Below are 57,671 nucleotides of genomic sequence, written 5' to 3' on the forward strand. Positions count from 1 at the left end.
TGGCAAGGAAAAGAAAGCCCAAGCTGCAGGGTATGTCATGGCAGGCTTGGCAGCGGCCAATGTCATCGGTGTTCCCGTCGCCACGTGGATAGGGCAAATGATGGGGTGGCGAGCCACCTTCGGGGCGTTGGCAGTTGCTGGCGGCGTGTCCATGGCCATGTTCTGGTATTTCATCCCGACCATCGCCAAGGATGAACACGCGAGTCCCACCGCCGAGTTGGCAGGGCTGAAGCGCGTTCAGATCTGGCTGACGCTTGCTACCGCGTCTATTGGCTTCGGTGGCATGTTCGCCGTCTACAGTTACATCACCCCGACACTGACTGAAGTGTCAGGCTTCAGTGTTGAGCAGGTACCCATGGTGTTGGCGCTGTGGGGACTTGGGATGATCGCGGGGAATCTGATTGGAGGCCGGTTAGCTGACCGCGCGCTGACACCCGCGATCTTCTACATCAAGGTTTGGAACGTAGTTGTCCTGGCGTTTTTCTCGATCTTCTCATCCTCGTCAATCGCCACGCTCATCACCCTGTTCATGGTTGGCTGTGGGTTTGCCCTGGTGCCAGCGCTCCAGGTGCGCTTGATGAATGTGGCCGGGCGAGCACAGACATTGGCCGCCGCGTTGAACCACAGTGCATTCAATATCTCGAATGCAGTTGGAGCTAGCTTGGGTGGATGGGCAATCGCTGCTGGCTGGGGGTGGGCCTCGACCGGTTGGGTTGCCAGTGCTTTGGCCGTCCTGGGCGTGATGCTCATGAGCATCTCTGTACTGGTCGAGCGTTTTCAGTCGCGTAGCTCTTCCTGACCTTCCTTTTTTACTCAGATACCGACCGAGGTGAGCATGGATAATCATCAACCTGTGATCGAGCTACTTGATGGCAATCGTATTCCGCAACTGGGACTGGGCGTCTGGCAGGCCAGCCCGGAAGAAGCTCGTGCCGCCGTGAGTGTTGCGCTCAAGACCGGCTACCGCCATGTGGATACTGCGTCGATATACAAGAACGAGGATGGCGTGGGCGCAGGCCTTCAAGACTCCGGCATCCCTCGGCAAGACGTGTTCATCACCACAAAAGTGTGGAATGAAGACCAAGGCTATGAACGAACACTGCGAGCTATTGACGAAAGCCTTGGGCGCCTGGAGCTCGACTATGTGGATCTGCTGCTGATCCATTGGCCCGCCCCTTCAAATGGGCTGTTCATCGAAACCTGGCAGGCCATGATTGAGGCACAGAAAGCGGGCAAGGCTCGCTCAATCGGTGTCTCCAACTTTACTGCGCAGCATCTGGATCAGCTCGTGAACGCCACAGGCGTAAAACCGGTTCTGAATCAGGTCGAGCTTCACCCTTTCTTCCAGCAAGCCGAACTGCGCAAAGCTCATGAAAACCTGGGTGTGAAAACAGAGTCTTGGAGCCCCCTGGGTCAAGGTGAGGCACTGGCCAAGCCTGAAATTCAGGCCATCGCCCAGAAGCACCAACGCACCCCTGCCCAAGTGATCATTAAATGGCATTTGAGCCAGGGGCTGATCGCAATCCCCAAATCCGTCACACCCTCGCGTATCAGCGAGAACTTCAAGGTCTTCGACTTTGAGCTTGATAACGAAGACTTCCATGCCATCGAGCGATTGAATGAGGAGCGCAGGCTGGGCCCGGATCCAGATAGGTTCTCCTGATATTTGCTTACAGACACGAAGGCGCAAGAGATTGCGCTTTTGTTGCTCGTCACTGAATTGCTCAGCGCGAGTCGACTGCGACACCGCGTCACTGCGCAAAGGTGCAGCCTTGGCCGGAGCCAGGCTGCACACAATCAAGAAGTAGTTTGCACCCTAGAGGTTGATATCCACGTCCCGAGTTTCACGCAAGAAGAACAATCCAACCACGAGCGACAGGGAGATCCAAAACAAAGGATACCAAAGCCCCTGGTAGATGTTTCCGGCTTGGGCTGACATTGCAAAGGCCACGGTCGGTAGAAGTCCGCCAATCCATCCGCTCGCGAAGTGGTAAGGGAACGACATGGACGTGTAACGAATACGGGTCGGGAACATCTCAACAAGCATCGGCGCCACAGGGGTCAGCGTGATCACCCCGCAGAACACCAGCCCAATCAGAATCAACAGCACCTTCCCCTGCTGGAAATTTTCCTTCTTCGCAGTCGCCGGGAATCCTTCTGCAACAAGCTGGTTAACCACCTGGGTTTTCAGTTCTGCAGATTTGGCCTTCACATCAGCGTCACCAACACTGCTTAGGTCAGCCACGTTGATCTCGGATGAACCGATCGTTATACGGGTACCGCCTTCAGACGTTGTGGTCGTTTCGTAGCTAACCCCGGCAGCTGTCAGAGCTTGCTTTGCAACGTCGCATGGGCTCTTGAACACGCGGGTGCCGGTCGGGTTGAACAGGAACGAGCACTCTCTCCCGTCTGTAATCAACGTCACCGGGACGCGTGCCTGGGCTGCCACAAGATCCGGATTACCGTAGTGAGCGATGCCCTTGTAGATCGGCACCATGAAAATGGCAGACAAGAGGAAGCCTGCCAGCAGCACAGGTTTGCGGCCAAATCGGTCGCATAGCCAGCCGGCGAACAGGAACATGGGCAGGCCCGCCAGCAACGCCAGCGTCAGTGTGGTATTGGCTTGTTGAGGATCAATCTTCAGGCTTTGCGTCATGAAGAAAGTCGGATAGAGAACGGCCATGTAGTAGGCGCAGGTCATACCGCCGCAGATGCCGAACAGCGCGATCACTAATCGCTTGGCATTGGCTTTATCCAGGAACGTCTCTGTCAGCGGTGCTTTGGAGAGACGGTTTTCCTCCTTCATTTTCTTGAATGCAGGCGACTCCTCCATGCCCATCCGAATCACCACCGAAATGCCGAGCAACAACACAGAGGCAAGGAACGGAATGCGCCATCCCCAGTCGTTGAACTCATCACCCGAAATGGCACGTGAGGCGAGAACCACTGCAAACGCCAAGAGCAATCCAACGGTACCGGTACCGGAAATCCAGGCAGTGTTGAAACCACGGTTGTGAGGTTTCGAATGCTCGGAAACATACGTGGCCGCGCCCCCGTACTCACCGCCGAGCGCAAGGCCCTGGAGCATCCGCATGGTGATCAGAAGTATCGGCGCGATAATGCCTACCGAATCGTAGGTGGGCAGCACACCGACCCCAACCGTCGCGACCCCCATGATCACAATGGTGATCAGGAACGTCTTTTTCCGACCAATCCGATCACCGATTCGACCAAATATTATCGCGCCGACTGGACGCATGATGAAGCCTACAGCAAAGGTCAAAAGGGCGAAAATGAAGCCCGTGCTTGAATCAAGCCCTGAGAAGAAATTGACCGCGAGCGCCGCTGCCAGCGCGCCGTAGAGCGTGAACTCATACCACTCAAATACCGTGCCGATGGATGCCGCCGTGATGACTTTCACGGTGGCCTTGTCGATCGTTTTTTCAGGAACTGACGCTGCCGTCTCTATGGAGTATTTCATAGACGCTTACCTGTTTTTTATTATTGGTTTTGGATGACATAGGTCGGTTGATTACGACGAGAAGTATCCAACGATGGACTTCGTTTCCAGATACTCCATGAGGCCATGCACGCCCCACTCTCGCCCGTTGCCAGACTGCTTGTATCCCCCGAAGGGTGCACCTAAGTCGGCAGCTGGATAGTTCAAGTGCACGCCCCCAGCTCGCAAGCGGCCAGCTACAGCGCGGGCACGCTCCAGGCTTGCAGACTGGACATAGGCTGCCAGGCCATACGGCGTACCATTGGCGATACTGATCGCCTGCTCTTCCGTGTCGTACGGGATCACCGACAGCACTGGGCCAAAGATTTCCTCTTGCGCGATGGTCATGTCCGGGCTGACGTTTGCGAAGACGGTGGGCTTAACGAAATATCCCTTATCCAAGCCTTCTGGGCGCTCCATGCCGCCACAGATCAGTTCTGCGCCTTCATTGATACCTGCTTGGATCAGGCGCTGCACTCGGTGGAACTGGGCCTCATTCACGAGCGGGCCAAGATGTGTCACAGTTTCCAGCGGATCACCCGTGCGATATTCCTGGGCAACCTGCCGTGCGATCTCACCCACCAAAGGCATCTTGGGTCGTGGAACGATCATCCGTGTCGGAATGGAGCAGGATTGGCCGCTATTTGTGAAACAAGCCGCAACGCCTTTTCGAACCGCTGTCTCGAAGTCAGCGTCCTCAAGAAGGATGTTTGCAGACTTGCCACCCAGTTCCTGAGCAACGCGTTTGACAGTGTCTGCTGCAGTTTTAGCGACTTGGATACCCGCCTGAGTCGAACCGGTGAACGACACCATGTCGATCAGTGGATGAGCAGAGATTGCACTGCCAACCGTGCGCCCTTCCCCATTTACCAGGTTGAACACGCCAGGTGGCACACCTCCTTCGTCCAGCACCTCTGCGAACAGGAGCGCAGACAACGCAGAGTACTCACTAGGCTTGAGCACGATGGTGCAGCCAGCAGCCAAGGCAGGCGCGATCTTGACAACGATCTGGTTGATCGGCCAGTTCCAGGGTGTGATCAACCCACATACGCCTATAGGCTCTCGACGAATCATCGTGGTGCCCTGGCGATGATCGAACTCGAACTCACGCAGAACACGAATGATTTCGTCAATGTGGGCGATGCCGCGTGCCGCCTGAGCGTCACGAGAGAACTTGATAGGCGTACCCATTTCCAGCGTCATCGCCTGCGCGAATTCTTCATACCGACGCTTATAGATAAACAGCACTCTTTCGAGCAGCTCAATGCGCTGGCCTACCGTCCATTGCGAATAGCTAACGAACGCCTCCCGCGCTGCGTTGACAGCCCGATCGACATCACGATCATCACCCATGGCCAACGTTCCGGAGCTCGCTTCTGTGGCTGGATTGATCAGTTCGAATTTGCCGCTACCAATGGGATCGACCCACTGGCCATCAATGTAAAACTGGTTAGTGCGATACATGGTTTGCTCCTGCTCTTTAGTCGAATGTCACAACCTGGCGGACTGCCTCGCCGTTTTTCAGGCGATCCATGCCAAGGTTGATGTCATCCAGCGGAAGGGTGTGGGTCACCAGCTTGTCGATTGGCAGGCGTCCCCGACGGAACAGCTCCAGATAACGCGGCAAGTCGCGGCTTGGAACGCTGCTCCCCATGTAGCTGCCTTTTAGGGTTCGCTCTTCCGCGACCAAGCCGACCATGGGAACGGCGAACGTCGCGTCAGGCTTGGCCAATCCAGCGGTCACGACCTCGCCACCTCGCCGGCCAACCTTCCAGGCGGTTTCGAGCGCGGATGCTGCGCCTGCGAACTCCAACGCCACGTCGACACCGCCATGAGTCAAATCCCTGATAGCTTCGACCAGATGAGGGTCAGCAGCATGGAAGACATGACGAGCTCCGAGCTCTTTCGCGAAGGCCAACTTGTGTTCGTTGGTATCGATTGCAATGACATCGCTAGCACCGGCAGCCAATGCGCCAAGCTGAGCGGCCAGGCCCACTCCGCCCATCCCCACAATGGCAACGGTCGAGCCGAGTGAGATGCTTGCAGTATTTGTCGCGGCACCGACGCCGGTCAGAACTGCGCATCCAAACAACGCAGCATGAGCGAGGGGGATCTCTTTATCGACCTTCACAAGGGATCGAGCTGAGACCACTGCGTACTCCGCAAAAGCTGAGATACCAGAGTGGTGATTCAGGTATTCGTCTTGGCGCATCAAGCGACGATCCCCCCTGAGCAGTGTCCCTTTGGTACCAGCAACAGCACCCGGGCCGCACAAGGCAGGACGCCCGCCCGAGCACTCGGGGCAATGGCCACAAGCCGCGACAAACACCGTTACGACATGGTCGCCGGGCACCAGGTCGTCAACATACGGGCCCACTGCTGTCACGACCCCGGCAGCTTCATGCCCAATTACCATGGGCAGCGGTCGAGGCCGGACGCCTTCAATTATCGAGAGGTCAGAATGACAGATGCCAGCGGCAGCCATCTTGATAATGACCTCGCCTGGCCCGGGTTGCCCGAGCTCGATTTCCTGGACTTGCAGGGGTTTTGATTCGGCGTACGGGCCTTCCAGCCCCATTCTCTCAAGTACTGCGGCCCTGATTTTCAAGGTGCTTACTCCGTCGGTGATTATTTTTATCGCGACCACGGGGGAAACCGCCCGCTCGTCATATTGAGAGACTGTATTACAATCTTACGATACCAACAAGGCGAACGGCTTCCGCCGGGGAAATAACGGGCCATCCTCGGCAGTGCTTTCAGCCGCCGGCGGAGAGAAGGCAAAGATCATCATCAACCGAATTGCATCTGACCACGTGCTGGAGTACCGAACTGTTGGCTCCAACCATGCTGCCTCCATAACAGGCGAGGCGACATTGTTCATGTTGCGGGGCAAAACCGTCTGCCACCTCTGGCATGCTGGACGCTTGCCTAGCATGGAGCTGCAGCCAGTAAGGCAAGTCCCCGTCGCTCTCTTCGCGATACCTGCTATAGGTAATATCCGCGCAATGTGCGATGACTATTGATTGTCTCTGATCCTGGTGGGTGCATGCCCCGTCTGCGGAGCCATTGTCATACCCCTCTCCAAGACCGCGACTGAGCGAGAGATAGCAAGTACGCCCGAGCTGCCGTTGAGTTCGAAATCGAAATTTATTCAATAGGTGAAGCCGAGGGGGCCGCGTAGGCACTGCGGCAGCCCCTCTGCCCCTGCCGCAGATGTTCGTGGGTGTTTGGCGTTCATTAACGCCCCCTTTGCCAACTGCGGATTCTCAAAAACTACTTGTCCGGTCACTCTGGTCTCTGAGCTCATGGTGAGCCCACAGCCCGGTGGGCTCACCTATTTGGCGCATAGCAAGACCATTACTGCCATTAGTTCACCACCGGAGTGCGCATTCACAAAACACGATCCTGAGCGTCGCTTTTTGCAAATCACGACAAAAATAATTCTGTGAGGCAATCTGACATGAAACCCAAGGCAATCGGCCAATTCGGCACGAAGCTGATCCTGACCTGTGCGTTAGCACTGTCTCCTCTCCTCGCGTTTGCCGACTCAAAACCGACAGCCATCAAAATCGGCATCACCACCTTCATCTCGGGGCCTGCGTCAGTCTTCGGGATGCCTGCAAAAGCAGCTGCCGATTTGTACCTAGAGCAGTTGAATGCTTCAGGCGGCATCAAGGGCGTGAAGGTCGAGCCCATTTTTATTGATGAAGGCGTGGGAGGTGATCGCCTTCTTTCGGAGTACCGCAGAGTCGTGCAGGAACAGCAGGCTGCTGTGATGATCGCTTCGATCTCCAGTGGTAACTGCAATACCCTGGCACCCGTCGCGGAGGATCTCAAGGTCGTAAACTTGTTGTGGGATTGCGGCACTGAAAAGGCACTGGAAAACCATGCCTATCGCTACGTCTTTAGGCCTCAAGCCAATGCGGTCACAGAGATGGTGTCGAGTGTCATCTATCTCCTTCAAACCAAACCCGACTTCAAGACGATTGCGGTGGTCAACCAGGACTATGCTTGGGGCCGAGATTCGTGGGAAATCTTCAGCAGAACGCTCAAGCAGCTTAAGCCTGATGTCCAAGTGGTTGCGGAGCTGTTCCCGCGATTTGGCGCCTCAGACTTCTCTGCAGAGGTCAGTCGCTTGCAGGTACTACGGCCTGATGTAGTGTTGAGCACCTCCTGGGGAGGTGATCTGGATACCTTCATTCGACAAGCCAGCCAGCGTGGCCTGCTTCAGAAATCCCAGTTCTTCCTCCCGCTTGGCGAGACGTCACTCGAACGCCTTGGCTCGGCGGTACCCGACGGGGTACTGGTGGGGGCTCGGGGCGATCACTATTTCTTGAACCCCCAGTACGCGAATGATGCCCGCCATGGTCAGTTCGTTAAAGAGTTCAAGGCGCGTACCGGCACCTACCCCATTTACTCCGCTTACCACATGGTGCAAGCACTGGACGCAACAGTTGCTGCCTACTCCAAAGCCATCTCCGCCAACGGTGATAAGTGGCCTGATGAAGAACAGCTTGCCGATGCGTTTCGAGGCTTGGAGTTTCGTGGACTCACCAGCGGCGTTCGGATTCGCCCTGAAGACGGACAAGGACTCGAACCCCAACTGTTTGGCGTGACTGCGGCGAGCAACCAGTTCAAGTTCAAAGTGCTCAAGGACATCGTTCTGATCAGCCCTGATGGCGTCACTACGCCGCCGGGGATGAAAACGCAGGAGTGGCTTGGAACGCTCAGCCCAGAACTGATCACTGAGATCAAAGCCGTGAGGGCTCAACCATGAACCTCTTCGACGTTCTGCTCCTCTCGCTCCTCGATGGCATCTCCTATGCCGGACTGCTCTTTCTGGTGGCACTGGGTCTGACCTTCATTTTCGGTGTGGTTCGAATCATGAACGTTGCACACGGCAGCCTGTACGCGTTCGGCGGCTATGGCGCCGCCTCGCTTGGACTGTGGCTCGGTCAGGATGCTGGTTCGACTAGCTTGTCGATTGCGTTGCTGTTGATGGGCGCGATCTCGGTGGGATGCATTCTGGGTACCGTACTGATGCTCTTACTCAAGCAGTTTCAGCATCGTGACCCCATCCTGCAGCTCCTCGTGACCTTCGGCGCGTTCATGATTTTCGAGGATCTTCAGCGACTGCTTTGGGGAAGTCAGCCCTACTTTGTGTCAGATGTCGTCACCAACATGGGGACATCTGAGCTCAAAGGTGTGACGTACACCAACTACCAGCTGTTCTTCGTGCCATGCGCCGCAGTGGCGGTGTTCGTGGCTCTCAGATGGTTCCTCAATAAGACTCTGGCCGGGAAACAGATCATCGCCGTTACCCATGATCGTGAGGTCGCTACCGCTCTGGGAATCAACGCCAAGCGTATCGCCTACCTCACCTTCCTGGTGGGCGCGATCCTGGGCGCGTTAGGAGGAGCGCTTGCATCACCTACAACTTCGCTCGTGCCAGGTATCGGCGCCGACATGATAGTCCTGTCTTTCGCTGTGGTTGCCAGTGCGGGCTTGGGCCAAGTCACGGGTGCGCTGATCACCGCCTTGATGATTGGGCTCGCTCGATCTTTGTGCGTCTACTTCGCGCCTGAGATAGAGGTGGTAATGCCGTACCTGATCATGGTCGCTGTCCTGCTCGTTCGTCCCCAAGGTCTCTTCACTGTCGTGCAAGCGAGGAAAATCTGATGCGCTCTCTACTTTTCTTTGCGCTACCAGTCATCATCGTACTCAGCCTGGCAGCTGGCATGCCGTGGCTCAAACTCCCACTGATACTCGCACTCTGTTATGGCATGGCAGCTCTGGGCGTCGTTGTTTTGCTCAAGGCTGGTCAGATCTCCTTTGGCCACGCTATGTATGCCTGCGTGTCTGGATACATCGTTGCTTTCCTTGGGCAACGCTTTCCCTCCCTTGATGGCGTGGTACTGATCATTGTCGCCACTGCCGGCAGTGTGTTGCTTGCCATGACAATCGGCGCATTCGTCGTGCGTTATCGGGAAATTTTCTTCGGAATGCTCAACCTTGCACTGTCGATGGTGCTCTTCACTGCATTGGGCAAGTTCTATCACGTAACAGGCGGCACGGACGGGCTAAGGGTTGTGCGTCCGTCGATGCTTGGGCTTCAGTTGGAGCGGAGCACATTTGAAATCACGCTGCTGGTGATCTCGCTCGTGTGTTCGGTGCTGATCGCAATTGGGATCCAGCGCTACTTCCGATCGGGAGAAGGACAAGCTCTAGCTGCCATCAAAACGAATGAAACACGACTGGAGTATCTGGGCATTTCAGCAAAGAGAGTTTTGTGGAAAGGCTACGTAATCTCTGCAGCCCTGTGCGGTCTCTCCGGTGCACTGTTCGGGCTATCCCAAGGCCTTGTAACGCCTGAGATGGGCTACTGGCTGCGTTCGGGTGAGTTTGTCTTCATCGCCATTTTGGGCGGGGCGGGTCATCCAATCGGCGCGTTCCTGGGAGGCTTCCTCTACGAATTCCTGAAGATGTATTCCGCAGCCTTCGTCAGTGGCTCATGGCAAATGGTGCTGGGGATCGTCCTGATTGTGATCATCTATTTCCTACCCAAGGGTTTGACGGGGTTGCTGCGCAAACGCCGTCTGGCAGGAGGTGATGCATGAGCCAGGCTCTTCTTGAGACGCGCAAACTGAAGCTCGCTTTCGGCGGGTTGGTGGTGGCCAACGAAATTGATTTCCAGCTCCACTCCGGAGAGCGGCTCGCAGTGATCGGACAAAATGGCGCGGGCAAGACAACGTTCATCAATATTTGCACTGGGCTACTGCGACCGGATGACGGGAACGTGTACTTCGCCGGCGACGACATTACCGGTCGCACTCCTCGATCTATTGTGCGAAGAGGTATGGCACGGTCATTCCAACTGCCCCAGCTCTTCCTCGATCACACCGTACGTGAGTCTCTGCAGATTGCATCCGCGTCCAGGCAAGGCAAATTGTCGGCGTGGATGGGGCTCGGCAAGGCCAGCGACAGGATTGAGATCGACCATATGCTCGATCTGATCGGCCTGCGCGACCGCCAAGACGAACCATGCAGCAATCTGCCGGAGGGACAACGAAAGCTCCTCGATGTCGCCATGTCACTTATGTTGCGCCCGCAGCTATTGATCCTCGATGAACCTACCAGTGGTGTATCGACTGAGGATAAGCACACCGTCATGGAGACACTCATGAGTGCGTTGGACGAACACAAGGTTACCGCCATCTTTGTGGAGCATGACGTCGACATCGTGAGTCGGTATGCGACGAGGGTGGCAGCCTGGATCAGCGGCGGAATCGCGGCTGATGGCAAGCCAGCAGATGTGCTGTCCAATCCAATGATCCAAAAAGAGGTGTTAGGGCTATGAACACGACAGTTCTGAGCTTCCATAGCATCAGCGTGGACATCGTGCGCGCTCCAGTGCTTCGCAGCATCACTGTTGACTTCGGTGCGGGCGAGATCATCGCAGTTGTCGGGCGCAACGGCGCCGGTAAAACGACGCTCCTGCGTACCATCATGGGCCTGCTCCCGATCAAGGATGGACAAGTACTGTTCAAGGGCAGCAACCTCGCATCGTTCCCCGCTCACCAACGGGCCCGGCTGGGCATCGGTTACGCGCCTCAAGAGCGTGTCATGTTCCCAACGTTTACCATCGAAGAGAATCTTCGGCTGCCATGCCAGGTAGCCAGGATGTCAAAGCGCGAGATTGATGATCGGCTGGCGATGACGCTTGAAGTGGTACCGCAATTGCGGGACATGCTTCCTCGATCCGGTGCCGCGCTTTCGGGCGGGCAAGGGAAGATGGCGGCTCTAGGGCGCGCATTAATGATTGGGCATGAGATGGTCTTGCTCGACGAGCCGTTCCAAGGCTTGGCGCCTGCACTGGCGACGGAGTACAGCAATGCGTTGAGGCGGCTCCAGCAGCTACTTCCAGAGCTGTGCATTGTGGTCACGGAATCCAACGGCTCGCTGCTCAAGGATGTCCCTGATCGAGTTTTGCAGATTGAGCGAGGCGCGTTGACTAGCACCGCACACCGCTCCTCATCTGAGCTGCCTTTAGCGCAAAGCACCAGTGTGCTCTCCGCGACTGGATACCGGTAACGAGAGCGGGCCTTGCTCGACATCTCAAGATGTAGAGCGAGGCCCGTTACACTGGGTGAGTTTATGATCAGGTGTTGTAAGCCCAGATGCGCCTGCTTTCCGGGGCCCACATCAGAGGCCCGGAGCGATGAACCGAGTCTCCTTTGGCGTCTACTGCAACTGTCGTAGGCATGTCTTTGACTTCAAACTCGTAGATCGCTTCCATGCCCAGGTCATCGAACGCAACGACTCTCGATTGAGTAATGGCTTGGGACACCAGGTACGCTGCGCCGCCTACAGCCATCAGATAAATGGCCTGGTGCTCCTTGATGGCGTCGATCGCCGTCTGACCTCGCTCTGATTTGCCGATCATTCCGAGCAGCCCTGTGTGCTTCAGAATGGATGGAGTGAATTTGTCCATTCTCGTTGACGTTGTAGGCCCCGCAGGCCCAACGATTTCATCTCTTACCGGATCGACGGGCCCAACGTAATAAATGAATCGCCCCCTTAAATCCACGGGCAGCTCCTCTCCTCGCTCCAGCATCTCAACCAGGCGTTTGTGGGCAGCGTCCCTACCTGTCAGCAATTTTCCGCTCAAGAGGATGATTTCCCCCGGGCTCCACGTGAGCACATCGGCAGGCGTAACCGTATCGAGATCTACTCGGCGAGCCGCCGCGGCTGTCCCCCACGCGATGTCCGGATAATCACTGAGGGCCGGGGCTTGAAATTGCGCTTTGCCCGTGCCGTCGAGTGTGAAATGTACATGTCTAGTCGCTGCGCAGTTCGGGATAATGCAGATGGGCAGCGAAGCAGCATGCGTCGGGTAATCCAGGATCTTGACGTCGAGGACAGTCGTCAGCCCTCCTAGCCCTTGCGCTCCAATGCCGAGCTGATTCACTCGATGGTACAGCTCTAGACGAAGTTCCTCTAATCGGCTGGTGGGGCCCCGCTCGATCAGCTCGTGAATGTCGATCGGCGCCATCAGCGACTGCTTAGCCAGCAATGCCGCTTTTTCTGCGGTACCACCAATTCCAATGCCCAGCATGCCCGGAGGGCACCAGCCCGCCCCCATTGACGGCACGGTGTTCAGCACCCAGTCGACGATCGAGTCAGACGGATTAAGCATCGCTGCCTTGGCCTTGTTTTCAGAGCCTCCCCCCTTGGCTGCAACATCGAAGCGAATGTCAGTGCCGGCGACGACCGAGTAGTGAATGATGGCAGGCGTATTGTCACGAGTGTTTCTCCGCCTCCCCGCAGGATCCTCCACTATTGATGCTCGGAGCACGTTGTCAGGATGCAGGTAAGCCTGACGAACGCCCTCGTTGATCATCTCATCCAGGCTCATGGTGTGATCGCCCCATTGCACATCCATTCCAACCTCCACGAAGACCGTCACGATCCCTGTGTCCTGGCAGATCGGACGCGAGCCTCTAGCACACATTCGAGAGTTGATGAGGATCTGTGCAATAGCATCGCGGGCAGCAGGCGAAGCCTCACGCTCGTAAGCCTCATGCATCGCGTTGACGAAGTCCTTTGGGTGAAAGTACGAAATGAACTGCAATGCCGACGCAACACTGTCGATGACATCCTGCTGCTGGATCTTTTTTGTCAATTGTCTCACCAGTTTTCGAGGCGGAAGACAGGTGAAGCATCAGCGCTGGCCTGCGCAACCGCCGAAGGGAAATCGTCTTACCAGCCATCGATCATGAAAGGGGGCTGCATGGGTTGGAATTTGTGATTACTAAAGCCCGTATTCACACATGACTAACATCCGCCGAAACCCGCCAAGCCATGGTTGGGACGCCCTCGTCCTTCGATCGGCGAGAGCCGACGTTCTGTGCTGTGGCGTTTATAAGATCCGAACGCCGGATTATAAAAATGTAAATTCCCTTAACGGGAAAGCCGAGGCAACCTGACCCCAGATAAAAAACAACAATGCGCCATCCAGGTCAGCCTTCATGCCCAGCCTCAAACGAACGACCAGCAATAAGGCTTCACCGCACTGCCTTGCTGTGACGGCCTTCCATGTCTCTGCCCGGAGCCGGGGTACCGCTGGTTATCAGGGTGGTCTACGGTCTTCGCCCGCATTGTCCCCTTTACCATTCGCTCGCCATGGCCTCGGAGGCTTCGCGTGCGTTGATCCCAATCAAGTATTTCCGGTTGACCGCTTGAGCTGGCCTTGCAGCGCGAGCGCCACCCAAATCGGCCAGCCAACTCCTACCCTGTTGAAAGGATTGATCCATGAGTAAGCTCTTTATTGATGGCGAGAATGTCCCTGCCACTGGCGGCGGAACTATTCCTGTGTATTCGCCGGTGACTGGAGAGGCCTATGCAGAGATAGCCCGAGGGCAGTCCCAGGATGTCGATGCTGCCGTATGCGCTGCACGAGCCGCCGTGAATGGAGATTGGGGCAGGAAGACCGCCACAGAACGAGGCCGTGTGCTGGTTCAGATCGGCAGCAAAGTCTTGGAAAACATCGACGAGCTCGCAGAGATTGAGGCTCGCGACACAGGTAAGCCAATTGCCTTGGCTCGTAAAGATATTGAGGCGCTGGCGCGATACTTCGAATTCTATGGAGGCGCGGCGGACAAGGTGCACGGGGAGGTCATCCCTTACCTTGCCGGCTACACGGTTAGCGTCGTGCGCGAACCCTGTGGAGTGGTTGGCCATATCATTCCATGGAACTACCCTGCCCAGATGCTTGGACGCACCATTGCACCTGCTCTGGCGATGGGCAACGCCTCGGTCGTCAAGCCTGCCGAAGACGCCTGCATGACTTCACTGCGCTTCGCAGAGATTGCCAATGAGGCCGGATTGCCAGCGGGCGCGCTGAACATTGTGACCGGTTACGGCAAAGAGGCCGGTGCAGCGTTGGCGGAGCATCCGGACATCAATCTAATCACTTTCACTGGCTCACCTGTGGTCGGCGTAGCCATCCAGACTGCAGCGGCAGCCAACCACGTCAAATGCGTACTCGAACTGGGTGGCAAATGCCCACAGGTGGTGTTTGAAGACGCCGACTTGGATAAGGCCATCCCAGTCATCGTCGGCGCGATCATTCAGAACGCAGGTCAGACGTGTTCTGCGGGCAGTCGTGTCCTGGTTCAGAGGACTGTATTCGATCAGGTCGTGGCACGGCTCGCTGCGCGCTTTAGCGAAGTTAGGGTAGGTCTGCCTGAGACCTCTCCAGATTGCGGCCCAATCATCACCAAAGCTCAATTTGGGCGGGTCAACCAATTTATTGCTGAGTGCAAGCAGTCCGGGTTACCCGTGATTGCCGAGGGACTCATGGACAGTGACCTACCGGAAGACGGTTACTACGTTAGACCTGTGGTTTTCGGCCCAGTACCTCGGGATCACAAACTGGCGCTGGAGGAAGTCTTCGGCCCAGTGCTCGCAGTGCTCCCCTTCGATGATGAAGACGATGCTGTAGCCCTGGCCAATGGCACCGACTATGGCTTGGTCGCCTCCATCTGGAGCGAAAACGGGGGGCGGCAGCAACGTCTGGCCAAGCGCCTTGAGGGCGGGCAAGTATTCATCAACTGCTATGGAGCAGGTGGTGGCGTGGAGCTGCCATTTGGGGGCATCCGCAAGAGCGGCCATGGGCGTGAGAAAGGTTTGCTCGCTCTCGATGAATTCAGCATCACCAAAACCGTGGTTAGCCACCACGGCTGAAACTCAATCTTGTTTTTGATCAGTGCCGGAGAAAATGATGACTCAGCTTAATAATAAGGTCGCTCTCGTAACAGGTGCAGCAAGCGGTTTCGGTGCGTGCATCGCGCGACGTTACATCGAACAAGGCGCGAAGGTCGTTTTAGCGGATATCAATTTTGAAGCTGCCAGCAAGCTCGCTGATGAGCTTGGAGCCAATGCTGTAGCCGCAGCTTGCGATGTCACCAATGCCGAGCAAGTTCAGGCTGCGGTCGACCTCTGCGTAAAGGCGTTCGGGACGCCGGATGTGGTGGTCAATAACGCGGGCACGACCCACCGCAACCAACCCCTGATGGACGTGGACGAGAAAACCTTTGATCGCGTGTTCGCAGTCAACGTGAAGTCGATTTTCCACATGACCAAGGCTGTCGTGCCCCTGATGCGAGCTCGTAAATCTGGCTCGATCATCAACGTCGGATCCGTCGCAGGCATTCGTCCTCGCCCAGGCCTCACCTGGTACAACGGCTCGAAAGGTGCTGTGAATCTGCTGTCGAAGTCGCTGGCTGTGGAGCTGGGCCCTGACGGCATTCGGGTTAATAACATCTGCCCAGTGATGGGTGAGACCGCCTTGCTCGAAGATTTTATGGGTGTGCCCGATACCCCAGAAAATCGCCAGAAGTTTTTGGCCACCATCCCGCTGGGCCGCCTTGCCAAGCCAGATGATGTGGCCGCTGTAGCTGTATTCCTGGCGAGCGATGAAGCTGCTTTCCTCAACGGTGTTGAACTGCCAGTGGATGGCGGCCGCGTGATCTGATTTGCACTAGCAATCCCTGCAGTACGCCCTTCCTTGCGCTTGCCACGATCGAGCGCATGGAGGGGGCTCAATGAACAGCTTGGTTCCAACCCCCTCCTCCTCAGTTACGCCGACTCGATGTCAGTCGTGATCGTTAATCCAGAGTTAACGCCCCCTTTCGATTCGCAAGATTCTTGAACGCTGACGAATCAGGCATCGTGATCTCTCGCGCCCCTCAGTACTCACTGTTTAAACAACATCAACAAATTCAGGAGAGGGCCTTTGGAGATAGAAGTATGCAAATCAAAGCCGCTGTCGTGAGAGACACCTCTGCCCCGTTCGTTGTGGAAACCCTGACCCTGGATGAGCCTAGGGCTGACGAAATCCTTGTGCGGATTGTCGGCGCTGGCGTCTGCCACACCGACATGGTGGTTAGAGATCAAGGCTACCCGGTACCTCTGCCCTTGGTGCTTGGGCATGAAGGCTCAGGTGTCGTCGAGCGCATTGGCGCAAACGTTACAACCCTACAGCCTGGCGATCACGTGGTATTGAGCTACGCCAACTGTGGTCATTGCACTAATTGCTTGAGTGGCGCCCCCGGCTACTGCGAATCTTTTTACGATCAGAATTTTGGTGGCCAGCGTACTGACGGCTCTACGCCCTATAAGGATGCCGAAGGCCACGCTGTATGCGGCTGCTTCTTCAATCAATCCTCCTTTGGCACACACGCTCTGGTTTCCGAGCGAAACGCGATCAAGATTCCAAAGGATGTCCCATTGGAACTCATGGGCCCACTGGGATGCGGTATCCAGACAGGCGCCGGTGCCATCATGAACGCACTCAAGCCTGGGGTAGGCAGCAGCATTGCCGTGTTCGGCGCAGGATCCGTGGGGCTCTCGGCGATCATGGCCGCCAAGGCGGTCGGGTGTACTCAGATCATCGCGGTCGACATGAATGATGCACGTCTGGAACTGGCAAGAGAGCTCGGCGCAACGCATGTGATCAATCCAGCATCGACGAATACCCTCGACAAAATCCGTGACATTTCCGGTGGGGGCGTTCAATTCAGCCTGGAGTGCACCTCCCATCCCAAAGTCCTGCGGCAAGCCGTCGATTGTCTACGCATCCCAGGCGTCTGTGGGTTGGTAGGTGCTGCGCCGCTCGGCACGGAAGCGTCACTGGACATGAACACGGTTCTGTTCGGGCGCACCCTGCGCGGCATTATCGAAGGAGACAGTGTGCCGAAGGTATTCATACCTCAGCTTATCGAGCTCTGGCGTGCTGGACGTTTCCCCTTCGATCGCTTGGTCAAGTACTACGCCCTGGAGGACATTAACCAGGCTGTGGCCGACTCAGAAAGTGGCGTGGTACTCAAGCCCATCCTCAAGCCCTGATGCTTGAGACACTTCAAACGATAGATACAGGTACGTTATGAACACTGCCCAAACACCCTCTCCACTGATCACCGCAGGTCTCCCGGCCCAGTTCCGACTGTCGATTGCCGGCAAATTGGTGGAGGCCGAATCTTCTTTTGACGTCTTGAATCCTGCGACCAACACAGTCATTGGCCAGGCTCCAGAAGGCTCTGCTGCGCAGCTCGAAGAAGCGATCGCCGCTGCAGCTGAGGCCTTCAAGTCCTGGTCGAAGCTGGACTGGCAAAGTCGCTCCGAGTACGTTCAGCGTTATGCCGATGCGCTTGAGGCACGAAAGGAAGAGTTGATCACCCTACTGACTCTTGAGCAGGGTAAGCCTCGCCACAGCCAAGCGAAATCGGAAGTGGAAGCAGCCATTTACTGGGTGCGGGAAGTCGCGAAACGCCATATCCCTGTCGAGGTGATCGAAGATACCGAGGATCACGTCGTAGAAGTTCACCACACGCCTCTGGGCGTCGTGGGCGCGATCACGCCGTGGAACTTCCCGGTGCTCCTGGGGCTTTGGAAAGTGGCGCCCTGCTTGGTCACAGGCAACACGATGGTGATGAAGCCCTCCCCCTACACGCCCCTGACATCCCTGTTCTTCGGCGAGATCGCCCAAGACGTCCTACCGGCCGGCGTGCTAAACGTCGTTTCCGGGGGCAACGAGCTGGGTCAGATCATCACTGAACACCCTGCCATCTCCAAAATCAGCTTCACCGGCTCGACGGCGACGGGTAAGCGAGTCATGGCCAGCGGTGCTAGCAACCTGAAGCGCATCACCCTAGAGCTTGGCGGTAACGATGCTGCCGTTGTACTCGCGGATGCCGACTGGCAATCCATCGTAAAACCTCTGTTCTGGGCGGCTTTTGGAAATTCTGGGCAATGGTGTATTGCGGTAAAGCGCCTGTACGTCCACTCCAGCATCCACGCCGAGTTTACTGCGGCCTTTGTTGAATACGCCAAATCGATCAGAGTCGGCGATGGCATGGATTCGACATCGGATCTGGGCCCGATCCAGAACCGTATGCAGTACGAAAAGCTACTGGAACTGTTCGAGGACACCCGCAAACGGGGCTACAAATTTGCCCTGGGTGGCACCATTGATGAGTCGCTGGCTGGTAACTTCGTTCCTGTCACTATCGTCGATAATCCCCCAGAGGACAGTCGCATTGTCCAGGAGGAACCGTTTGGGCCGATCCTGCCCATCATTGCGTTCGACGATATTGATGAGGTAATTGCCAAGGTCAACGCAAGCCCATTCGGCTTGGCTGGCTCCGTATGGGGTGGCGATCGGAGCAAGGCAATCGAGGTCGCGAAGCAACTGGAAACCGGTACCGTATGGGTCAACGAGATCCATATCCATGGTATCGACATCCCGTTTGGAGGCCATAAGCTCTCAGGAATGGGAGTGGAAAACGGCCAGGAGGGACTGGCTGGCTTCACTAACACCAAGACTTACATGTTCAAAAAGTAATTGGTTCGCATGCGCCCTCAATGGCCTTTCGCGCAGGCTCTTGAGGGCGCATGTGCGTTCGACTCACACCCTGGAGGACTAATGTGGCCAGCGTCTTGATTATTGGCGCAACTGGCAAGGTCGGAAGTCGCTTGGCTAGAAAGTTACTGGGCAATGGGCATGAAGCCGTTGGCACGTACCGACGAGCTGACCAAGCAGTAGCGTTGCGAATCGAAGGCGTTTTACCTGTCGAATGCGATATCGTGAGTGCTGGCGTGGCTGAGATGGCCGCGTTGATGTCGGGTATCGACGCCGTAGTATTCACGGCAGGCGCAGCGGGTGCCGGTAGAGAATTGACCGATGCGATCGACGGTGAGGGCGTTTTGAAGGCCAGCGCCGCAGCACAGGTCGCCGGCGTGAAACGATTTTTGCTGATCTCGGCATTCCCTGATGCTTGGCGTAGCAAACGAATGTCTGAGTCTTTTGAGCACTACATGTTCGTCAAACGGCACAGATGTGCACCTGGCCAGCACTGACTTGGACTGGGTCATCATTCGGCCTGGCACCCTCTTGGATGCAGACGCAACCGGAGCGATTCGCCTGGGATTGGCGATTCCCTATGGAGAGGTTTCCCGGGATGACGTGGCGTCGACTATTGTCGCGTTGATCGAGGAGCCACGATTGCGGCGGGTGATTCTGGAGCTGACATCAGGCTCAGCTCCAGTTCAACAAGCAGTGTCGGATCAAGCCCAGATGTTCAGCATTGTGTAGTGGACTTCTCAGCTTGGTCGGTTCTCAACAGGCTGATCAGTTTGCGCACACAGCCGGGTAACGCATCCAGTTCTCGGACGAGAATACTACGTTCTCTGATCGCCCAGGGCTCATCGAGTTGGACGATTGAGAGCTTCATCGTCTTGCTATGCCTGATCGCCGCTGATTGAGGGATGATGCCAATCCCAACATTCGCTTCAACCATCCTGCAGACCGACTCAAAGCTCGATACCTGGATCCGCCAGGAGAGCTTTTCGCCGAGTCTCTCCGCTTGCTCGCGCATGAATTCCTGCAGCGTACTTCCCTCCTGCATGCCCACGTGATGGTAAGCCAGGGTATCGACGAATTTTGGAGAGGCGGTCGTATCCAGTACGTGGCCTTCAGGGACAACAATCACCAGGCGGTCAGTGCTGTAGTGAAGTACTTCAAGCTCTTTGGTCGCAACCGGGCCTGCAACGATCCCCATGTCGGTTGAGCCTTCGAGTACCCCCCGCACGATATCTCTGGTCAATCGCTCTTGAAGGTCTACCGTCACGCCTGGGTTGCTTGCCAAATACCGTGCAAGGACTTCCGGCAGAAACTCCGTGACCGCTGTGGTGTTCGCGAAAATCCGGATGTGCCCCGATGAGTCAGCACCATACTCATTGAACTCGGTTTTAAGGTACGCCATCTGCCGCATGATGAGCCTGGCATGCTTCAGAAGCCGCTTACCTGCCTCAGTAAGCTCGACCCCTTTACTGTCCCGATACAGCAGATGGGTATTCAACTGTGCCTCAAGCGCTTTCATCCGAACGCTAGCTGCGGCTGGGGAAATAAACGCCTTCTTGGCGCCCTGCGTCAGGCTCGGTGCCTCAGCAATATGGATGAATAAATTCAGGTCTTTAAAGTCTAGGTGCATGACGTCAATCCGATCGCCCGTAGCATTAATTATAGCCTAACGCTGGGTTTCCAAAAGGCAAATTCACAGAACGCCAAGAGCCTCTCATGATCTCTTCAGGACTACAACCGCTTCCTGAATAGCAGCAGTTGAAAGCAGGCAGGCACCAACGCCCAGTTGCATGTCCTCCATTGGTTATTTCAACAAACCGTAGTTCGGCGCCTACCTGGCAGCCGCGCACTTTTCACCGTACGGAGCACACTGTGATTAAGCCGACCTCCAGCCCTCGCCCTTTGGATGGTGTAACCGTTGTCAGCCTTGAGCATGCGATCGCTGCGCCATTTTGTACGCGTCAGCTCGCAGATCTGGGGGCCCGCGTGATCAAAATCGAGCGTCCAGGCGTCGGTGACTTCGCGCGTGCGTACGACACCCGTACCGAAGGCCTGGCTTCGCATTTCGTTTGGACAAATCGCTCCAAGGAAAGCCTCACCCTGGATGTGAAGAAACCAGGTGCAGACGCAATCCTGAATGCGCTGTTGGATAAAGCCGATGTACTGGTGCAGAACCTAGCACCGGGCGCAGCAGCACGCATGGGCTTGTCGTTTGAGAAGCTCCACGAGCGTTTCCCAAGACTGATTGTGTGCGACATCTCTGGATACGGCGAAGGTGGCCCGTATGAGCAGAAGAAAGCCTACGATCTCTTGATTCAAAGCGAAGGTGGCTTCCTGTCTGTAACTGGCGGCCCAGGGGAAGACGAGCTGGCCAAGGCTGGATGCTCGATCGCGGACATCTCGGCTGGCATGTATGCCTACTCAGGGATTCTCTCAGCATTACTGCTGCGTGGAAAAACCGGAGTGGGTAGCCGAGTGGACGTCAGCATGTTGGAGTGCCTGGTGGAGTGGATGGGCTACCCGCTCTATTACGCTTATGACGGAGCAACACCTCCCCCTCGCGCAGGCGCCTCGCATTCGACCATCTATCCGTATGGCCCCTTCCCCGCTAGCGAAGGTGAAACCGTGATGCTGGGCCTACAGAACGAACGCGAGTGGGCCCTTTTCTGCGAGCGAGTCTTAGAAGCGCCGCAGCTGCTCAGTGATTCACGATTCGATTCCAACACCAAGCGATCAGCGAATCGGAGCGAGTTGCGGGCCATCATCGTCGATGCGTTTTCTCGTCTTGGCACTGAAACGGTTGTCGCTCGTCTTGATGCAGCCCCGATCGCCAACGCCAAGGTCAACAGCATGCATGACGTTTGGAAGCATCCTCAGTTGCAGGCACGTGGGCGCTGGACAGAGGTGGCCAGCCCTAGCGGTGCACTGCCGGCACTCTTGCCTCCTGCAAGTAACTCCGCCTTCTCTGCACGCATGGATGCCATTCCTGCCCTTGGCCAGCACAGCGACAACATCCTCAGTGAGCTTGGTTACTCTCAAACGGAGATCGGCACTCTCAAGAACGGTGGAGTGATCTGATCGTGACGAAACCTTCGTTTGTACGTAGCGCCCTGTTCGTACCAGGTGATCGACCCGAGCGATTCGAAAAAGCGTTGGCCACTGGTGCCGATGTTGTGATCGTAGATTTAGAGGATGCAGTAGAAGACGAGTTGAAAGCTCAGGCACGCGAAAACCTGCAACACTTGTTGAGTTCAAACCCGCATGTGGAGGTAGTCGTTCGAGTCAACGGAAGCGACCACCCAGAACACCAAGCGGACGTGGCTTTTTGTGCGGGCGCTGCTCAGGTTCGAGCTGTGATATTGCCCAAGGCGCAGAGCCGTACCCAGGTTGAGCATGTTGGAAAGCAAGGACTCGTGGTTTGGCCTTTGATTGAAACAGTACAAGGCGTTGAGGCCCTGGCAGAGATCGCTGGCGCGAAGAACGTGGAGCGACTGACCTACGGGGCGTTGGACTTTGGCGTAGAGCTTGGCCTGAAGTCAGGTACCACAGCCGCGAATCGAATGCTCGACCAGGTCAGATTCCGACTGCTGACTCAAAGCGTCCGTGCTGGGTTGCCACGTCCTCTGGAGACGGTCTTCGCGGACATCGCCGCGTTGGACAAGCTCGCAGAGTTCGCCAAAGACGCCCTGAACATGGGATTCGAAGGCATGTTGTGTATTCATCCCAAACAAGTGGCCGTGGTGAACGAATCATTTTCACCCACCCAGGACGAGTTGGCCTGGGCAGCCAGTGTCCTTGAGGCATCCTTAGGTGCTGCAGGTGCATTCAGATTTGAAGGCAAGATGATTGACGCGCCAGTGTTGGCTCATGCGCGTCGATTGATCGGGGAGTCATAACGCGTGCCGGCTTGAGTGATGCGTTGGCGTCGCTCAAGCCAAACAATAGTAGACCGCTGGTTGTGCACTCGACGTGAAAACTATCCTCGCCTCCTGCGCCAGTTTCCAATTCCGCAATTGGAGATGGGAAAGGCGCTGGCCTCGGGGTGATCGACATTCCTCCTTCAGAATCCATTGCCCATACAGTCGTCGCGCGCCGGAGGCCTGGGCGGTCTGCTGGCCATCCTGTGAGTGCGATTGGATAAGGGCAGACTGAGCTGCCCTTCTAGGGTACAAAACCTTTGCAGGCTATGAGAACAGAGCGCCTAGAACCTAAGACGCCCCATGGAGATATTGTTATGCTGCAGCGTCGCGCCGCTTGCTTAACTGTTCCCGCCAGACGCTTAACGCTTCGAGATCAACCCTTAGCTCAGCCTCCTCAGGAATGAACATCGGAATTTCAGTCGACTGGCTGTGCTCGTAACAACTGTACTTCGTCATCAAATCATCGATCAGCCTGCAGTCCTCCAGCTTGATACCCTGGATAGCTCGGAGCCGGCCATCGGTCTGGATTCCCCGTCGGTGCCTGAGCACGACCTTGTTGAGCAAGTCTTCCTCAACCGATCGTTCAACGAGTTTACGAAACTCGCTGCAAATTCCCTGCGCCAGGGCTCGGTAGGCGTCGGCGCCACCGACATCACCGGCCTTTCTTGCTTCCGTAAGACGGGTGAGCAAAATGTTGTTCGCCTTCTTAGTCGACGCACTCCATACATCCTGGTCAGACGGGTGGCCGGCAACTCCCCCGTAAGATTCGATTCGCATAGGACGGTAATGCTTGGACTTCCAGTCATCACTGACCTTGCGAGCCAGGTCTTCCAATACCCCGTACAACGACAGCCGGTGAGTGAGGACAATGACCTGTCTTGTCTGCGCCAGCGCCACCAGACGACAAGCGACAGCCCATTCAAACTCGTGATCAAGGGAAGAAATGGGATCGTCAAAAACAAAGGGCGCTGCCCCCGGCTTTTCGCACACGTCCGCCAAAAACGCCGCCAAGGAGATGATGCGGCGCTCTCCCTCGCTAAGCACTCCCTGAGGCTGGGTGCGCACGTCTTGAGCACCTTTGAGTCGAACCTGGTGCAACACCACACCATTTCGCGCTCTGGTTTTGATTAACTCGACCTGGATACGATGTGCACCAAGCGCACGTAACTCCTGATTGAAGCGCCCGACGTATGCTTCGGTCACTACCGCCTGGGTCACCTCAGCTGCCTTGGTGGAAATCGCCCGCGAGCTGGTGAGTGCCTTCCAGGCATCATACGCCTTGGATTTCTTCAGCCGCTCAACCTCTGCTCGGACAGCCACTGCCTGCTCGGTAATCCACTTGCGCGCCTCAAGCCCCAGTCTTTCCTTGCTCGCTTGTACCCTATCGAACTGCACTGCATCCGCTTCGTACTGGGCGGCCTCATCGTCAAGGCGCGCTTGGTAATCCGTAAGCGAAGTGATTGTTTCGGTCTGAGGGGCAACTGGCTGCGCTGCATGGACAGCTTCATGGGCATGCAGTGCGGCCCGGGCTTGTGATGCTCTTAGCCAAAACGCTTTGAGGTATTCCGGCCATTCCTTGGAACCCAATCCTGCTGCTTCGCATTGAGTAGTGATCTCTTGCTCTGTCGGAATCTTCGGCAGCCGCTCCAAGGCTTTGTCGTACAGCGATTCGGCGTTTTTGGCATCTGTTTCCAGCTTCCCCTGGACGAAGGCCTCAAACTCTTGAAGTCGGTGCTGAGCCTGCTCATCCAGCGTTTGGTGACATAAAGGACAGCGCGCCTGGTCATGAGTGACGGGAAACTGATCGTGCGGATAGGGCGAAGCTGAGAACGCCCGTGCAGCATCCCACATGGCCTTCCATGTCGGTAAGCCCACACCTTCAAGCTCTGCTGTCTTGATCTTGGCGCCTTCAACTGCGGTTTGCCGTTTTTGTTGGGCCGATTGCCTGAGCCCCCTTATCGTCTTGAGGCTTTGGTCAGAATAAGCTTCGGCTCCGCCACTCAGGGCGAAGATAACTTTCTGCAGTTCCGCCTTGGTGCGTCGCCGCTGCACAGCCAAAGCACCTGGATCTTCTGCCTTCAAGCGCTCAATCAAGCCAGTAAGCTGACTCTCGTCCTCTGGCTTCCAGGTCAATGCTTCATTCAACAGGGTTGGCGTCACTGCTCCCAAGCCCTCGTAAAAGCGCTTACCTGGTGTGCCGTCATAGATGGCAGGCATCTGGGGCAATGCTGTAACCAGCTTGGATTGCTCGCCTGCTAGGGCTTCCCTCACCTGCTCTACGACGACGGCGAGCTTTTCGAATAAGCCGACGATAGACGGGATATAGGTGGCAGCGCTTTCAGCTGTCAGGTAGTGGCTCGCCTCGTCGCTGTCAAAAATGTCGATATTGCGCAGCGCTTCGATCAGGGGCTGGCCAACGTGCCATTCGTGCGCGCTTTGTTGGCCGTTCAGCTCAGAGGTGACCTGGCACCTACTCGCTGGAGGGGCCGTTTTAAAGACGTTGGTTTTGAGCTCCGCGGCTCTGGGTTTTCCTGAAAGCTTTTTCAGGATGCGGGTGTAGCTGGATTTTCCTGATCCGTTGTGACCATAGATAACAGAGAGATTGTGCGAGCCGAACTCCAGAGGCCTGCGAGGCTCTAGGTTCTCGATGCCCGCAACCTCGCCAATCTGGATGAGCCTCAGCTCATCCTGGACGGTATGGCGATGACTCAACTCGGCAAACTCGCGATGTGATGACGGCTTACTCCCGGCTGGTGTTTTGATCAGCGCGGTGAGATCCGCGACATCGAGTGCATCAATTTCGCCCTTCTTCAGCAGCCGATCTGCTGCTTCCTGAAGCCAGTCATTTTGCTTAAGAAGCCATGAACGGATATCCACCTGCGCCTGCATCTTGCCCACTCCTGGACGTTGGTTGTGGCAAAAAGCTAGCAGAGGGTCATACGCCTCGCCAGGCAGTTACTCTGCACGGCGCCGGCTGAAAACGTATCAAAAAATTTGCGTCGACGGGGCGATGCGCAAGAACACCGCTCGCGGTGTTTTTACCAGCTGACCCTGCTGCACCAGTTTCTCCGGTCAGGTAGAATCCTAAGCATGGCATTACGCCACGTATCTTTTTATGCGTCGACCTCATGTCAAATATGAGATTTCGAATTACAAGGATGATCTAATGCAGCTTTGCTTTATATGGGTAAAAAAATTCAAGAATCTAGAAAACTTCGGCATTAGTTTTTCTGATGAATTTGATTTCCAATTTGATATCGCAGGAGGGAATCTTCATCGCATTAATAAAAACCCCATGCCCCACTTATTTGGAGACAATATAGCTAGCATCACTGGTGTGCTAGGCATAAACGGGGCAGGTAAGACTAATCTGCTTGAATTGATATGCCGCATAGTGAACAGCAGCGAGACATTAAGAATTGAGTACTTGGTGATCTACAGGGTGGGCGGGAATTATTATCAGTCAACCAATATAAAGCACCCTATCTCTGCTGACTTTTACATTAGTGGCTCCGTAAGTCGAGATGAGATGGAGGGGATGGATACAGTATTTTTCTCCAACGTATTTGATAAGAATTTTATTGACTTTGGAGATGCCATTGCCGACGTCTCTGTGAACAACAAAAACAACCCTAGAACCCTTGCTAGAAATCGAGAAACAAGACAGTCTGATTTTGTAAATGACATTGAATTTTTCCAATCAAGTGAATTTGAAAGCCTTGGACTGTCAGCCCCACCAAGAATTGAAATAAGAATAGAAAAATTTATCAATCGACATAATCAAGTATCTAGGCAAGATGCCGTTGTTCCGGTATTGAACTACCTGGCCGAGATTCGAAAAAAGAACAGGGATAGAGGAAAGCTTTACCTGGTCAGACAAACCATACAAATGGGGTTCTTGAAAACCTTGCTAGAAAGAGATACCTCAGAGAAGCGGCTTGTCTCTGATATGGTACACATCCTTGAGGAAAGACCAAACATAGCATTCGAAGAACTAATTGCCGAGTTTCGTGAACGCTGCTCACGGCACAATAATACAATCCCGTGGAGCTCCAACCTACTTCTGCATGATGCACTTACGATTTTGCTTGGACTGGAGAGCTTTTTGAAGGAAAAGCATTTCGATATTGATGAAACTTTAACTGGCCCTAAATACATATTTACCATTGATTTTGACCCTGTCGAGTCCTTCTGCTATAGACATCTGGCATGCGTTATTCAGACTCTAAGGTTTGGCTCTATCAGTTGGACTGGCGTAAGCTCAGGTCAAAAGGCATATTTAAATCTGTTTAGCTCGATATGGAATGGTGTAGACAGCTATAGATTTAGGTCGGAGAAAAAACGTACTACTTTGATCTGCATTGATGAGGGCGATCTCTATCTTCATCCGGAATGGCAGCTGGAGTTTGTAGAAAGACTCATAAAATGCCTCCCTAAACTTTCCGAAGGAACGGTGCAAGTCGTTTTCACGACTCACTCCCCCATCCTTATCAGTGACCTGCCTCATCAGTGCGTGGTTGTTTTAAATAAGGATCCAGAAGTTTCCGCCGACTTAAGTAATCGGGATGCGCAAAGACACAAAACCTTTGCAGCGAACCTTTATGATATATACCAATATTCATTCGGCCTTAATCATAAAAGAAGTGGCAACCTGTCATCTAGTTATCTTAGGGAAGTATTTAAACTGCTCGACAAAAAGACATTGAGCCAGCAGGATACCGAAAGTCTCAGTCTTGCGCTGTCAGTTATTGATGATGATGTCGTTAAGTTCCATATTCACAAGCGGATAGTTTCAGAATGATTAGCATTCACACCCATTTGTCGACCCAGTACCCTGATGTCACCAAGCTTCTTGATGATGTTGTCGAGGAAATGTGGAGTGACCTGAATCCAATCAATAGATTCGGACACCCGAACCAGTATGCTATCACTTCAAAAGCCGGTAGACTGAGAGAACTGGTTTCAGGTCAAGAGCACTTGGATAAGGTTGGCAACGATGCGATGGTAAGACAATTGAAGTATGTGGGGCTTCTAGAGAATCCCGTTTATCTCAAGCATATTATTACCGCAAAGCCGACTCAGCTGAAGCCAATAATTGCGACAGCCCAATCCATCCTCCTTGAAGAAGATCTATATATAATGCAGAAAGGAAGAGCCAAGTCGCAGCCGTTCGGGGAATTATTGCTCAAAAAATTATTTAATTACACATCTTATCGCAGCAGCGATCATTGCTATAGGCGCTACCAGAAGCTTCTTTTTGAGCAGGCAACATGCCCATATTGTAACTACGAGCCAGCAAAAATCATCGCAGTCGAAAAGACAGCGACGGAAAGAAAGGTCATGATGCTTTATGATATTGATCACTTCTATTCGAAGCACGCCTTTCCCTATTTGGCACTGTCATTCTACAACCATATTCCCTCCTGCGAAAAATGCAACCAGACGTTCAAAGAGAGCAAATTATTTGATATTGATACTCACATACACCCCTATCAACAGTGCTTTGACTCTATCTATAAATTCGAGTTGAATCATTCGGTACTTGCCAGTGAACCAATCGAAAAGGTTAAGCTTGTTAATAATGGTACTTTTCCAGATCAGCTGGCCACTAGCCTAGGCCTGGAAGAGCGGTACAATGGCGGCACTAGGCTCGCTCGCTCGGCTGAGCTAGTCGACATACTCAGCAAACGTACTCATTTGCTTGCTGATCCTTCATGTGCGCCCAAAGAATTTGAAGCACTAGTTGCTTTAATAAAGGCCTTTGGCGTGGTGAAGAAAAAAGAAGAAATTCTATCTCTGCCTTACGGAAAATATAATAGGGATATTGTAAAGATGTTTGACATTAATAATGCATTGAACATCACCTAGCATCGAATGGTGTGACAGGCAGGGGCTGGCCATCTCGTTTTCAAACCCGACAAGACCACCATCCCCTTCACCCTATTACGACCCTGTAGCATCTCAAAATCAGGTTTCTGAGCAACATCATTGCAGTGTCGGAGATGGCATACCCATCGTCCTCAGTTGGTAATCAGATACGGCCTGAAAAAGGGCCTCAGCTTCAGTCCGCAAGCGCTCGATCTCCTCTGCTGGAAGTTCGGCTGCCATGCCCTCGTGATATCGCCTAAGGGCATCCACAGCTTGCTGAGATAGCGGTTGGCTGTCCACGTAGATCTTTAGAAAGTCTCGTTTCATGATCCGCTCCAGCTCTCTACTCCTGGTGCCTGAACGGCGCCGGCAGCCAAGTCTACGGTTCGCCCGTCCAGGCCAATTTCAGGTTAGGCCATTTGGCTTCGTTTGTTGAAAACGACCGTACGCTTGTCCTCATACCTCACAACCCCTACAAACCCACGACGCTTCAGGGCCTCGACAAGCCGTCTTACGTCTGAGGACGGCGGAAGGTGTGCACGCTTCTTCCCAACGAGTTCGGCATGTTCCTCTCCCAGCAGAGGGAGCACCGGTGCCACGTCAGTCCAAGCACAATTCATCTGCAACGCCTGGATGATCATGTCTGTCCGCTGCGAAGGGCTCAACGAGGCATCCGAAAGACAATGCCGGATCACAGGCAGGTAGCTGCCCGGGAATGTGGCTTGCTCCCTGTTTGCGCGGACGCAAGCGTTGGCCAGCTCTTCAACCGAGCCCTCCCAACTGCTGAACATCTCTGCGGTGATGCCCTGCCACATCGTCATGGTATCGACCAATGACGCAACACCTGAACGGCTGAGGGCTGTAACCAAGCCAACTGGTAAGCTAGACAGGCTGAGAGTGTCACGTGCGTCCCGCCAATGGTAGGCAATGTAACGTGCCTCCAGGGAGAAATCATACTGGGCTAGAAGCTGCCTGATTTCTGAGCTGTATGGGACGAAGGAGGCGTTGGAGAAACAGGGCCACCGGCTCGTCGGGATGTTGCTCTTCAACAGCACGGAAGGCGCCAGGACGATCGACGAGAAAAGGGTCGTCAGGGTGTCATTGGTGAGCTGCTCTTGCTGGATGATGAACGTTTGCAATTCCTCATCGCCGTCGCCTGCCCAAAGTTCTTTGGCCAGGCTTGCTGAATGGCGTGTGACAAAATCTAGGAAACTTGGAACAGCAGACTGACCAAGATCTGGCCGTTCTACCTCGGACGATGAGGCGTCTCCGGTGCTGGTGATGACGCGGTTGAACAATGTCCAAACCGCATCCCCGAGGTTGCACAGTCGCGCAGACTTCAGAGCCGGCAACCAAAGTGCATGAGGAAGCTTTTCAAGATCCGTGATCAGGCAGTCGGTGTGTTTGAAGAGCGCTAGCTGAAGCGTCTCCATGTCTTTGGTACCGTCCACCAATGCAAACAGATTAAGCAGTGAGCTCTCCGTTTCAGGTAGGGTTCCCTCCTGACTCAGCAACTCATACACGTACTCGGAGGCTGATTGCCCGATGAGTTGATTGAAGCCCACGAGCTCTAACTGGGTAAGCTGATGATGCGAAACCATGACTGGTTTGGTGCCAAGTTCCAGGGGGCTGCATAGCAGTACCAACATCCGCAATGTAGGCGCCAGACACCCCCACTCCACCAGCGCTCTGAGCTCGTCAACGGTGCATGTTTCGCTGACATTCCAGAACTGCGCGGGCCTTTGTCTGAGCCAAGCCCATCCCATCTGGTTTGAGGCCAATCCGGGAATCAGCTTCGAAACATCACGCAGATCGTTGATGACATTGAAGAGCGTGTCGCTGCGCCCTTCAAGCTGTTTGACCTGGTCGGCCATCAAACTGTCCAACACCATGATCACCAAGTCTTCGCGCACCAGGTTCGCCTTGTCGTAGGCGACGAGATCATTGATAACGTTGGAATGATGTTTGAACAATGCCTTGAAGAGCCCAGGCTTCGCGTCATCGGGCAGCAGTTCGACCACCTCTGCAAGGCGCGCCAAGTGCTGAAAGCTGCTCTTGATGATTACTGACAGCTTTTCTTCCCTAGCGTGGACATCATCGTGCCGGGGGCGAACGAGCTCCGCCATTAAGTGCACCAACAGCCCTTTGCCCTTGTCGATCGAGTCGAAATCCAGCTTGCTCACTACGCGCTCGGGATTTCGGATGGGCGTACCAACATCAAGCATTTCGCCCCGGGCAAGGGCCATGGTGAGCATTTTGTCCGACTGGGTCAGCGAGCCCTCGTAGAAGAAGCCGAGGTAGTCAGTGTAATCGGTGTCCAGGTTGCCTCGGCGCAGCAGGAAGGTGATCAACTCATAGCCTTGGAGGATGGAGCCAAATGACTCTCCATAGGCATTGCTGCAGGCGGCCCGGAAAGGCATGGTCTTGAGCCCGGTGATTTTTGCTTGGATGAGGCTCATTTCGTCATCAATCTCTTCGAGTGATACCTCAAGGCCTTTGACACGCTCAGGATATGACAGCTCCTGCAGCACCGACTTGATGTTCAGGGGCTCACCCCTCTGATGTCCGTACGACCTAGAGTTCACCGATGGATAGACGCTTCTATGGCTGACAACGCGCTCAAACACACCATCTACGACAAACTCCATCAATGAAATTTCTGAGCGATCTTCCAGCCAGAGGTAATTCGCGTGCTGGAGGTTGCCTTTCCGGATGAACTCAAACCAGACGCAGGCACGAAGACTCGCAATGTCACTGGCGACTTCCGCGTCTCGTTCCTCTCGGCGTTGTTTTAACTCAGCGATGGCAGCCTGGTGACGCCGGATCTCAGACTTGACCCAAGCGGGATAGCCTTCAATGATTTGATAGACCACACCTTTGCGCTTGAGTAGATCCGAATAGACATTTGGATGGAGATTCCTCAACGCCACCATCGCAAAGAGCTTGTTCGGATCAAGCGGCAACCCGTCATTCGCGAGAATGTTCGCGTAAATGTCGAACTCGTTCACGATGTTCTTGATCAGCCGCATCTCGTCGATGTGATACCCCACGGTCTCGATCAGTTTGGGCGTGAGGCCTGCATTCAGCGGCTGACCACCCATATGTCGCTGGCCCAGCAGCTCGACCAGTTTTTCACAAGAGTTTTCCGAGTTCACCACAGGGATGATGGGAATGATCAGGTCGAAAAATTTCGTCTTGTCTGTGACGGTAAACATCTCATCCCGCAGCGCATAGATGAAATGGATAGGACGCTTGACCTGGGGGGACTGGCGGATGATGAAGTTGATCTCGCGCAGCCTGAAGAAGATCTCCTGGATGTCGAACCTGTCCAGATCCTCAATCACCACGACATCGATGTCGCTGCGCTCGAAGCAGTAGATGATCTCGTCGATGTTCTTGTGCAGTACCGAACCATGATGAGTTGCCTCAAGCTTACCGCCCTTCAGCGTCAGGCCATCGACGCTGAAGAGTGAGAGAAGCTTCAAGCCTGAATACAGGGCCCATAAACCGCCTGCCACTACGATACCAAGGGCGGCAAGTTCGGGCAGCCACATCAGTCCTTTCAATGCCCAATCCTTAGCTACCTCGGAGAGGGTCTGCAGCTTCGGTACCGCCAGGCGCAGTGCGGCGATACCGATCACTGCAACGCACAGGGTGCGCCAACAAATGCGCAGCGTTGACGCGTGAGAAATGCGCTTGAGCCGTGTCTTGGGTAGCTGCTTTGCTTGTACCGCGTAAAGGAGCTGCTGGACGATCGTCTCTTCGATCCGATTGATCAGGTCGTCACTGGCTGTCGTATCGGAACCGCCTGCAACCGGTGCCGGCGATGCTAATTCGGGAGCTGTAGAGTCAGACGCTTCATCAAGTGGCTTCACCGAAACAGCTGTAGGCGCGTTCGCCTTGGTGAACGTGGCCAGAGATACGAAAGTGTATTTGAAGCTGCGATGGTGTTCGAAAAACGTCTTCAGGACACTGCTCTTCCCTGCCCCATAGCCACCGGTGATCGCGATGTTCAGCACTTCATCGTTCTGTAGCGCTCGCAAGAGTTCGCGCTCATACCGTGCCGCCCTGTCGTCTTCCACTAGCACCGGCGTCAATGGCTCGAAAAAGAGTCCATTCTCACTACGCCAAGCCGTGAACGATCGCCGGGTTGCCCGTCCACCGGCGACAAGCGCCCACCAACAGCGGCTGGCGCCGCGTACGATTTTCCCTAGCATGTCCTGATCCTGGTTCCTGGCCTGCCGTACAGCCTTGCCGCACTTGCCTTCATATTCGTGCCGGCGTAGCCACAATGTGACCGCCGCGCACCTCAATAGCGGCTATATGCCACATATGAAGGCTCAACGCTATCCAGGATCAGGCGTGGTTGTTGCCTACACCTCAGCGCTGTCGAGTAAATTTTTTCTGTAGGCTGCCCTGGCGCCTCGGCTTTTCGGGTTTGTATTTGCAACGAGGGAAGCCTGAGCAGGATTTGAAATCACCGAACTTGCCGGTGCGCTGAAGCACGACACCATGTTGGCAGACCGGGCACCGTTCTTCCCGGATCGGTTCACCCTTGATGTCCGTAACCATCACGACACCGTCTTTCACCAGTTCGGTCAGGAATGGGGAGTTTCTGGCCGTCACGGTGAACATGGCGACTGACCTACGCGCTCGGGTCAACGCCACGTAGAAAAGCCGGCGTTCCTCGCCATACAGGTATGTGTCGCCTTCAGGCATGACCAGGCCAAATACCGGATCGTCACCTTTCAGGCTCGGGAACCCTCCCACCATCATTCCAGGAATCAGAACGTAGTCGGCCTGGTCACCCTTTGAGGTGTGGATGGTTTTGAATCTGATTTCGAGCTTGTTGCCATAGCGCTGCTCCCATCCCTGAGGGATGAACTGCGCATCGGACTTGTACCGTCCAAGCACGAAAACCGATATTAACCTCCCATCGGCACCAGGAACTGCCCCGGTCGAAAGCCCCTGGTAAAGGTCGTCCAGGTACTGTCGCAAGCCATCCCGAACCTGATCCCTGCTGGATAACTGAAATGCCTGAAAAGCTGGGCCTACAGGCTCAGTCACAGAAATCACAGTCTTCTGCAATTGAGCCGGGTTTTTGGCCACAAACTGGCTGGACGCATCGCAGATGGCCTGAGGGCATCGGTAAGTCTTCTCTAATCGGAAAACCTCACCGTGGCCGTACCAGTCGACGAAGCCTGTCATGACACTGACATCGGCGCCGGCGAATCGGTTGATCGACTGCCAGTCATCGCCTACAGCGAACAGGTGACTGTGGGTCTCCTGAACCAAGGCTCGGCAGAGCCGCGCTCGCGCGCGTGATGCATCCTGGTACTCGTCGGCCATGACCAAGCGATACGGCGACTGGTAGCCGCGCTCAAGGCAGTCTGCTGCCATGTTGATCATGTCCTCAAAATCAATGCCGCCGTCTTCTTTCAAGGCGGCATCCCATCCGTCGATCACCGGGATCGCAAGTTCCAGGAACATCTTGTACCGGAACTTGAAGACGCTGAGCGGGAGAGCGTCGTAGCGTTCGTGTAGGTTGTCCGCCGTCAGACTGTTGCTCTTATAGTGCGAAATGAACGCTCGGAGCACCTTCACCAGATCAATGTGATCCAGGGGCACCAGGCCGGAATCCGGGATCGGGCGGTCGGGGTTTGGATCTAGTACAACACCACGCGATGCCAGCTCTCGTGAGAGGTGCGCGAAGATCTCACCCGTCCTCAACTGATGGGAGGACGATTCGATCAGCTGGGTGCCGTAGCTTGCATGCGTCTTCCGCTTCCAGTCGGCACCTTCCGCATAATTCTCAAAATGTGCGGGCGCTTGACCGTCTGCGTCGAAGGCGAAATGCTCGTGATAGAGATTCAGCGCGGGGTAGTAAAAATCGGGCACATACTGCCTGTGCTCGGCGGTCGCAGTATCGTGCTCGTAGGGGCGCTCATAGACGTATTCGACACCGTTATAGAACAACCAGTTGGCAATCAATCGCTCTTCCTGGCTTGCGACATGCTCGCCATTGAGTGTGATCAGTCGAGCTTCCCCTTCTTGGTCGAAAGCCTCCGCCACATCTCTTAACGGCGCGGTGGAGTGATCCCGCCCGAAGACCAGGCGGAAAAGATCCCACTTGGTGCGGAACTCATCTGAACTGTCTTTGAGTGTGTCGACGATCACCCCAAGCTTCTCCAGCCCGAGATCCGCCCTGGTAGCCCACTTGGGTACACTCGGCTTCTTGCCCGTCGCGCCGCCAATGATTTTCAGGCCCAGGGAGTGGAATGTCAGTGCGTTGATCGTGACTCCGGCCATGCCAAGTCTTGCGAGTGACTGAGCCCCCCTCTCCTGTAGCTCCTGTGCGGCATCCTTGTTGAAAGCCAGCATGATGATCTCGGATGGGGCTACGAAACCGCGATGAACTGCGTAAATCGCCTTGGCAACCATCGTTGAGGTTTTGCCAGAGCCGGCGGAGGCAATCAGCTGAACACGGTTGTCAAAGCAGACCACGGCTTTTGCTTGCTCATCATTGAGCTCCCGGGACTCAACGTGATCGAGCAGATGCGAACATGCATCCAGCTCGCGGATCATGTGAACCTGGTTTCGAGCTTTCCAGTGCTCAGGCCAATCTTGAGACCATTGCCGCAACCGCCCTTGCACTCGCGGCTTGTTATCCCCCAACGCCACTTGGATGACAGGAGAATCGAACAACGCTTTGAGCTTCGCAGCGTCGATCCCCAGGGCATCCCTTTTCGAGAGGAGCTCCCGCTGCATGTCGTGCGTTAGCCATCGATGCTCGGCATCTGCAGTTACCACAACCTGATCAACCTCTTTCAGCCAGGCCATGATTTTGGCGTAGTAAGCACGGAAATGCTGCTTGCTCGTGACGGCTCGAAGCTGATGATCCAAGTTGCTGCGCGCAGCGTGGGACAGCCCAACGATGTTAACCTCGTGACCGATCCAGACGGTCACGTTCGTCCACAACAGACGTTGATGGAAGCGCAGCGAGGAGAACGCTTCGAGCGGTATCGGATACGTTTGGTCATTCAGTGTGACGCTGAGCTCATCGTTTTCGATCGTCAGACGCCATGACGCCGCCCTTCTGAACAGCCGCGACAGAAAAGAAGGTTGCCACTCCATTGTCATCCGCATCACACCGCAAAAGGCTGGCAGTTTATCAGACGATAGGTGCCATCAGTTTTCACCGTGAGCCTCAATCCCGTGCACGTCTGCTCTAGCCGCGACGGGGATCAGTGATGGCTAATGGGAGATCAACGGGGGCAAATCATCGGTTGTGTCTGCCGTTGTCTAGGAACGCGCTCCGAAAATACTCGAAACGGCGGTAAGTGCCTGGTAATCAAACCGCCAGGCAGGAGGATTTGGCGAAAACGGCTGCTGGGTTTGGAACGCAGCCATCAGCCCAAGTCAAAAAACGTTGATGGGGTATTCGATGAACGCCCTGATCTCATCTCCGTCTTGGTTGTAAGCACGAGTATTATTCGAAACTCTGAGCTGCCTCAATCGAACCAACGGGGTTACAGACATCCGTTCGGAGATCGTCCTGCAGGCCATCAAGAACTGGGGTGGCGCGTTGAATTTAGTCAACCGAGCGTAGGCCGCATCCGCTGTTTGACTTCAAGGGGCGCCGGAGGGGTTCGCGGTGTAGAGGCAGCGGACGAGTCAGATATTAGGATGGTTGCTGATGGACGCCCCCATAAGCATGTGCAGTGAGGAAAGACAAGCGCGAAAGAACCAGTCACCGGCCCTTTCGCTGCTGTAGTGCACCTAAGCGCCCAGTCGAAGCGCCGATGATCACTGAGTCGCACATGGCCTGGTGCATTCAGTTTGCCAGTCAGGCATCAATCACCCTTCGGGCCTGGGCATTCCTCATCTCCATCTCTGGGGTCGGAGGGTTCGCCTGACCTTAACCGTAGCTGTGCTGCCATCCACTCCCCCGCGTCTGCGAACTCTTTCATCATCTCGCCGAATTCCAAGGCTGTCAGGGCGCCTGGAATTTTTTTATCCTTCATGTTGCCTCCTGCAGTAGCGCAGATCGTCTGCGGGCAATCTTCCCGTCAACCTCAAAAGGAAGCGAGTTCGTGACCAAAAATCCAAGTGAACTAGCCTTTCTGGCCCGAGGGATCGACAGTGCGTTGGCCAGGAAGCTGAGAGAGGACAACTGGACACTTGCAAAGCTCCAATCGCTAAGCCCGGAGAAGCTAATCGAGCTGGGGATCAGCGACACCATCGTACCTGTCATCCTTGGTGAGGGCAGACCGCCCATACCCCCTGATCTCCTCATCAAGACACTTTATGATAATCGCTGGGTTTGCTGTGTGTGCCGTGACGCCGAGCGTCCAATCATCGTTCACCACATCAAACCCTGGGCTGAAAGTCGCGACCACTCCCACTCCAACTTGGCTGTCCTTTGCTCAATTCATCACGGCGAGGCGCACTCCACCCACGCGTTGGAGCTTACCCTCACTGCTGACCGGCTCAAGGCGGCAAAGGCCGCCTGGGAGCAGAAAGTCAGTCGACTTGATCCCCTCGCCATTTTCAAAGCCACTCAGCTAATGAGCTGCCAATGGTGGTATTTCAATCACGTCAGAATTTTTGAAATTGCCCAGCAGGTTGGGATAGAGGCCATCCAGCTCCAGGGGTTTCAAGGCGCTTTACGTAATGGAGCGTGTGACGAAGACGGGTACCTGTGTTCCAGGGAAGGTCTCTTGTACGTTGGTCAGGCTCGGTCGCTCTCTCTGTACCGATACATGAGCAACATGCTTCAGGCCGCCATGGAGCATACCTGCGTCAGAAACATTTCAGACGACCTAGACCGTGGAACGCTGGATCGCTTACTCCTCGGTGGCGACTTGGTGTTCGTCCAAGGCTCGTATCAATTCTCGGACATTCCCGATGGCTTCGGGGCGGATCTGGTACGGGGGCGGCGAAGCGTCAACAACGTCGAGATCAACTTCGTTTTCAACAGGAACGAATCAACCTCGGACTCAGCCCGTACCGAGTGGCTTCGAGGAGTCCGTCACCTGGGCTGCTTGCTTCGTGTCAACAAGCTCGAAAGAAGCCTCAAAGGCACCCTGCACATCGAAGCCACCGTCTTAGCAATTCGCAGCGCCCATGAAGAGTTGAAGTCGAGGATGTACGAGATTGGCCTGTACAAAAGCGGCTTGATAGGAGGAGCGGATGAGGACGAAGAGTTCAACCTCCTTGCCTGCGAAGACGTGCTGGCCGACGACGAGTCGGATGAGGACTTTCGTGTTAGCTGATCATTACCCACGTGGGCAGGAGCTTGCGCTGAGCAAGGCGCAGTTTGCCCTGGCGACTTTAATTTGAGTTCAGTCCCCACTTCTTCGAAACTGAAAACTGCGCTACGGCTCAATCATCTGCCAAGGGGCACGAGCTTGACCGCATAAAACTAAGCTAGAGCTTCGATATTCAAACCCACCGCCTCGCCGCTCCCCAAATCTAAGCTAAAAATTAGTTTTCTTAAACATGCTCCCCTAACGACACTCAAACAACCGGAACGTTTACGTTAAAAATTCTCAGCAAATTGATGTGGTAATACTCTCAATCAAGGGTTGCTAGCTATGATGCCTTGGGCGAACGAGAGTAAATCCTTGATACGCCCTCCTCCTTTTCTATCCAAGTAATGACCCAAGATACCTACAGCACGTGGCCCTTGCTCATCGCAGCGCTTGGAATCGCCGATCATCAATAACTGCGTATCGCTCACCCCGGGTACCTGACCCGGAATAACATCAAGCATCGTGCAGACACTCCGGTATATCGCCGGGTCTGGCTTTAGCAGACCTAACTCAGCACTCAGTGCATAGCCATCTAGGTCAGGGAAAAGCTTCCTGGCGATTGAACAATACGGCCCCGCCAGATTTGAGCACAAAGCAATTTTGATTTGATTCTCGCGGAGAAGCTCAATGGCAGGCACCGCGTCATCGAAGGGCTTGATGGACTGGATCTCAAGGTCGAGGCAGCGCTGGAGGTTGGCCAACTGTGCTTGCGACACCTGGATCTCCAGAAAATCAGCTGCCTCTGCAAGGCCGCCATTGATAGCCATGATCGAGCGTAGGTCACTCGGCGACGCTGCCCGGCCCTGTTGCGCACCTATCCTGAGCAGCTCTCGATAGGGATTCTGACGGTTCTGAATCTCAACCAAGGTGCCAAACAGGTCAAAAATGACCGCCGCAATCATGTCCTCTCCCCGTCAGTTGACACGCTCTAGTAGTTTTGAGTTTTTCGAACCTTAACTATTTTACTACAACGCCATAAGAGGCCAGGTCATTTACCAGGGTGTTGCGCCGCAGCATCTTCGGCAACTTGAAAATATTTCTATAGCCATAGATCAGGCCTAAAGGAATGATCAGCAAACCGAGGCCGAACGTTGCCGTCGCAGCAATCAAACCGGCCGGGATTGATCCCAGCCCAAACACAATCCCTTTTAGAACGGTCGACCTAGCAATCAGTCGCATATGATCAAGATCATACTCGACCTTGCCATTGCTCTTCTCGAATGCGATAAGAACAATCGATTTTTTACCTACATGCTTGAAGAACCAAGTGCGCGGAGCATCCGTCACAATAGCGCCGTGCCGCTTGAGGTAGTCTAGCATTACCACTTCTTTGAAGTGGAATATATTACCCTGGTCGTCCTCGCAGCGAACCATGGTATACAGCGCGTCAAGGTCACCACTCGCCTGAAGGTGAAAGTTCTTGACAATGAGTGTAATTTTTTTTGAGATCGGACATACCTTTCCTTAAATGCTCCACAATTTTTGTACCGGGTTAATTTGGTCATGTTGGGGGCAGGCGAGCAGGCAGGTGCCCTCCCCATGACGGAGATAGATGGTTTACTGCCAAAAAGTTAGATACCAACCAAATCAGATCAGCAAGGAGGTGCTCGCCTGGCTACGACCTGACTCTCCCTATCCTTGGGCTTGCTTGCCCAGCGATAAAATGGACTCAGGCCTCCGCGTCATCACACTCCGGAAGCTCGGAGACGATTACGTAGTGATCATTGCCTCCCAAACTGCGCATCAGCGTAAATCCTCCGCGTTGCTCGACAGCACGAACCGGCGGGGTAACGACGGTCATGCCATTACTGATCGCACCTGACTGGTCACCGTAGACGAGAGCCGTGTAGCGATCACCCACCCGAGCAGCGTTCATTAAATACGCATCGATGGTGATACCCCACTCGATACCGCTCGCCCGCACAACCCGTATTGGGAGTCCGGTCTGTTCACAGGCACTCACGCTTCCAATTCCTCAGTTAATTTCAATGATTTTGTACGGGTCGAATCCACATTCTTCCTGAGGATACCCGCGCTGGTTCGAGATCAAGCGGCACCCTCCCAGTACAGTGTCGATGGAGAAATGGGTATGGCCGAACGCCCAATAGTCGGCCAGCTCCACTAAGGAGTGCCATCTGTTGTAGTACGCTGCGCTCACATGCCCATCGTGCTCCTCCCCCGCCACCTCGGCCAATGGGGCATGGTGAGTGACGACAAACGTTTTCCCCGCGAACGGCCGATTCAGCTCCCGGCTAAGAAACTCCCGCGTGGCGTGGTTCTTGGCAATAAGGTCGGCCGGCCGCAGGCGCCGATAATTCGAGTCGGCTCTGATCATTTTGAAGTCATTCATGGCCCGGCTGCAGATCATGGATGCGGCGGCCGTGTCGCCAGTGGCTGAAAAATCCGTCCATGCAGTCCCCACCAGGAACCTCACATTTCCCAAGGTCAAAACCTCGTTCTCCATCACATGGACGTGGGCCGCTGCCGCCGCTCGCATCTTCTCGATTGTTCGATCGAGATGGCCCTTGTAGCACTCATGATTGCCAGCGCAGTACACAACTGGAGCCGTGAAGGTCTCATTTGCCCACAAAACACCCCGTGCTTGGAGATCAATGTCGCCGGCGAGCACGACCATATCCACTGGTACGTCTGGCGGGATGAAACGGTCGAATTCGTTGTGTAGGTCTGAGTAGATGAGGACTTTCATGGACTGGTGGTTTGGCCTGGCTGCTGACATGCGCTCACAGGGTCGAGACCCGATTCGCTGCACGCCGAAGCTAAAATTCGGTTTAAGCGTATATTGATAAAACCCGCGTGGCAGAAGGGCCCGCTGTCGACGAGCATACCCAGTGCAAAGCCTCATGACTATAGTCACTTGCGTATGACGACGCAAATTCAGCATATCGTTCCGTTTGCACGGATCCGATTATGTCGCTTCGCTCTGCCTACGCATCGGCTTTGCAGTACCTCCGCACTCATCGCGACTCATCCAAGCAGGAGCTGGCCCATGCGGCCGATCCCTCCTATTTGAGCCGACTCGAAGCAGGTTCTCGCTCAGTTACCCTTGACGTCAGCCAGCAAATTGCCGAAGCGCTTGACGTGGATCCGCTCACCCTTTTGGTGCTGACATACGCCGCGGAACGCGGCGTGACGCCGCAGGAGATCCTGGAGCACCTGGAGAGCGACCTGAAAGCCACACGATTGCTCCATTGTGAGATCCCTCCGCTACCTTCAAAGGCTATTCATCCTGTAACCGCTGCTGCTGAAGAGTTGCGCGCGCAAATTAAGGATCTTGCGGCTCAAGGTTTAAGCCAGGCAGAGGTTGCAAGGCAGCTAGGGGTCAGCCGTCAAACTGTTAGCAACCATTTGAAGAAACTCGGCTTGCAGGCCACCTGACACGCGAGTGAGTGTCAGGGTGGCTAAATACTTTCGAAACACTCAACGGAAGCAAACTGCTGGCGAATTTATTCATCTGCAATGGTTTAGATGTAAAAATCGCACGAGCCTGAGGCTCCCTTTGAAAAGTTGTAAATGGCGCAATAGATTGTGTGCCTATCGAGCCTTCGAAGCTCTACATTACTATTGATGAGCAGTCGGTGCGGGCTCTGGCACTTTCTACAAACGCTGGCTAGGACTTCTGGATTTTTCATAAATACGTAGGCACCCTCACGCGCAGGGAGGCCACGATTGCGACCAATTTCAAAGATGCCCGAGTATCTGCATGTCCGCTTGGAACAAAAGAATTGAGAGCTAAACATAATGCATTCTGCACCGGTTTTTTCGTAGTTTGCTAAACCATCGAGCACCTCATAAAAGGAACGCAATACACTGACAGCGTCCAACTCAAAGCTTGCTCCAACACCTCCATTATTCAAATTGATGGTTCTTTGCTTAAATCCGACGGTACAATCATAAGAGCAAGCGCTCCAAAAAAAATAATAAGGCGGAACTTGCCAGTACTTTGCGCAAACCAAGGCATAAGCAAGGACACCAGGGCATATCGCTCTTGCATCTATCCTTACCCACTCTTCTTTGCCAAGTTTTTTAAGCTTTTTGAGACAGGATCGATGAGGTTTCACATATACGCGAAAAAGGTACCTGCGCAACGCCCGGACAACCGCTCGCATTTCAGTACTAGATATCACCCGACTGCCTGCAGGCATCAACTCATTATTGCAACATGCATAAGCTGGGAATGTCCGTGAGCGCAAGGTGTGAGGGGGAGTATTTTTGAAGACAACAGTCGACTCAGAATGCCTAGTAGTGAAACCTGGCACGCCCAGTCGTTCAACTAAGTACCCAAGCGCTACGTGGACATCTTGCAATGCATTGGCATGATTTACAGCGATTACATCATAAACTGTCTCGCCTAACAGTTCGTGACCTCGCTGAACCCACGTGAAAAAAGTATTGCACCAAGTCCGTATAACGTCAGCTAGATCTGCAGGCAATGGCTCGTTTTTTGCGACCCTTAAGATAATTGGGATGTGTTCACAGATACTTTCAGCGTTATAAATACCCTTCTGTATGGCCCACTGCTGATCAAGAATCTTTGAGCACTGCTCACATCGCTCTAGGGCATCTCCATGCCAAGGGCAGTGGGTGACAACGCCAAAGTAAAATACCACGGAATGGTAACCGTACTTTATACATTGAGGGCAATGTCGGATCTGAACTCGCTCGCTCTGACTTGTTAAATCATGATCATATGTTTTAGGAGCCGGAAACCAACCATCGACAAATGATAGTTTCAGATCTACAGGTGACATTCCCAGTTCTGCGCTCAAGTCATGCAATGAGCCTGAGCAGTTCCACCATGTTTCCTGGATTGGGTTGCCCATTACGAAAACCTGTAGAGCATGATAGTCTGCGAGGCAATTACACCTCAGAATATCTAAGTAGACCTGCCATGAGGAAGGATATGACGCAACCATGGCAGGGTAAATGAGCATATTGCCACCTGGATAATTATTTTTTAGTCAGATTAGTTGTGTAGCTTGCCAAGTTTGCTTCAGCCACGGCTGCTTTAACGACATCCTGTGGAAGTTCAAACCCCGCATGATCGAGCTTTTTTGCGCGAATTAAGATCAGCCTGCATACTTCTAGCACATGAGCAGTCGGAAAAAGCTTCAAGCTTGCCTCGCGAATAGCTTGCTCCATTTGTAAAAAAATAAGCTTTGCGCTATCAGCCAACCTGAAACCGCCTGCGAAGGCTAGTGGTAGAAAGAACTCCGTATATGTGCATTTACTATTCGAAGGGTAGGTCATCTTCTCGTCAAAAAGTGTGAGGGTTTCCGTAAGCCATCCAACATTCTTGCAGTGCGGCAAGTCGTAGACTTCATTCAAAAACCGGACAAGTAGTTCGGGTCGCCCGTGCTCCCTCAGCAAGGTAATTGAGTCATCCACCTGTGTCTGGGCGAATCCGATCACTGTCATATCGATCCCCTGCAAGGCGAGTTCGTTCTGCAAGAACTGGAGGTGTTCATATTCCGTAATCAGCAATGCTTGCATTTCGTCGATCAACAGAACGAAATGCCTGCCATTCACCGATCTGAGCTTGTTCTCGATTGCCGCCAGAGCATCTCGGCGCAGGTTTTCGAGTTTTGGCTGACTCGGGATTGCAAGATTCAAATTCCTCACAATCGTACGGATTATAAGTTCATGGCGGCGTGGATCCGCAGTGATCATTAAGCAAAAACGATCTTTGAAACTTTGCCCTTCGTCAATGGCCGCACGTGAAAGCCGGCAGGCTGTGGACTTTCCCATTTGGGGATAAGCCCGGAAGCAGACACTCCTCTTATGCAGCATGACGGTCTCTGCGACAATATTTAACACTGGGGGTATGCTGGGCGTGACAATCGTATAGTCTTTTATAATAAGAGGATGGTTGGGGAAGTACTTAAGCTGCATCGCCAAATCTGTCGGCTCATAAACTTGCATCGACCGTTCCTCGTTAAATCTTCTTGATTAATGCGTCAATGTCTATACTATCCTCAGGCAACACCCATTCCCGCTCCGGAGCAGGGCGAGCAGGAACATCTGTCGTGGAGGTTGTCCCCCCACCATTTTCACTGTTCGTGCTCCATTCCATCTCATGCCTCAAGCGATCCAATTGCGACGCCAGTTTTTTCGACCTCGACTTGGTCTGAAGGCTGTGCTCTAGCTCCGTTGCCAGATGGTTATGAAAAACCACGACAGGACTTTGGCCCTCAACATTGCTCACAGTCTTTTTGCGTTTTCCGCTATTAACTGCTTTGCGTGTCTTCCTGGAATGTTTGACATCTTGCCAATGACCATCAACTTGGAGAGCTCCTAGAGAGCGCCCATCCAAGCGATACCCATAAATCGTCCGTAAGTCACTCTCATTGATTTTAAGAATTATTACTTGATTGATGAGATCACTTGCCTTTCTGAGGTCGTCATTGGAATAGCGGGCCCGCTCGAAATTTACATAGGGCCTGATGCCATTTTCAATACTGCCTCGTACTGTGCGCCTTTCTGATCTCAGCGCCAAGGCGATCGTATTCATCTTGTCAGTAGGTAGGAATCTAGGTATGAAATGATTATTTCCCTGACGTAGCCGCTGCTCTATAACTTGCAGCGGGGTTAAGAATGCTTTTCCTTCAGTTGGCTCTGCATTATGATTGGCAAAAACAGTGTAGCAGAGCTGCTCTAAATAGGAGCTTTTAATATTGTATCTTACTGCTGCTTTGCCTGCGCTGTCTCCTGAGTTGTCCCCAGGTCGAGATCCCACTGTGTTTACCGAGCGCTGAAACAATTCGCGTTCAAATTCTAAAAAAAGTCTTTCAATTCCAGGGCGTCTTTCAAAACGTCTAGGCGGGCCGTATTCCACAGCCCAACCTAGCTCCTTGCGAAGCTCGCAACTGACTTTTGTGGACAAATGCGCCAGTGCGTTGTCCAGCCGCAAAACTGATGGTACTACGCAGGCAAGTTCAGGATGAATCTCAGTGGGGAAGCCGGCGCCGGGTTTGAGCTCTAGATCTGGAATGAGCATATCAGGCTTTGGTAAATTTCGACTTAGCATCTCCCGTAACAACGAGATGACGTCTTCTGCATCTGCGTCCAGGCCGTACACCACATGAAACCACAACACTGCGAAGGAAGATGGTTCCAAAGCCACAATTACGTGGAGACGCTTAAGTACTACTGAGCTTACCAGGCCTGACGAACTTTCGAATGCGATTACAAACTCAGAATCGACGGTATGACTATCGATTATTGCAGAGTCATACAGGTTTTTGAGGTTCGCCAGCGTGGACTTACCCCTCCCTACTGCCAAATGCGCAACTGCAGACACGTCACCTATGATATGAACGGCACGATCAAAATTTTCAGCGCGAACTCTGCGAGTGAAGTCTGAAATCGTTTTAATACCGTAACTCTCGGTTGTGTAGGGCCATGCATCTTTGGGGTGGGATTTTTTCTCCAGAAACTTTATGAAGCTATGATGAACCGCTTTTGGCTTTATTGCAGCCTCATGTATGACTACATTTCCAGTGCCAGACTGAGTCTTCTCGCGCTTCAAGATCAACGCTCGTAGATAGTCCTCTAGATCGGGGTATTGTTGAAATAGGAGGCCAAGCACTCCGGAAAGGCCACTCCCACCTATTCGCGGTGTAACTGTGGCCGTTCTTTTATAGATTTTTATTTGAATATTTCGTATCAACCCCGTATATCCGTACACAACGCCACGCGCATCGACGAGAAGACATTTCGCAATGAGCTTTCTCAGATAGTTGCCGCCAATCTTGGTTTGTTGCTTTATCACTGAAAGCGAAGCACCTGCCATATACATTTCCAAGGCAGAAACCCTACGATTGAACGTGTTCCGTGCATCCTCAGAAAACGAATCAGTGCAAACAGGCTCCCATGGCATCGTTGACTCAAGAAGCCGTATCGTGGTCGCACGACTGTTTCGTGTTGTCATGGTAAAGACCACCGGGTATTGTTACCAAACCCATCGACGCTTGCTTCCACTTTAATGGTGCCCGATAAGATCATTTGGCACATCGCACCAAGCGCGAGCGCAGTATCTTGAATCGGAGTGCTGGCTAGGAGTGTGCGCACATCCCCGCCCTTTTGCACTGAAATCGTCGAGTAAATTAAATCCATTTCTTGTTTAAGATTGTAGCTGCGCACCTGCGAGGCAAACGCAATGACCTTTACCCAAAAGCCGAGGTTCTTGCTCGCCAAATAAAAGTTTGTGCTTGGCAGGTCTACAAGCGTGCCTGTTGAAATGGCGCTGCCGACCTCCTTGAACCAGACGGGAACGCGGCGCACCTCATCCTTAGCATCGTCGCTTTTGAAAATCCTGTGCAGCTCAACAGCGCCATCCACGCAAAAGACTTTAGTGCATTTGATGGCTTCGAATTTATCGTCTGCCGCTGGTTCTTCTGCCGAAACCTCGACCTCTACGCCAAGCTTGAAGCTAGCCACCTTTGGATTGGGCTCCAGATTTGTAACCCAGTGCAGAACCTCACAATCACCAACCAGCGCAATATCTTCCTGCAGCTTGTGGCTATAAAAAAGCCAAATGCTGTAGTTATTGCCCGTCGCCTTTCGTGAGGCTGTGAGCTGCCGTCTTAGGTGGGTTCTCGGGCTCGCCATGCTACCTACCCTGTCACTAAGGGATGTAAATTGCTTCCGAAAGCTTAGCTTTGCAGCAGGAGGGTATAGGAACTATTCGCAACAAAGTGGAGGGTTGAAATTTCAATCGGCGATGAAAAACGGGGGTTTACGGCTGTCGCTGGTGTGGATGTCTAGAAATCGTTGACTAAAGGGTTAATGGTTGTGCGGCCATGGGGTCACTATTACTTCTTTCCGCGTCCAAGGGTTCACATTTACTACTGGTGAACGGAAACAACCCTAGTGGCTTACGTGCACGCGCAAGCGGCTGGCTTTTATCAAGCTGCTGATTTATAAGGGGGTTGTTGGAAGGCTAAAAGTGTCAGGTTTACTTCGGCGGACTGCGTCATCACGGCAACCACCAAACTACCAGCGCGTGCGCAACGTCATGCCCATGCTGCGCGGGTCGCCGGTAAGCACTCCGTAATCACCTGCACCAAGCCGAGGGTAAACGGCGGTGATGTAGTTCTCGTCGAACAGATTGCGCGCCCACAGTTCGGCTTCCCAACGCCTGTTGCTGCGGCGCAGTCCAAGACGCAGGTTGGTCAGCCCATAGGATGGCTGGTAGCTGCCCTGGCCACCTTCGAGCGTGCCGTAGTAACCGCTGCGGAATTTGTAGTCCAGGGCGCTGAACAGCTCCAGGCCATGCTCCAGTGGGTAGCGATAGTCGATTCCGGCGTTGGCGTTCCACTCTGGAGCGTTGAACACGCGTTGACCTCCCAAATCGCACGACCACTGCGCGCTGGTTGGCGAGCACGGTGCGTTGGGGAAATCCCGGTACCGTGCGTCACTCCAGGCGATCCCCAGCCTCAGGTCAACCCGTTCGCTGGCACGTAGCTGCGCGTCCAGTTCGATCCCGCGCAGGCGCACTTTGCCGACATTGATCAGGTTGTCGCGGATCGGCGGCGAGAACTGGTCCGCCGGCGCACGGTTGGTCAATGCCTGGTAGTCGTCGACATCGGCCTGGTACACAGCCAGATCGAGCACGCCTCGTTCGTTCCAGAAGCTGCGCTTGAGGCCCACCTCGACCGAAGTGACCCGCTCCGCATCGAATGTCGATGAGACATTCGGGCCGATTACGTCGAGATTGATTCCACCGGCCTTGTAACCGCGTGACCAACTGGCATAGCCGAGCAGGTCATCGGCAAACTGGTAGCTGAACGTCAATTGTCCGGAAAGATTGCTCTCCTCGATCGCATCACGTCGGTAGTACTCGCCGCCGAGTGCGACGCTGCGCAGCAACGGGCCCGCCAACTGCGAGATCAGGTCAGGGCCCAGTGGCGCCAACCCCGAAACGCTGCGCGACAGCCAGCCCTGCTTGCGCTCGCGGGTGTAGCGCAGCCCTGGTGTGATCGCCAGGCGGTCCGTGGCATGCCAGGTGAGTTGACCGAACACGGCGCGGCTGTCGGTGCGTTGCTGACCGTCGAAGTCCTGCTGCGCGCCATCGAGCAATGACGGGGCAATCATTCCGGGCGTAATGCCCAGCCAGTCGATTTCCGGGCGATCCCCCAGAAAATAAGCGGCCGCGTCCTCGCCGAAACGCACGCCCACCTCGCGGTTCAACTTCTGCCGCAAATAATAAAGGCCCACCACGTAGTCGAAGTGTTCGTTGGGCGAATCGGCCAGGCGCAACTCCTGGCTGAATTGATGGTGATCGAGTTTCACGGCGGCGTTTTCGGCCACCGACAGCGGCATGCCATCGCCGTCCTGGTCCGCATCATAGGTCCAGTCGCGGTAACCGCTGATGCTGGTCAGCGTGGCGCCGCTGTCGAGCAGCCAGTTCAACTCCAACGTAGTGCCGGTCTGCAGCGTCTTCACCGTGTTGGGTTCGTCTTGCTGCACGCGACGCGCATAAGGATCTATCGGCAGTTGGCGGTAGCCAACGAAGGCGGCTCGATCGATGCTCGTCTGGCTGTAGTTGCTGGCCGCAAAGACATTGCCCTGCTCGTCCTGCCAACCATACTCACCGATCAGTCGCGCGCTGAACGTTTCACTCGGCGTCCACAATAGCTGGCCCCGTAGGCCCTGGCGGTTCTGGTCACCCAGGTGGTTGCCGTTGTAAGTGTTCTCTATGAGCCCATCGCGCTCTACGTCGTAGCCGGTCAGGCGCCCTGCCAATACACCATCGATCAGCGCGCCTGAAACCGTACCGCGATACTGACGCAGGCCATCACTGCCGACCGAGACCTCGCCATTGCCTTGCGGCTCGAAGGTGGGCGCGCGGCTGCTGATGTTGATCGCACCTGCCGTGGTGTTTTTGCCATATAGGGTGCCCTGTGGCCCCCGCAACACCTCGACCCGCTCGATATCGACCAGGTCGACCAGCGACATGCCTTGGCGCCCGAGGTAAACCCCATCGAGAAACACCCCGACACTGCCGTCCAGGCCATCGTTGTAGGAGCTCGAACCGAGTCCGCGAATACCGTAGCTGGCGTAACGCGCACTGGGCACGGCCACCAACAGACTCGGCACGCGCTGCTGCAGGTCCTCGGTACGGTAGATGCCGGCATCGTTCAATTGCTCGCCATTGAGCACGTTCATGGCAATCGGCACGGCCTGCACGCGCTCCTCGCGGTGGCGGGCAGTGACCTTCACCTCGTCGAGTACCAAGACCGAAGGCCGGCCAGGCTCCGCCTGTTCAGCACCAGGATCCTGATCATCGGCCTGGGCCCCACTCAGATAGAACCAACATACAACATGAAGCAGGCATCCATAGCGCACTCGGGGCTCGATCATCCTGGACACAGCAAACCTCTGATAGCGAACTGACATATAGCCGCTGCGAGGCTACATCATTCAGACTATGGAAAAAATCGTAAACGCTCGGGACAATCCAGTCCCAGGGGGCGGTAACAGCCAAGAACTGTTTGCATCGCGCGTTCGAGCTTGTAGGATCCGCGCATTGTGACTGGATGGCCGAGATTCACCAGGGCCAAAAACGACCGTTATCACACTCATTCGTCTACCCTCACAAAGCGCCATGCGGTTGTCCGCGAGTGCCTGGCGCTTCAATATTCCTGCGTTAACGTACCGGAGATTTTCCATGCTCAAGCGTTCCCTGGCATTGGCCGTCGGCTTGACCCTGTCTTTCAGCGCCTTGCTGGCCCAGGCCGCCGACACCCTGAAAGTCAGCGCGATTCCCGATGAAGCCCCTACCGAATTGCTGCGCAAGTTCAAGCCCTTGGGCGCTTATCTGGAACAACAGACCGGCATGAAAGTCGAGTTCATTCCCGTAAGCGACTACCCCGCGGTGGTCGAGGCGCTGGCGACCGACCGCATCGACCTGGCCTGGCTGGGTGGTTTCACGTTCGTGCAAGCACGCTTGAAAACCGGTAATGCGATCCCGCTGGTGCAGCGCGAGCAGGACGCCCAATTCACCAGTAAATTCATCACCGCCGACCCTGCGGTCAAATCCCTCGCCGACCTCAAGGGCAAGACCTTTGCATTCGGTTCAGTGTCTTCCACCTCTGGCAGCCTGATGCCGCGATACTTCATGCTCCAGGACGGCATCAAGCCGGAAAGCTACTTCAGCCGCGTAGGTTACTCGGGCGCCCATGACGCCACCGTCGCCTGGGTCCAGGCCGGCAAAGTGGATGCTGGGGTACTGAACGCCAGCGTCTGGGAAAAACTGGTCGCCGCCGGCAAGGTCGACACCACCAAGGTCAAGGTGTTTGCCACCACCCCGGCCTACTTCGACTACAACTGGACGGTGCGCGGAACGCTCGACCCGGCGCTGGCAGCCAAGATCAAGGCAGCCTTCCTCGCACTCGACCCGGCAAATCCGAAGGACAAGGAAATCCTCGATCTGCAGGCTGCCAGCCGCTTCATCGAAACCAAGCCTGAGAACTACAAGGGCATCGAGGAAGCCGCACGCGCCGCCGAATTGCTCAAATGACATTACATCTGACCCAGGTCAGCCTTACCCACGCCAACGGTGTCCAGGCGCTACGTGGCGTGGAGCTGCACATCGGTGCTGGCGAACAGGTCGCCATCATCGGTCCGTCCGGTGCGGGTAAATCGAGCCTGCTCAATCTGCTGGGCACGGCCCTGCGACCGGGTCAGGGCGAAATGCAGGTGCTCGGTGAAACGGCCTGGCAGTTATCTGCCCGCCAACGACAGCGCCTGCGCGCGCGCATCGGCTTGATCCACCAAGCGCCGCCCCTGCCACCGCGCCAGCGCGTGATCACTGCGGTGCTGGCCGGCAAACTGGGTCAGTGGGGCATGGGCAAGAGCCTGCTGAACCTGCTGCATCCGCTGGATGTTCCCGGCGCACGGGCGGCATTGGCCAGGCTGGATCTGAGCGACAAGCTGTTCGCGCAATGCCAGCAACTCTCCGGCGGCCAGTTACAACGCGTTGGCATTGCCCGGGTGCTGTATCAGGCGCCCGAGGTGTTGCTGGCCGATGAACCTGTTTCGGCCATGGACCCGGTGCTGGCCGAGCACACCCTTTCAGTGCTTTGCCGCCATGCCCGGGAGCACAACGTCACCCTGGTCGCCAGCCTGCATGCGGTGGACCTGGCCCTGGCGCACTTTTCACGGGTCATCGGCCTGCGTGACGGACAGATCCTGTTCGATCTGCCGACCGATGCCGTCGACCGTGAGCGGCTCGACAAACTCTACGCCAATGAGCAGTTGCAACCCTCGCCTCCACCACCCTCCCCCTTGAGTGTGCAGATCCCGCGATGCTGACACGCGATACCCGAGACCCCGCCAGCGGCCCTCGCCTGCTGGTCTGCCTGTTGGCGCTTGTCCTGCTGTGGCCGGGCATCCACTTCAGCGAGCTGGACCTTGGCGTGCTGGTGACGAGCGACAGTCAAAGCGAGATGGGCCGGTTTGTCTCGGCCTTCTGGCCACCGGCCCATGGCGAAGCGTTCATTGAGCTGCTATTGCAAGCCACCATGCAGACCTTGGCCATTGCCACGGCGGGCATGGCTCTGGCATTGCTGTTCGCCGTTCCCGCCAGCTTGCTGGCCAGCCGTGCGCTTTCGCTGTCTGCGGCCTCCCGGGGTGGCCAACCGGGCTATTGGGGGCAATTGCTGCGCTGGCCGGTACGCGCTCTGCTGATCTTCCTGCGCAGCGTGCCGGAAATCGTCTGGGCCCTGCTTTTCGTCCGCGCCGTCGGTCTGGGGCCGACTGCCGGGGTGCTGGCCATCGCCATTACCTACAGCGGCATGTTGGGCAAGGTCTACGCGGAAATCTACGAGTCGGTCGACCAGCGTCCGGCACATGCGCTGTTGCAGGCTGGCAGCGGCCGACTGACAGCCTTCTGCTACGGGATCCTGCCCAATGTCGCGGCGGAGCTGCTGTCCTACACGGTGTATCGCTGGGAGTGCGCCATCCGCGCCTCGGTGGTGATGGGCTTCGTCGGTGCCGGTGGCCTGGGCCAACAAATGGACCTGTCGTTGCGCATGTTCGCCGGCGGTGAAGTGGCCAGCATGCTGTTGACGTTCCTCGTCCTGGTCCTGCTGGCCGATCAACTCAGTCGCCTGCTGCGCTGGAGGCTGGCATGAACCGCCTGTTCAACGCGATATTGCTCCTGTGCATCGGTGCAGCCGTCGTCGCCTCGTTCGCCTATCTGGGCATCGACCTCGGCCAGCTTGGCGACAGCGGCAACCTGAACCGGATGGGCGCTTATGCCCAGCGTTTCCTCAGCCCGGACCTGAGCCCGAGCCATCTGAAAGCAATCGGCCACGGTGCCCTGGAAACCATCGCCATGTCCGCCCTTGGCACCCTGCTCGCCGCGGTGTTCGGCCTGGTCCTGGCCCTCCCCGCCGCCGGGCGCTTCGGTTGGCCGATGCAAAGCACCTCGCGCCTGGTACTCAACGCCTTGCGCGCGGTTCCTGAACTGGTGTGGGCGGCGCTGATGGTCTTGGCTGCTGGGCTGGGCCCCAATGCCGGCACCCTGGCATTGGCGCTGCACACCACCGGCGTGCTCGGCCGGCTGTTCGCCGAAGCGCTGGAAAACACCCCACCCGAACCGGCCGAAGCCATTCGCCTGCAAGGCGGCAATGCCGTGTGGGCGTTCTGTTACGGCACCCTGCCCAACCTGATGCCGCAGCTGTTGGCCTACATCCTGTACCGCTGGGAAAACAACATCCGCATGGCCAGCGTGCTGGGCTTCGTCGGCGCCGGCGGATTGGGGCAAATGCTCTATGTCAGCCTCAGCCTGTTCCAAGAGGCGCAGGCCAGCACGGTGATTCTGGCGATGCTGCTGCTGGTCCTCGCGGTCGACTCGCTGAGCAGTTGGAGTCGTCAACGCTGGGTCAAGGCCTGAGCGCTGCCGCGTAGCGGCGAGTTTGGCTCCCTGCGTTCAGATCAGAGCGGCGCCCCTCACTTCCCCACGGGTTGACCGCAACCGCTGCAGCCTGTCAGCGAACTGAAATATCCCCGACTTATTCTGCTGATGCGCGCATTGCGGCGATGTGCGGGTTGTACGTGCCTGCCCGTTCGGAAGTCATCCAGGGAGTCCGCCATGAAAATCAGTGTATTCGGTAGTGGTTACGTGGGATTGGTGCAAGCGGCGGTGTTGGCCGAGGTGGGCCATGACGTGGTGTGCATGGACATAGACGAACAGAAAGTCGAAAGCTTGCGCCAGGGCCAGGTGAGTATTTTCGAACCCGGTCTGGCCGCGCTGGTGCGTGAGGGATTAGAAGCCGGACGTCTGCATTTCACCCACGATGAAAAGCTTGCGGTGCAGCACGGTCAGGTGCTGTTCATCGCCGTGGGTACGCCTTCCAGGGAAGATGGCTCGGCCGATTTGAGTCAGGTCCTGGCCGTCGGTGAGGCGGTCGCTCGTTACCGCGAACTACCGGTCCTTGTCGTGGAGAAATCCACTGTACCGGTGGGCACCGGCGACGCCCTGCGGGCGCACATCGACAAATGCCTGCTCAAGGCCGGCCGTTTGTTGCAGTTCGATATCGTGTCCAACCCCGAGTTTCTCAAGGAAGGCTCGGCAGTGGCCGATTGTCGCCGTCCGGATCGCATCGTGATCGGCTGTGAACGCGATGAAGTGCGCGACACCATGCGCGACTTGTACGCGCCCTTCAATCGCAACCATGACCGGATCCTTTTCATGGACCTGCGCAGCGCCGAGCTGACCAAGTACGCAGCCAACGGCATGCTGGCGACGAAGATCAGCTTCATCAACCAGATCGCGGAGCTGGCGGAACACCTGGGCGCTGACATCGAAGCCGTGCGCCTGGGCATCGGCGCGGACTCGCGCATCGGTTATCACTTCATTTACCCGGGCTGCGGCTACGGTGGCTCGTGTTTTCCCAAGGACATGCGCGCGCTGATCCACACGGCCGAGCAAGCCCACTGCTCCAGCGATCTGTTGCAAGCGGTGGAAACCATCAACCAACGGCAGAAGCACAAGCTGTTCGAACGCATCCAGGCGTTCTACAAAGGCGATTTGCGCGGTAAAACCTTCGCGGTGTGGGGCTTGGCCTTCAAGCCCAACACCGACGACATGCGCGATGCGCCGAGTCGTACCCTGCTGGAGGCGTTGTGGGGGGCCGGTGCCAGTGTCCGCGCCTTTGACCCAGAGGCCATGCAGCAGACCCAGCAGCTGTATCCCGACGAATCGAAGCTGATGTTGATGGGCACGCCGGAATCGGTTTTGCCGGGGGCCGATGCACTGGTGATCTGCACTGAATGGCAACCGTTCAAGGCGCCGGATTTCGACCTGATCCAGCAACGGCTCAAGGCTGCGGTGATTTTCGATGGCCGCAACCTGTATGACCCGGACCGCATGGCAGACAAGGGCTTTACCTATTTCCCCATAGGGCGCGGGCAATCGTGCAACCTGCCTATCGCTCAGCAAACCTGGTTTCAAGCGTCCAGAAGCGCATGATCTTCCTTACCTCAAAATAAGTGCACTCAAACAGCATTAATATGAATTTGTAAGCAAGGGCCGCGAACGGCACACTGTGCATCGTTCCTCCCCCAACTGTTGGAACACTTAAAGGGCTTTCAGGGATTCTCCCGTAAGCCCCTTTTTTTGTTCGTTTTTTGGATTTCCGCTTAATGCTTTCTCGCTGGTTCCCCGCTGCTATCAATACCCGCCCCACCGAATGGAGCCGGGCCGCCATCGGTATGGCCCTGGGTACGATGTTCAGTGTCTGGCTGTGTGGCCAGGTGTTTGGCCTTGAGGTGGCGCAACACTTGATTGGCCCACTCGGCGCCTCGGCCGTGCTGTTGTTTGCCGTCTCCTCAGGCGCCCTCGCCCAGCCCTGGTCGATCTTCGGCGGTTACTTGTGCGCCTCGGTGGTGGCATTGCTGGTGGCCCATGTCCTGGGCCGTACCCTGGGGAGCGCCTGTCTGGCGGCCGGCATGGCGCTGGTGTTGATGTGCTGGCTGCGTTGCCTGCACCCTCCGGCGGGCGCCCTGGCGGCGACGATGGTATTGGCCGATCCGTCGATCATCGCCCTGGACTGGCAAGCTGTCGGTGCCGCGATGCTGGCCGGTTCCACCCTGCTCTTGAGTGCATTGGCCTATAACAACCTGACGCGCGTGCGCTATCCCAAGCGCGCCAGCGAGCCGACGCCGGTCATTCCCGCCGACCATTCACCCATCGACCGTCAGGCCATTACGGCTGAGGACTTGAAGCTCGCTCTTGAGCAAATGGAAGCATTCTTTGACGTAACTCCCGAAGATCTCGAGCAATTGATCCACGCCAGCGAACGCAATGCCAGGCGTCGCAGCATCACCGAAGTCCTCTCGGGTCGCGGCTGAGCCTGAGGCTGCTATAAATATGCAGACAGGACCTGCACGTATCCCGGTTGTGCAAGGCAAATTTGCACTGGTACGATCCTGACCGGGTACGCGCGACACAATTCATAAAGAACAATAAAAGCAGGGAGTTAGCGATGACAGCTCAGGTTTCATCACAAGCCTCGGGACCCATCGGAGCCGTGGCTCATGAAGTGCTGGTCGAAGTACGCAACCATATCGGCCACTTGACCCTGAACCGCCCCGCCGGCCTCAATGCCCTGACGCTGGACATGGTGCGCAGCTTGCAGCAACAGCTCGATACCTGGGCTATGGACCCACAGATCCGCGCCGTGGTACTGCGTGGTGCCGGCGAGAAAGCGTTTTGCGCCGGCGGCGATATCCGCTCGCTGTACGACAGCCACAAGCAGGGCGACAACCTGCACCAAGACTTTTTCGTCGAGGAATACGCCCTCGACCTGACGATTCATCACTATCGCAAACCCATCCTCGCCTTGATGGACGGTTTCGTTCTGGGCGGCGGCATGGGCTTGGCACAAGGTGCCGACCTGCGGGTGGTGACCGAACGCAGCCGCCTGGGCATGCCGGAAGTCGCCATCGGTTACTTCCCCGACGTCGGGGGCAGCTATTTCCTGCCGCGTATTTCTGGCGAACTGGGCATCTACCTGGGAGTCAGTGGCGTACAGATCCGTGCTGCCGACGCGCTGTATTGCGGGCTGGCCGACTGGTATCTGGACAGCGACAAGCTCGATCGGCTCGATGAACGTCTCGACCGCCTGGAATGGCACGACACGCCCCTCAAGGACCTGCAAGGCCTGCTGGCGAAGCTCGGCATGCAGCAGTTGCCTGCCCCGCCTCTGGCCGACCTGCGCCCGGCCATCGATCACTTCTTTGCCCTTGCGGACGTGCCAAGCATGGTCGAGCAGTTGCGTCAGGTCACCGTCGCCAACAGCCATGAGTGGGCGCTGAAAACCGCCGACCTGCTGGAGACACGCTCGCCCCTGGCCATGGCCGTAACCCTGGAAATGCTGCGTCGCGGCCGACATTTGAGCCTGGAAGACTGTTTTGCCCTGGAACTGCACCTGGACCGTCAATGGTTCGAGCGCGGCGACCTGATCGAAGGCGTGCGCGCCTTGCTCATCGACAAAGACAAGAACCCGCAGTGGAACCCGCCGACCCTGGGGGCGCTGGACAAGCGCCACGTGGCGAGTTTCTTCGACGGCTTCGACGACCACGGGAACTGAACCATGCACGACCTTGAGCTGACCGAAGAGCAAGTGATGATCCGCGACATGGCCCGGGATTTTGCCCGCGGCGAGATCGCCCCTCATGCCCAGGCCTGGGAAAAAGCCGGCTGGATCGACGACGCCCTGGTGGCGAAGATGGGTGAGCTGGGCCTGCTGGGCATGGTGGTGCCCGAGGAATGGGGCGGTACCTACGTCGATTACGTGGCCTATGCCCTCGCGGTGGAAGAAATCTCCGCGGGCGATGGCGCCACCGGGGCGCTGATGAGCATTCACAACTCGGTGGGTTGCGGGCCGGTCCTCAATTTCGGCACTGACGAACAGAAACAGACCTGGCTGGCCGATCTGGCCAGCGGCCAGGCCATTGGCTGCTTCTGCCTCACCGAACCCCAGGCCGGGTCCGAAGCCCACAACCTGCGCACCCGCGCCGAACTGCGGGACGGCCATTGGGTGATCAATGGCGCCAAGCAATTCGTCAGCAACGGTAAGCGGGCGAAACTGGCGATTGTTTTTGCGGTGACGGATCCTGAGCTGGGCAAGAAAGGCATTTCGGCGTTTCTGGTGCCGACCGACACGCCGGGCTTCATCGTCGATCGCACGGAACACAAGATGGGCATCCGCGCTTCGGATACCTGCGCCGTGACCTTGAACAACTGCACCATCCCCGAAGCCAACCTGTTGGGGGCTCGCGGCAAAGGCCTGGCGATTGCCCTCTCCAACCTGGAAGGCGGCCGCATCGGCATCGCGGCGCAGGCCTTGGGCATCGCCCGTGCAGCGTTTGAAGCGGCCTTGGCTTATGCGCGTGATCGGGTGCAGTTCGACAAGCCGATCATCGAGCACCAGAGCATCGCCAACCTGCTGGCCGACATGCACACCCGCCTGAACGCCGCCCGCCTGCTGATCCTCCACGCCGCCCGCCTGCGCAGCGCCGGCAAGCCATGCCTGTCGGAAGCCTCCCAGGCCAAGCTGTTCGCCTCGGAAATGGCCGAAAAAGTCTGCTCCTCGGCCATGCAGATTCATGGCGGGTAT

43 protein-coding genes and 2 pseudogenes (2 of these 45 cut by a window edge) are annotated in these 57,671 nt (G+C 55.5%); 27 read left to right on the top strand and 18 right to left on the bottom strand.

What is annotated here, in order from left to right; all coding sequences use genetic code 11:
- Window positions 1–799: the 3' portion of an MFS transporter gene (locus tag BW979_RS17840; protein ID WP_231990627.1), read on the top strand. It extends 332 nt beyond the left edge of the window; the window shows 799 of its 1,131 coding nt (coding positions 333–1,131); the start codon falls outside the window, past its left edge; it ends in the stop codon at window positions 797–799.
- Window positions 800–835: 36 nt separating this feature from the next.
- Complete coding sequence (locus BW979_RS17845) at window positions 836–1,663, top strand: aldo/keto reductase (RefSeq protein WP_076384838.1); 828 nt, start codon at window positions 836–838, stop codon at window positions 1,661–1,663.
- A 153-nt stretch (window positions 1,664–1,816) separates the two neighbouring features.
- Here the strand turns inward: BW979_RS17845 and BW979_RS17850 are convergent, their stop codons facing one another.
- Genes BW979_RS17850 through BW979_RS17860 form a run of 3 tightly spaced genes read right to left on the bottom strand, consistent with a single transcriptional unit; the run spans window position 1,817 to window position 6,077 of the window.
- Window positions 1,817–3,481 carry an MFS transporter gene (locus BW979_RS17850; protein WP_083714421.1) on the bottom strand — a complete coding sequence of 555 codons (1,665 nt, stop codon included), beginning with the start codon at window positions 3,479–3,481 and terminating at the stop codon, window positions 1,817–1,819.
- Window positions 3,482–3,532: 51 nt separating this feature from the next.
- Window positions 3,533–4,963: an aldehyde dehydrogenase family protein gene (locus tag BW979_RS17855; protein WP_076384840.1), complete on the bottom strand. Its 1,431-nt coding sequence runs from the start codon at window positions 4,961–4,963 to the stop codon at window positions 3,533–3,535.
- 16 nt (window positions 4,964–4,979) lie between these two features.
- Window positions 4,980–6,077 carry a zinc-dependent alcohol dehydrogenase family protein gene (locus BW979_RS17860; RefSeq protein ID WP_269458143.1) on the bottom strand — a complete coding sequence of 366 codons (1,098 nt, stop codon included), beginning with the start codon at window positions 6,075–6,077 and terminating at the stop codon, window positions 4,980–4,982.
- An 882-nt stretch (window positions 6,078–6,959) separates the two neighbouring features.
- Between BW979_RS17860 and BW979_RS17865 the strand changes: the two genes are divergently transcribed.
- The 5 genes from BW979_RS17865 to BW979_RS17885 are packed head-to-tail and all read left to right on the top strand — an operon-like array spanning window position 6,960 to window position 11,590.
- The gene (locus BW979_RS17865) at window positions 6,960–8,276 is read left to right on the top strand and encodes an ABC transporter substrate-binding protein (protein ID WP_076384844.1); all 1,317 of its coding nucleotides are present in this window, start codon (window positions 6,960–6,962) and stop codon (window positions 8,274–8,276) included.
- Window positions 8,273–9,178: a branched-chain amino acid ABC transporter permease gene (locus BW979_RS17870; RefSeq protein WP_076384846.1), complete on the top strand. Its 906-nt coding sequence runs from the start codon at window positions 8,273–8,275 to the stop codon at window positions 9,176–9,178. Before BW979_RS17865 ends, BW979_RS17870 begins: the two co-directional genes overlap by 4 nt.
- The gene (locus BW979_RS17875; RefSeq protein ID WP_076384848.1) at window positions 9,178–10,116 is read left to right on the top strand and encodes a branched-chain amino acid ABC transporter permease; all 939 of its coding nucleotides are present in this window, start codon (window positions 9,178–9,180) and stop codon (window positions 10,114–10,116) included. The genes BW979_RS17870 and BW979_RS17875 overlap by 1 nt, the downstream gene beginning before the upstream one ends.
- A complete protein-coding gene (locus BW979_RS17880; RefSeq protein ID WP_076384850.1) occupies window positions 10,113–10,856 on the top strand; it encodes an ABC transporter ATP-binding protein in 744 nt (247 codons plus the stop codon). Before BW979_RS17875 ends, BW979_RS17880 begins: the two co-directional genes overlap by 4 nt.
- A complete protein-coding gene (locus tag BW979_RS17885) occupies window positions 10,853–11,590 on the top strand; it encodes an ABC transporter ATP-binding protein (RefSeq protein WP_076384852.1) in 738 nt (245 codons plus the stop codon). Before BW979_RS17880 ends, BW979_RS17885 begins: the two co-directional genes overlap by 4 nt.
- A 67-nt stretch (window positions 11,591–11,657) precedes the next feature.
- On the opposite strand, the gene BW979_RS17890 is transcribed toward BW979_RS17885, so the two are convergent.
- Window positions 11,658–13,169: a fumarate hydratase gene (locus tag BW979_RS17890; RefSeq protein WP_076386668.1), complete on the bottom strand. Its 1,512-nt coding sequence runs from the start codon at window positions 13,167–13,169 to the stop codon at window positions 11,658–11,660.
- Between the two features lie 641 nt (window positions 13,170–13,810).
- Here BW979_RS17890 and BW979_RS17895 point away from each other — a divergent pair.
- The 5 genes and pseudogenes from BW979_RS17895 (at window position 13,811) to BW979_RS17915 (ending at window position 19,652) form a co-directional block, all read left to right on the top strand.
- On the top strand, window positions 13,811–15,244 hold the full coding sequence (locus BW979_RS17895; RefSeq protein ID WP_076384854.1) for an aldehyde dehydrogenase family protein: 1,434 nt from the start codon (window positions 13,811–13,813) through the stop codon (window positions 15,242–15,244).
- Between the two features lie 37 nt (window positions 15,245–15,281).
- Window positions 15,282–16,034, top strand: coding sequence for an SDR family oxidoreductase (locus BW979_RS17900; RefSeq protein ID WP_076384856.1), 753 nt, complete (start codon window positions 15,282–15,284; stop codon window positions 16,032–16,034).
- A 275-nt stretch (window positions 16,035–16,309) separates the two neighbouring features.
- Window positions 16,310–17,407: an NAD(P)-dependent alcohol dehydrogenase gene (locus BW979_RS17905; RefSeq protein ID WP_076384859.1), complete on the top strand. Its 1,098-nt coding sequence runs from the start codon at window positions 16,310–16,312 to the stop codon at window positions 17,405–17,407.
- A gap of 37 nt (window positions 17,408–17,444) precedes the next feature.
- A complete protein-coding gene (locus BW979_RS17910; RefSeq protein ID WP_076384861.1) occupies window positions 17,445–18,902 on the top strand; it encodes an aldehyde dehydrogenase family protein in 1,458 nt (485 codons plus the stop codon).
- A gap of 83 nt (window positions 18,903–18,985) precedes the next feature.
- Window positions 18,986–19,652 (top strand): annotated as a pseudogene (locus tag BW979_RS17915) (NAD(P)H-binding protein).
- Here BW979_RS17915 and BW979_RS17920 read toward each other — a convergent pair.
- Window positions 19,639–20,550 carry a LysR substrate-binding domain-containing protein gene (locus BW979_RS17920; protein ID WP_076384863.1) on the bottom strand — a complete coding sequence of 304 codons (912 nt, stop codon included), beginning with the start codon at window positions 20,548–20,550 and terminating at the stop codon, window positions 19,639–19,641. The pseudogene BW979_RS17915 and the gene BW979_RS17920 overlap by 14 nt on opposite strands.
- 242 nt (window positions 20,551–20,792) lie before the next feature.
- Here BW979_RS17920 and BW979_RS17925 point away from each other — a divergent pair, with 242 nt between their 5' ends.
- Both BW979_RS17925 and BW979_RS17930 read left to right on the top strand, forming a co-directional pair.
- The gene (locus BW979_RS17925) at window positions 20,793–21,998 is read left to right on the top strand and encodes a CaiB/BaiF CoA transferase family protein (RefSeq protein WP_083714425.1); all 1,206 of its coding nucleotides are present in this window, start codon (window positions 20,793–20,795) and stop codon (window positions 21,996–21,998) included.
- 2 nt (window positions 21,999–22,000) lie between these two features.
- A complete protein-coding gene (locus BW979_RS17930; protein ID WP_156893507.1) occupies window positions 22,001–22,816 on the top strand; it encodes an HpcH/HpaI aldolase/citrate lyase family protein in 816 nt (271 codons plus the stop codon).
- 336 nt (window positions 22,817–23,152) lie between these two features.
- Here BW979_RS17930 and BW979_RS17935 read toward each other — a convergent pair whose 3' ends face one another.
- On the bottom strand, window positions 23,153–25,729 hold the full coding sequence (locus tag BW979_RS17935) for an AAA family ATPase (protein WP_076384867.1): 2,577 nt from the start codon (window positions 25,727–25,729) through the stop codon (window positions 23,153–23,155).
- A 277-nt stretch (window positions 25,730–26,006) separates the two neighbouring features.
- Between BW979_RS17935 and BW979_RS17940 the strand changes: the two genes are divergently transcribed.
- Window positions 26,007–27,641 carry an AAA family ATPase gene (locus BW979_RS17940; RefSeq protein ID WP_076384869.1) on the top strand — a complete coding sequence of 545 codons (1,635 nt, stop codon included), beginning with the start codon at window positions 26,007–26,009 and terminating at the stop codon, window positions 27,639–27,641.
- On the top strand, window positions 27,638–28,708 hold the full coding sequence (locus BW979_RS17945; protein ID WP_049275676.1) for a hypothetical protein: 1,071 nt from the start codon (window positions 27,638–27,640) through the stop codon (window positions 28,706–28,708). The genes BW979_RS17940 and BW979_RS17945 overlap by 4 nt, the downstream gene beginning before the upstream one ends.
- 117 nt (window positions 28,709–28,825) lie before the next feature.
- Here the strand turns inward: BW979_RS17945 and BW979_RS17950 are convergent, their stop codons facing one another.
- From BW979_RS17950 to BW979_RS17960, 3 genes are all read right to left on the bottom strand, one after another.
- Window positions 28,826–29,035 carry a hypothetical protein gene (locus BW979_RS17950; protein ID WP_083714429.1) on the bottom strand — a complete coding sequence of 70 codons (210 nt, stop codon included), beginning with the start codon at window positions 29,033–29,035 and terminating at the stop codon, window positions 28,826–28,828.
- Window positions 29,036–29,118: 83 nt separating this feature from the next.
- A complete protein-coding gene (locus tag BW979_RS17955; RefSeq protein ID WP_076384873.1) occupies window positions 29,119–32,925 on the bottom strand; it encodes a YobI family P-loop NTPase in 3,807 nt (1,268 codons plus the stop codon).
- Window positions 32,926–33,088: 163 nt separating this feature from the next.
- Window positions 33,089–35,842: a UvrD-helicase domain-containing protein gene (locus BW979_RS17960; RefSeq protein ID WP_076384875.1), complete on the bottom strand. Its 2,754-nt coding sequence runs from the start codon at window positions 35,840–35,842 to the stop codon at window positions 33,089–33,091.
- Window positions 35,843–36,218: 376 nt separating this feature from the next.
- Here BW979_RS17960 and BW979_RS28185 point away from each other — a divergent pair.
- Window positions 36,219–36,317 (top strand): annotated as a pseudogene (locus BW979_RS28185) (Lrp/AsnC family transcriptional regulator); the annotation flags it as partial.
- A gap of 244 nt (window positions 36,318–36,561) precedes the next feature.
- Here the strand turns inward: BW979_RS28185 and BW979_RS27470 are convergent.
- Window positions 36,562–36,732 (bottom strand): hypothetical protein, encoded by a 171-nt coding sequence (locus BW979_RS27470; RefSeq protein ID WP_156893511.1) that lies wholly within the window; start codon window positions 36,730–36,732, stop codon window positions 36,562–36,564.
- A gap of 69 nt (window positions 36,733–36,801) precedes the next feature.
- On the opposite strand from BW979_RS27470, the gene BW979_RS17965 reads away from it, so the two are divergent.
- Window positions 36,802–37,983: an HNH endonuclease gene (locus tag BW979_RS17965; protein ID WP_076384877.1), complete on the top strand. Its 1,182-nt coding sequence runs from the start codon at window positions 36,802–36,804 to the stop codon at window positions 37,981–37,983.
- A gap of 305 nt (window positions 37,984–38,288) precedes the next feature.
- On the opposite strand, the gene BW979_RS17970 is transcribed toward BW979_RS17965, so the two are convergent.
- From BW979_RS17970 to BW979_RS17985, 4 genes are all read right to left on the bottom strand, one after another.
- The gene (locus tag BW979_RS17970; RefSeq protein ID WP_076384879.1) at window positions 38,289–38,924 is read right to left on the bottom strand and encodes an HAD family hydrolase; all 636 of its coding nucleotides are present in this window, start codon (window positions 38,922–38,924) and stop codon (window positions 38,289–38,291) included.
- Window positions 38,925–38,979: 55 nt separating this feature from the next.
- A complete protein-coding gene (locus BW979_RS17975; RefSeq protein WP_076384881.1) occupies window positions 38,980–39,471 on the bottom strand; it encodes a hypothetical protein in 492 nt (163 codons plus the stop codon).
- A gap of 220 nt (window positions 39,472–39,691) precedes the next feature.
- Entirely contained in the window at window positions 39,692–39,985 is a 294-nt protein-coding gene (locus BW979_RS17980) for a hypothetical protein (RefSeq protein WP_083714431.1), read from the bottom strand.
- 12 nt (window positions 39,986–39,997) lie between these two features.
- The gene (locus tag BW979_RS17985; RefSeq protein WP_076384883.1) at window positions 39,998–40,729 is read right to left on the bottom strand and encodes a metallophosphoesterase; all 732 of its coding nucleotides are present in this window, start codon (window positions 40,727–40,729) and stop codon (window positions 39,998–40,000) included.
- A gap of 221 nt (window positions 40,730–40,950) precedes the next feature.
- Here BW979_RS17985 and BW979_RS17990 point away from each other — a divergent pair, with 221 nt between their 5' ends.
- Window positions 40,951–41,418 carry a helix-turn-helix domain-containing protein gene (locus BW979_RS17990; RefSeq protein ID WP_076384885.1) on the top strand — a complete coding sequence of 156 codons (468 nt, stop codon included), beginning with the start codon at window positions 40,951–40,953 and terminating at the stop codon, window positions 41,416–41,418.
- A 1,572-nt stretch (window positions 41,419–42,990) separates the two neighbouring features.
- On the opposite strand, the gene BW979_RS17995 is transcribed toward BW979_RS17990, so the two are convergent.
- From BW979_RS17995 to BW979_RS18010, 4 genes are all read right to left on the bottom strand, one after another.
- Window positions 42,991–43,962, bottom strand: coding sequence for an AAA family ATPase (locus BW979_RS17995; protein ID WP_076384888.1), 972 nt, complete (start codon window positions 43,960–43,962; stop codon window positions 42,991–42,993).
- Window positions 43,963–43,975: 13 nt separating this feature from the next.
- Window positions 43,976–45,832, bottom strand: coding sequence for a hypothetical protein (locus BW979_RS18000; protein ID WP_076384890.1), 1,857 nt, complete (start codon window positions 45,830–45,832; stop codon window positions 43,976–43,978).
- A 134-nt stretch (window positions 45,833–45,966) separates the two neighbouring features.
- Window positions 45,967–46,650 carry a hypothetical protein gene (locus tag BW979_RS18005; RefSeq protein ID WP_076384892.1) on the bottom strand — a complete coding sequence of 228 codons (684 nt, stop codon included), beginning with the start codon at window positions 46,648–46,650 and terminating at the stop codon, window positions 45,967–45,969.
- Window positions 46,651–47,034: 384 nt separating this feature from the next.
- On the bottom strand, window positions 47,035–49,278 hold the full coding sequence (locus BW979_RS18010; protein ID WP_231990581.1) for a TonB-dependent receptor: 2,244 nt from the start codon (window positions 49,276–49,278) through the stop codon (window positions 47,035–47,037).
- 433 nt (window positions 49,279–49,711) lie between these two features.
- Between BW979_RS18010 and BW979_RS18015 the strand changes: the two genes are divergently transcribed.
- The 8 genes from BW979_RS18015 to BW979_RS18050 all read left to right on the top strand — a co-directional run.
- A complete protein-coding gene (locus tag BW979_RS18015; RefSeq protein ID WP_047226486.1) occupies window positions 49,712–50,563 on the top strand; it encodes a putative selenate ABC transporter substrate-binding protein in 852 nt (283 codons plus the stop codon).
- Window positions 50,560–51,357, top strand: coding sequence for a phosphonate ABC transporter ATP-binding protein (locus BW979_RS18020; RefSeq protein WP_076384896.1), 798 nt, complete (start codon window positions 50,560–50,562; stop codon window positions 51,355–51,357). The genes BW979_RS18015 and BW979_RS18020 overlap by 4 nt, the downstream gene beginning before the upstream one ends.
- On the top strand, window positions 51,351–52,178 hold the full coding sequence (locus tag BW979_RS18025) for a PhnE/PtxC family ABC transporter permease (RefSeq protein WP_076384898.1): 828 nt from the start codon (window positions 51,351–51,353) through the stop codon (window positions 52,176–52,178). Before BW979_RS18020 ends, BW979_RS18025 begins: the two co-directional genes overlap by 7 nt.
- Window positions 52,175–52,942 carry a phosphonate ABC transporter, permease protein PhnE gene (phnE, locus tag BW979_RS18030; protein WP_076384900.1) on the top strand — a complete coding sequence of 256 codons (768 nt, stop codon included), beginning with the start codon at window positions 52,175–52,177 and terminating at the stop codon, window positions 52,940–52,942. Before BW979_RS18025 ends, phnE begins: the two co-directional genes overlap by 4 nt.
- Window positions 52,943–53,140: 198 nt before the next feature.
- Window positions 53,141–54,520, top strand: a complete 1,380-nt coding sequence (locus BW979_RS18035; RefSeq protein WP_076384902.1) for a UDP-glucose dehydrogenase family protein — start codon at window positions 53,141–53,143, stop codon at window positions 54,518–54,520.
- A 173-nt stretch (window positions 54,521–54,693) separates the two neighbouring features.
- Window positions 54,694–55,401, top strand: a complete 708-nt coding sequence (locus BW979_RS18040; protein WP_076384904.1) for an HPP family protein — start codon at window positions 54,694–54,696, stop codon at window positions 55,399–55,401.
- A gap of 134 nt (window positions 55,402–55,535) precedes the next feature.
- The gene (locus BW979_RS18045) at window positions 55,536–56,642 is read left to right on the top strand and encodes an enoyl-CoA hydratase/isomerase family protein (RefSeq protein WP_076384906.1); all 1,107 of its coding nucleotides are present in this window, start codon (window positions 55,536–55,538) and stop codon (window positions 56,640–56,642) included.
- Window positions 56,643–56,645: 3 nt separating this feature from the next.
- Window positions 56,646–57,671, top strand: partial view of an acyl-CoA dehydrogenase family protein gene (locus tag BW979_RS18050; protein WP_047226493.1) — the 5' portion only. 126 nt of this gene lie beyond the right edge of the window; only the first 1,026 of its 1,152 coding nucleotides appear in the window; its start codon is at window positions 56,646–56,648; its stop codon lies beyond the right edge, outside the window.

It is taken from the genome of Pseudomonas sp. A214, assembly GCF_900156295.1.
Lineage (GTDB): Bacteria > Pseudomonadota > Gammaproteobacteria > Pseudomonadales > Pseudomonadaceae > Aquipseudomonas > Aquipseudomonas rhizophila.

Coding starts and splice junctions, on each gene's coding strand:
- BW979_RS17995 (WP_076384888.1), bottom strand. CDS start 43,962: ATGCAAGTTTATGAGCCGACAGATTTGGCGATGCAGCTTAAGTACTTC.
- BW979_RS17860 (WP_269458143.1), bottom strand. CDS start 6,077: ATGGGGCTGGAAGGCCCGTACGCCGAATCAAAACCCCTGCAAGTCCAG.
- BW979_RS18035 (WP_076384902.1), top strand. CDS start 53,141: ATGAAAATCAGTGTATTCGGTAGTGGTTACGTGGGATTGGTGCAAGCG.
- BW979_RS17850 (WP_083714421.1), bottom strand. CDS start 3,481: ATGAAATACTCCATAGAGACGGCAGCGTCAGTTCCTGAAAAAACGATC.
- BW979_RS17865 (WP_076384844.1), top strand. CDS start 6,960: ATGAAACCCAAGGCAATCGGCCAATTCGGCACGAAGCTGATCCTGACC.
- BW979_RS17855 (WP_076384840.1), bottom strand. CDS start 4,963: ATGTATCGCACTAACCAGTTTTACATTGATGGCCAGTGGGTCGATCCC.
- BW979_RS17955 (WP_076384873.1), bottom strand. CDS start 32,925: ATGCTAGGGAAAATCGTACGCGGCGCCAGCCGCTGTTGGTGGGCGCTT.
- BW979_RS17845 (WP_076384838.1), top strand. CDS start 836: ATGGATAATCATCAACCTGTGATCGAGCTACTTGATGGCAATCGTATT.
- BW979_RS18005 (WP_076384892.1), bottom strand. CDS start 46,650: ATGGCGAGCCCGAGAACCCACCTAAGACGGCAGCTCACAGCCTCACGA.
- BW979_RS17885 (WP_076384852.1), top strand. CDS start 10,853: ATGAACACGACAGTTCTGAGCTTCCATAGCATCAGCGTGGACATCGTG.
- BW979_RS17900 (WP_076384856.1), top strand. CDS start 15,282: ATGACTCAGCTTAATAATAAGGTCGCTCTCGTAACAGGTGCAGCAAGC.
- BW979_RS17990 (WP_076384885.1), top strand. CDS start 40,951: ATGTCGCTTCGCTCTGCCTACGCATCGGCTTTGCAGTACCTCCGCACT.
- BW979_RS18015 (WP_047226486.1), top strand. CDS start 49,712: ATGCTCAAGCGTTCCCTGGCATTGGCCGTCGGCTTGACCCTGTCTTTC.
- BW979_RS17970 (WP_076384879.1), bottom strand. CDS start 38,924: ATGATTGCGGCGGTCATTTTTGACCTGTTTGGCACCTTGGTTGAGATT.
- BW979_RS17895 (WP_076384854.1), top strand. CDS start 13,811: ATGAGTAAGCTCTTTATTGATGGCGAGAATGTCCCTGCCACTGGCGGC.
- BW979_RS17920 (WP_076384863.1), bottom strand. CDS start 20,550: ATGCACCTAGACTTTAAAGACCTGAATTTATTCATCCATATTGCTGAG.
- BW979_RS18040 (WP_076384904.1), top strand. CDS start 54,694: ATGCTTTCTCGCTGGTTCCCCGCTGCTATCAATACCCGCCCCACCGAA.
- BW979_RS17960 (WP_076384875.1), bottom strand. CDS start 35,842: ATGGAGTGGCAACCTTCTTTTCTGTCGCGGCTGTTCAGAAGGGCGGCG.
- BW979_RS27470 (WP_156893511.1), bottom strand. CDS start 36,732: ATGAAGGATAAAAAAATTCCAGGCGCCCTGACAGCCTTGGAATTCGGC.
- BW979_RS17935 (WP_076384867.1), bottom strand. CDS start 25,729: ATGCAGGCGCAGGTGGATATCCGTTCATGGCTTCTTAAGCAAAATGAC.
- BW979_RS17870 (WP_076384846.1), top strand. CDS start 8,273: ATGAACCTCTTCGACGTTCTGCTCCTCTCGCTCCTCGATGGCATCTCC.
- BW979_RS17905 (WP_076384859.1), top strand. CDS start 16,310: ATGCAAATCAAAGCCGCTGTCGTGAGAGACACCTCTGCCCCGTTCGTT.
- BW979_RS18000 (WP_076384890.1), bottom strand. CDS start 45,832: ATGGCAGGTGCTTCGCTTTCAGTGATAAAGCAACAAACCAAGATTGGC.
- BW979_RS17940 (WP_076384869.1), top strand. CDS start 26,007: ATGCAGCTTTGCTTTATATGGGTAAAAAAATTCAAGAATCTAGAAAAC.
- BW979_RS17950 (WP_083714429.1), bottom strand. CDS start 29,035: ATGAAACGAGACTTTCTAAAGATCTACGTGGACAGCCAACCGCTATCT.
- BW979_RS17910 (WP_076384861.1), top strand. CDS start 17,445: ATGAACACTGCCCAAACACCCTCTCCACTGATCACCGCAGGTCTCCCG.
- BW979_RS18045 (WP_076384906.1), top strand. CDS start 55,536: ATGACAGCTCAGGTTTCATCACAAGCCTCGGGACCCATCGGAGCCGTG.
- BW979_RS17945 (WP_049275676.1), top strand. CDS start 27,638: ATGATTAGCATTCACACCCATTTGTCGACCCAGTACCCTGATGTCACC.
- BW979_RS17880 (WP_076384850.1), top strand. CDS start 10,113: ATGAGCCAGGCTCTTCTTGAGACGCGCAAACTGAAGCTCGCTTTCGGC.
- BW979_RS17985 (WP_076384883.1), bottom strand. CDS start 40,729: ATGAAAGTCCTCATCTACTCAGACCTACACAACGAATTCGACCGTTTC.
- BW979_RS18025 (WP_076384898.1), top strand. CDS start 51,351: ATGCTGACACGCGATACCCGAGACCCCGCCAGCGGCCCTCGCCTGCTG.
- BW979_RS17875 (WP_076384848.1), top strand. CDS start 9,178: ATGCGCTCTCTACTTTTCTTTGCGCTACCAGTCATCATCGTACTCAGC.
- BW979_RS18020 (WP_076384896.1), top strand. CDS start 50,560: ATGACATTACATCTGACCCAGGTCAGCCTTACCCACGCCAACGGTGTC.
- phnE (WP_076384900.1), top strand. CDS start 52,175: ATGAACCGCCTGTTCAACGCGATATTGCTCCTGTGCATCGGTGCAGCC.